Raw genomic sequence first — 57,671 nt, forward strand, 5'->3', positions numbered from 1 at the left:
TGTGACTGTCGAAATTCAATTCTCGATAAGGCATTAGGTGTCTCCTTTGTGGGTCGTTGAAAACTCTAGGATACACCTTTTGTCTTTTACACACTTCTAAAGATATTACCGAGTTGTGCAAATTTAGACTACATACCTTGACATTCTTGGGCATTCTATTATACTGATGTAACCAGCTTTGCAACGACATCATGTCTTTGTAATACAATCGCTACACATCTGATCATTATGTTTTTCAAGGCGTCCGAATATCTACGCCGGAGAGGAAGTGAAACATTTTCGCCAAGTCTATTCTTAGGATAGGGCTACTCATAATAGTTCTGAGTATCTCCGCTAACGCGAACGATGCTTATCGAGTATCGGTTAACAGTCACGAAGATGCAGAGACGCTGTCAAAAGTCGGTGTCAGCCCATTGCTGAGAGTCTCCGGCGGATATCTAGTACTCTGCGCCGAGGAACGATATCCGGACCTGGCCAACTCAGGTCTGTATCATGAACTTGTTGCCTCTGATATTGATCGTACAAAACTCTTATTAGACATGCGCGTTGATTCTGCAAATGTTGGACGATACCCTTTGGTTTTTGAGCAGGGCAATCTCCGGCTGTTTCAGGTAGAAATCTCGGAAGTTGACAAATCACTGAAATGGCCCGGTTTGGCCCCATTGCAAACACATAATTTGAAATTCCTGTACAAAGAACCTCCGACACTGGAAGCTAGGACGACAAAGAATCTTGTAGATCTCAGTGGTCTCATTTCTCAGATAGACACCGATTCCTGCCAATCCTATATGGAGCAGCTTGAAGCATTTGATGGCCGACTGATGGGCACTAGTTCAAACTACGCTTCTCGTGACTGGATTGTGAGCAAACTCCATGACTTTGGCTACGATTCCGTTGTTACCGATACATTCTGGGCTACAAATTTCTGGGAGTCTCCCCCGGTCCATGCCTTGTGTAACAATGTCATAGCCTACAAAGTAGGCACCGAGTATCCTTTGCATCAGATTATCGTCTGTGCCCACAGGGATTCATATCCTCTCTCTTCACCCGGCGCAGACGACGATGGATCTGGTACGACCGCAGTTCTTGAGATAGCCCGCATTCTGAAAGACATCGACACCAGGCAGACCTTTGTATTCTGTTTATTAGATGCAGAAGAAACAGGAATCTGGGGAGCATGGAATTATGCTAATCGAGCTTTCAAAAACCAGGACAGCATAACTCTGGTGCTGAATCTGGATTGCATCTCATATGAGGGGAACTTCGACACCTGTATGCTGTATGGCAATGATGAGGCGTTTGCATATTCGCAGCTATGGCAGGATCTGGCCGATTCACTATCGATTGGCATTCATGGCATACTTATCAACGACCGTGCAGAGTGGGACGGAGTTGCCTTCGATCAGCTTGGCTACAACACTATCAGCCTGGGCGAACAGATATATACCTGGGGCATCCACTCCAATCACGATAGCACTGTCTATTGCGACTTCGACTACCTGGCCAGAATCACCAAAGCGAGTTTGGCCATGGTCTACACCGCCAGCGAAACATATGTTCCGGATCCAATGCTGTTGATTGACTTTCCCAATGATGTTCCTTCACTCATACTGCCAGGGTCCAGCACTAATCTGGATGTAAACATCACTGGTTATGCAGGTGGTCAAATAAGTCCCGGTTCGGGACAACTGCATTATATTGTTGATGATGAGAGTTATGCCTCGGTGGTTATGACCCATCTGTCCGGAGACTCGTATCAGGCTACATTTCCTCCTTTTCCGAATTTGAGCAGAGTACAATTCTATCTGACGGGACAGGAATCAGGTGGTGCGACAATCTATGCCGGCAGTCAAACCAGTCCATTCTATGCCTGCGCAGCGGTTGATGAAACAGTTATTTTTCATGACAATTTCGAGTCCAATCTTGGATGGTACAAATCAAGCACTTCCTCAAGTGGGAACTGGGCTCGGACTAAAGGAGGAGGTTACGGATATTACGGACAGGCTCCCACCGACTACGATCAATCAGGGTACTGCTATTTCACCGGTCCCGAGCAATCATCCTGGGCCCATAGTGACATTGACGACGGTACTACGAGCCTGAGATCCCCGGTTCTCGATGCCACCGAGGGAGTCACCCTGGTTGAATATGCGCGATGGTATAGTAACAATACGGGTAACAATCCTTATGCCGATATCTTCGAAGTCAAAATATCAAATGATAATGGGTACAATTTTGCTCATGTCGCGACCATCGGACCGGTTGAATACTCATCTGGCGGGTGGTTTATACATAAGTACTGGGTGAGTGACTATGTAACACCAAGTGACCAGATTCGGCTTCAGTTTGAGGCATCTGATCTTGGAGATGACTCCGAAGTTGAGGCGGCCATTGATGCGGTTCGGCTATTCCGTTATTCAAGTGGACCTGATGTATTGATCGAAACCGAAAGTCTCCCCGATTGGACGGCGAACCATCCTTATGGACAACAACTGAATTACAGTGGTGGATATGGGGTTGTCTCCTGGACCGACCAAAACAACGATCTTGAGAGCACTGGCTTGTCTCTCTCATCTGTGGGTCTGCTTTCTGGAGTGCCTGTATCTGATGGCCTAATCAGTTTTACGGCTAAGGCGACTGATGGGATAGGGCGGACGGATACTATAACACTCTCCCTTCAAATTAACCCACAACTGCTAATAGACACTACCAATCTGATCAGTCCACAGATTGGAAAAGAATACTCCGCCCAGTTGATGACAGTCGGAGGGACAGGCGTTCAAACATGGACAGATCGCGATGACGACCTTCCGGGGACCGGCCTTGCCTTGTCGTCTGATGGTAATCTTCATGGAATACCATTAGATACAGGATTTGTTAGTTTTGTTGCCCAGGTGGAGGATGAAATCGGTGCGATTGACAACAAGATATATGACTTGCATGTCTATCCCCAGTTTATCTGCGGCGACGTCGATGGTGATACCGACGGCCCGAACATCGCGGATCTGACATATCTGGTGGCATATCTTTTTAACGGAGGACCGCCACCACTGGTTCTTGTGGCAGGCAATATAGATGGCATCACCGGTCCGGGGGGAAAGATAGATATTTCTGACCTCACCTCCCTTGTCGCTTATCTATTCACTGGAGGTTCCGAGCCAGTATGTGAATAACCCATTCATCCAGATATGGTAGCAAGCCAAATCGGCCACCCTTCATATTGAGGGTGGCCGATTTCTTGCCCGATTCTCTGTAGACATTTGCGAACCATAGAGCTCTATAGATTGGTGCAGGAGTCGGGCGATCTTCCCACAACCAGTACACTCGTTTTCTTAGTCCTCGACTACTCCCCTATCGAACACGGTGTCGGAGCATCGCCTCCGGTAAACAGATAGGCAACAAGGGAGGTAAGGTCAGAGACGTTGATTCCCGGCGGATCACCAGCTGAATCAATGTCAGCCTCTTCGTAACAATATGGCGGTGCCCCTCCAGTAAACATGTATGCAACCAGTTTGGTCAAGTCCGCCACATTGACATCATCAAAACGATCATAATCAAAGTTACCGGCGAGATCGCGGCAGCAGACCCACTGTGGGTCCACACAAGTGCATTCGACATACGGACCACCTTCTTCAAGCAGGTTGGCATCATCCCAGTTGATCACACAATCGCCATTGACATCCGCGTTCCATGGACAAGGTATCGGCGGACTACCAAAATGTATATATTCGACAAGCATAGCCAATTCACTGATGTCAGAGAAACCGTCGCCATCAAGATCACCCGGAATTATGGGGAGACAGCCCGGCAAAACAGTAACCGTCCCATCCAAAATAACAACAAGGCTGGTATCCAGACTCACCACTACAATATCTTCAATCAAGATGGAGTCACAATCCTCAGTTCCCATCGGGATTCGTTGCCAGTTGAGACACTCTTCGCCAGCCCATTGAGTACAGATAAAACACGAGGTGTCCGGGATAGTGTCATAGGTGAGGCCAATCGTATTACCCCAGGGATCGGAAAAACTGAAGTGGTCCATGGGGGGGTAGACAATAATCACGTTGACGATCTCCCCTTCGGGATCAACAGGATCAGCCAAAATGTCGAAGGGAATCTTAATAAGACTGCCACCCTGCTGAGGATAAATACCGGGCACTGTGGGCGGGGATATCATGTTGGCTATCCCAGCCACATTTACGTCCGTTCCCATACCGGATATTGATCGTGCATCCACCCACTGCCAGCCCGAGGTTAGAGTGCCTGTCGTATCGAAAGCGGCAGCAGAGATTTCGTTGGTGTCAATCGTGAACCAGTCCCACGAATCATATGGGCTGACCAAAAGGGATTCTACACAGTCCGGTCCAGACCAAGTCAGACATTGCCAATAGCTCGTATCAACAACTGTAGTAACGTCAAGCTGAAAGGTAATTACATCCGGCCGGTCCAGCATAAGCCACATCGCAAATCCGGCTACCGTATCCACATTGTTGTCCAATTTTATCGTCAGCATCCCTTCGCCGTCGGTGGAACTGACGGTCATGTCGAGCACCTCAACAACCAACTCCGGCTGGGCCGCAACTGATCCAGTGGTGACAATCAACGCCCCCGCAATCATCAATACGAATGGAAAAAACCTCAAGGGACCAAAGTTCACACGCATTGTTTACCTCCATGCATGGTTTGGCGGTTCTACTATTGCGGGCGAAAAACGACTACAACAGCAGTAATTGTGAATCTTCTAAACTGTCCCTTAACTCAGGCTACTATAGACAACCTATTCTGGACAAATGATGAGAACAAAATTGCTGTTTCATATACAGCTACTTAATCAATTTACGAAAAAAGGTTCGTTTGTCAAGCGAAACAAGGTAAAACCCGGCTGCCGGATCATTCCTCCAGCCAACTCAGCCTGTCGGCTCCTCGGTCTGAGAGAAAATGGTAATGAAGATGGTCTATCTCCTGGCAATATCCATTGTTGATAATCACCCGAAAATGATCTGACAAACCCAGCTTGTCGGCAATCATCTTGACCTTAGTGTTCAGCATTGATAGTACAACTGCATCGGTCTCATAGAAATTATGTGTTACAGTCTTCGGAATGATTAGCAAATGCACCTGCGCCCGAGGATGGTGATCGGCGATGACGATAACTTCGTCGTCCTCATGAAAAATCTTTGCCGGTATTTCCCGTCGAATTATACGCTCAAATATAGTAGCCATGTAGCAACTATACAGCCCACTGCTAACCAGGGCAATACCAATATTGATGTTGTAGCGCTAATGACATCGTTTCGTCCATCGCATATCCTGCGCCCAATGCGAAGCGAGAACGAGCCACAATGCGGAAAAGTTTTCCTGTGTGTGTTAAATGTTTTTTTCTTTGAAATGGAACCAACTTCGCATTGCATGTGTACGATAAGTCAGGATGGAGATTTGGGTAAACGCAGCAAGCACCTTGAAACAGTGTGGTAATGTACAGACAGGGTCCGACGTTAATCGGATAGTGCAGAAAGGCCTTGACAATTTGCGGATCTGTTTGTAGTATACTCATACCCCACCGGTAAATGAGAACCTTCGATTGCACATTAATAACGTTAAGCGCATATGATTGCGTTTACTGTAGAATAGAATTTTCGCATTTCGGATGAATGAACGCGACCGGCAGATGTCAATGGATTGATTTGGTCAATGCCGATCGCAGAAAGTCACTCACAGCCCGAGGAGGTGAACTTAGATGAAACGCTCAAACATGCTGGTGATCATTACGATCATATTGCTGGCGCCTTCGCTGGTCTTTGCAGCAGCGGCCAACAACTTCATGGCTGGCAAAGCTGTCTCAAAAGACGCCAGTACGATAGTAATACCGCTAAGTATTACTAACGAAGCCAATCTGGCAGGAATCGATATTCCACTACAGTTCTCGGAGGGCGTTACGTTGAAAGCGGTAACGTTTGAGAACACACGGACGGAGTATTTTGATCTGAAGCTTGCCAATATCAACAATGATAACAATACGGTTGTTATTGGTCTACTTCCGCAGATGACTCCTACTTTCAAGCCCACCCTGGCCGCTGGAACTGGTCCAGTAGCCAACCTGGTCTTCGAAATTAACGATGTCAATGTGGATGAAATCAAGCTTGATGCCATAGTACTGAGGGACCCGGGGCACACGCTGTGCTATGTGTACCAGGACAAGGTGGCCGGAACTACGCAAATGCGTATGGAACGGCCGGAGTTCGAAACTGTAACCGTGGCTCTGTCAAATGTGGCTCCGGATTCTCCGGATATGCCCACAAAATTCAGCCTGGGTCAAAACTACCCTAACCCATACAACCCAACTACAATGATCGCTTACGATGTGCCCTCGGCATCCCATGTGACATTGTCGGTGTTCAATGTCCTGGGGCAGGAAGTTGCTACCCTCGTTGATATGGACAAGGAAGCTGGTTCCTATCAGGTCGAATTCGATGGATCAGGTATCGCAAGTGGTGTGTACTTCTATCGCATCTCTGCCGACAACTTCTCCCAGACCAAAAAGATGGTTTTGGTGAAGTAAGAATCTGCCTACTTTGGAATTATTGTTGAAGCGATTCCAATCATAGGCTCGTATAAGCTACTTTCGTCGACGAAAGCCCTGGCTGTTAGCCACAGCAGGGCTTCTTTTTTTATCATATGTGTGGTAACTTTTATCAGGAAGCTGTGATCTGTATTTCGTAAGTCTGGCCTGACCTCCCTGACAGATATCGACATTTCTTGCGTCATTCCAAGTTCTGCGCTGATCCCGCCACACATCCTGCGCCCATACGACACTTAACACATACTCCGAGAATTACTGATCCCGACAATCTCCTGTGCGATAGTAAGATTCGGCATTGGCGCTAGTATTGGCACGGTATTTGTTTACAATATTGATAGTCGGAGAAACGACGTAAGCTGACAGTCCGCAACCCGTCGGCTTGCCGGAAAGACATGAGCAGTATTTCTTGGCGGTTAGGCTGTTCAATGAGTTCTCCGTCTGGTGAGGAGAGAGAGGTCTCGATGAGAGTTGGGACCTTTTTCTTATGCCTTTTTCCGAACTCACAGAAGCTGGAGAACTCTTAGCGGATGATCAGTTTCTCAATGTCGCTGTCGCTAGCGGGTGCAACAGTACAAACTCGACCCTTCCCCTCTTCCCCAATTGTCACGTCTACCTCAGATTCGCCTCTGCCCGAACTATAGCGCACCGTAACTGCAGCAGCAATTTCGATATTCTCCTCACTTGCATTACCAATCAACAGCGTAAGCGGCGAACCCCATTCAAGAGCCTCCATTTTGAAATAATGAGGGCGCATGCAGGACAGGATCGAATTGTTGTCCTGTTCGTTGCGTCCAACAACAATTTTGGTATTTTCATCGAGTCGAAAATGTCGCCCGAACCGTAAGAGATTGAGATCGTCGAAATCAATGTTCTCGCTGTGCGCCAGCAAATCGCGCAACCTGCACGAATAATTAGCATCGGTTAGCAAACACCCCGAAGCCGGATTGGGATAATCCTTCAACCCGAACTCAGCGGCCAGTTCCATCTGCCGTTTGCGACTACGCCCCTGGATCGCCTCAAGTTGTTCACGATCAATCAGACCACTAAGCTCAACATCGGTGGGCGGAAGCAGTTTTGCTGAGAGTGGACGCAGTAATTTCCCTTTCAAACCTGATTTGTTCGCCACTAGATTCAACTTGTCGCGTACTTGCGACATGGGCCGCTGGCCCATGACCTCGCCGGTAATAATGAAGTCGGCTCCAACCATCTTCATCAGTTCGTGCGCCTCATTGAGCATCAATATCCGACAGTCGGTACAGGGGTTCATGTTTTTCCCCCGACCATGTTTGGGGTTGATTACAATATCGACGAACTTCTGCCCCAGATGCATCAGCTTCACATTGAACCCAAACTTCTCCGCCGCAGGGTAGGGATTTGATCCGCAGGATGAACGATCCCCCAGATCACAGCCAAAATGTGTCATAAACGTTATCGCAGTAACTTCGATGTCCTGACGTAGCATTAGGAGTATTGCCAGGGCTGAATCAAGCCCTCCTGAGAAGAGAGCAATGGCGTGGCCACGTTTTGGAGTGTGTTGTTCATTCACCGTCAATGTTTCCTCAGATCGCCTATGTACCAATCATACAACACAGACATTTCAATCCATCCCAAAAACTCATGGGTGCCAATATAAGTGATCCTCACCTATCACCCAAGGCCTTTTGCCTTGACTTGAGTCTACAGGCCGCCTATATAGCGCGGGAGTACAAATGTAAGGATAAAAGACCATTTTTACCGCTATCAACAACTGGCTAAAACATTTCGCACACGAGTTACAGGGCCAGTTCTTCTTTGCTCTGAAAGCCGTAGCGGCGATATTCAGTCGGCCGTTTTACTTGACCGAGACCATCGAACAGATGCATTACGTTGGAGTGGGGTCCGTGTATCTCGTGGTCCTGACCGGTGTTTTTGCCGGCCAGGGTTTTGCGCTGGCTTTCTCGGCCGAGTTGGCTGATTTTGGCGCCAAGAATTACCTCGGCCGCATCATGGCTATTGCTATTATTCGCGAGTTGGGACCGGTTCTAGCGGGACTGATGGTCGCTGCCAGGGTAGCCGCCGGCATAACGGCGGAAATCGGTGCCATGAAATCATCCAACCAGATAGACGCCATGGTTGCCTTTGGCGTTGATCCGATGAAGAAACTGGTTGTGCCTCGCCTGATTGCTTTAGTTATGATGCTGCCGGTTTTAACTGTCATCTGTGATTTCATCTCCCTTTTGGGAGGATGGGTCATCGCTCACTTCATAGCACACGTAACCACAACCATGTACTGGTCAGCGGTGCGGGAACGGCTGACTTTCGGCAACCTGTTCATCGGTCAGCTCAAACCAGTTGTCTTCTCCTTTATTATAGCCTTCATCGCCTGTTATAAGGGGTTCACGTCGGTAGGGGGCACCAAGGGTGTTGGCCGGGCCACCACCGAGTCCGTGGTGCTTTCATCAATTACTATCCTGGTTGTGAACTTCTTCATTACCAAGATCGTTTTCTCCGTCATCAAAGGCTATTTATGATCGAACTGCGTAACATCCACTTCTCCTACTCCGACCGGCCTATCCTCAAGAATGTGTCCTTCACTGTCGGCGATGATGAGGCGCTGGTCATCATGGGTCCCTCCGGTTCAGGCAAATCGACTATCCTGCGTCTGATCCTGGGGCTTGAATGTCCGCAGCAGGGAGAGCTACTCATTGACGGCGCGAACGTTTGCACTATGAGAGAGAAGGACCGAAGGAAGCTCCGTAAGAAAATCGGTATGGTCTTTCAAGCCGGAGCTCTGTTCGACTCTTTGACGGTCGGAGAAAACGTCGGTTATTACCTGATCGAACACTCGCAACTACGACATAGAGAGATATTCGAGAAGGTCATGGAAATGCTCGGCTTTGTGGGCTTGGATGCGGACGAAGTAATCGACAAACTGCCTGAGGAGCTTTCGGGCGGCATGCGAAGGCGGGTGGCGATCGGAAGAGCCTTGTTATCGACCGACCCGAAAATTATGCTCTATGACGAACCTACCACCGGTCTTGATCCCCGTGCAACGGAGAAGATTCTCGACCTGATCGGGAAGCTGCATTCTGAAAAACCGATTGCCTCTATCATGGTTACCCATCAAATTGTAGATGCCCTGACTATGGCCGACCGGTTTGTGGTCATAGCCGACGGTGAACTGGCTTTTGACGGCAACCGAGAGCAATTGCACACCAGCACTAATCGCCGAGTGAAGGAATTCCTTAAACCTTTCCTGACTTCCTTCGCTGACGTAGCGCGGCAGCATTTTGTAACTGGAGTAGATGTAAACGAAGGACCCTCCGGCCCGTAAGGGAGGTCCGACTCAGATATTCGAGGTAATGAAAGAGAATTGCCAATATGAAAAAGTCTACTGATATCAAATGGGGTAATCTCAAAGTAGGATTGATCCTTTCCTTTGCCGTAATCGTCATGTTCTGGGCTTCTCTCGGTGGCGGCGGGACATCGATCTGGGATGCTAAGGTCAAGTTCAAATGCTTTTTCAGCAGCGTCAACGGACTCGTGCCGGGCGCTCCGGTCTGGATGGCCGGCGTTGAAGTCGGTAATGTCCGTAGCGTAAGATTCGTGAACCTCGACGCCAGGCGCAAAGTGGAGATTGTCTGCCGGATCAAAAGGGATGTCTGGCCGATGATGACCGAAGACACTAAAGTGCAACTGGGAACGATCGGTTTCCTGGGCGACAAGTACGTCGAGATCCTCCCCGGTACCAAGGGACTACCCATCCTGGAGGAATATGCTACGGTACCGGTGGTATCCGCGGCTGATATCGAAACTCTGTTCAAAACGGGCGAAGAGACTATCGGAGATGCTCGTGCAGTTGTTAATGGACTCGATACACTTCTGAATCGGATGAATCGCGGCGACGGCACCTTAGGACAGCTGGCGACCAATGATGAATTGTACGTCAGTATGGCAGCCCTCCTTGAGCGTCTGACTTCTCTGACTGCTGATCTGCAAAAGAATCAGGAGCGGATCATGGTCTCAATAGAGAAAACAGCCAATTCGGTTGAGACACTGACCAACCAGGTCAACACCAGTCAGGGGACAGTCGGCAAGTTGATCAACGACCCAAAACTGTATGACAATCTCAATGCTGTGTCCTCGCGTCTCGACAGCATCGTCAATAAGATCAACACGGCAGAAGGATCGTTGGGATTGATGGTCAGTGATACGGGACTGTATGTCGAGATGACCAACTTGATGATCCGCGTAGGCAACCTCGTCACCGACATCGAAAAGAATCCCGGCAAGTACTTCAAGTTCTCAGTATTTTAGACGCCAGTCTTGTTCAAAATGGCTTTGTTTGGTAATACGCGTTTTGCGTTTTTGGTGTAACTCCCTGTCATTGGGTGCGTAAGACGGATTTTCTTATAGTTTCAACCGGTGAAAACGTAGTAAAATTGGTGCACCTTCTGTAGTCTCCTTGTATTGAATCTGTGGTTGTCATTTGTGAACGTTTCATGCACAAGGGTTGAGGGCAAGAAACTGGGGTGATGTAGTAGGGATAGTGGCAGACATGGCCTGTATCCCGGGTGCCCGGCTCAAACTCGTTTGGCAGGCATCGCCTGTTGTCCGAAGCACACGATCTTAATGTGACCGCAGACTCATTTCAAGAAGACCATCTTTCTGGAGAGCTTCGTACTACCGGCCTTTAGTTCATAGAGATATACACCAGAGGAAACACTGTTACTTCTTTCATCATTACCATCCCACACTGCTACATTGTAACCAGTTCCCTTTCTTCCATCAACGATTGTCCTCACATGTTGACCCAGAATGTTATATATGGTCATTGTTACATGCGAATCTTCTGACAGATAGTATTCAATTGTCGTGGTACTGTTGAATGGATTTGGGTAGTTCTGCTCCAGCTTGTGAGTCGATGGGATGAGGTGTGCTCTCTCCAAGAACTCCATCGATTTCACAATGTTGAGGATTCCCCAGCCATAGTCGTTGTTGGGGTAAGGCGTTCCTCGTGGAGTTGCGCCGGCAAGCAAAGCTTCCTTAATCTCGCGGGCGGTCGTGTTCGGTGCAAACTGCCGGAGGATTGCTATGGCACCGGCCACATGCGGAGACGCAACGGATGTTCCCCCTGTGATCATGTATCCACCGTCTACGATGGATGACCTGACATATGCACCTGGAGCACACAGATTCGGTTTGATCGATACCGAGTCGCATGAGGACGGTCCCCTCCCTGAAGAGATGTAGACCTCTGAGTTTCGATGATCAATGGAACCTACTGCGAAATTCGTGAGAGAATCGTCTGCTCGTGTTGCTGGACTTCCGACTGTCATAGGACCGGGTCCATAGTTTCCGGCAGAATTAACGACAACAATACCAAGGGCTTCAACCATGTCAATCTGATCCCACCATCGATCATAACAGCCGGTGTTTGTGAGCATACTAATATTGATGACGTCCGGCATGTCCGCTGTGGTGTTGGGGTCTTCATCGGGATCTGCGGCCCATTCCCAACCGGCGAAACCTCCGAATATCCACTGTGCACCTGGGGCGACTCCAATTGTGTCTCCCGTACTATCATCATGACCTATCATGATCCCGGCAAGAAGAGTACCATGTGACGTATGAGCCGTAGGAAAATCGCAATTCCTACAGGCTGCTCTGGGATTCCCATCATGACCTTTCCAATTGTCATACAGGGCTGGATGACTGCCATCGACTCCAGATGCATCAAAGACGCAAACGATTCGACCTTCTCCTGTGTATCCCAACGCCCATGCTGAGTCGGCACCTATATATGATACGTTTGGTTCCACACTCAACTGAGCTCCGCTCTTTCGTGATTGATCTTCGCGAATGAATTCCGGTACCATTTGATGATACTCAGGATATTGAAATACTCTCTGAACACCGGCCTCAGCGGATACTTCATTCACCTGGGAAGCAGCCAAATCAACTGATATTGTATTCGTCAGCCAATGGCTTTGTACATTCGCCGCCAAGCCGGATTCCTCTAGAATCTGAAGATAGCTCAGAATGTCCCGCTGGGTATTTTCTGCTATCTGTCTTAGTTTTCTGAGACCATACAACCGCCGTTCATGGAGCGTTGAACAAAGACGGTCCATTTCCTCAATTAGCTCTGAGGCAACAACTCCTCCCGCAATAGCCAATTCAACATGCACAACTTCATCCGGAGAAAGTTGGCTTACAATTTCAGAGATTTCCGGATCTATTATGTTTGACAAATCAGGAGCAGACTTTGCATTCGGTAGAATCATCCCAATGAGTAGCAGAAGGAGTGTAATGTTGCGCATATCGAAAGAAAACACGATTTTCAGCCGGAGTCAAGTGCAAGTCGATGTCGGATTTCTCAAATCATGCCCAAACGAGTTTGAGCATGGCACCCGAGGAGAAGACTGGATGCCGGATCAAGTCCGGCATAACAGATTTATGGCTGACATCCAAAAAAAACAGGCGATGCCTGCTTCGACTCCGCTCACAGGCATCGCCTGGTAGCATGACGGAACAATTGCTACTCGATGACTTTGAATTCCCCAATGCGGTCGAGGCGGAACGTTCGCTCGCCGCGGGCACGTTCGCAATAGGCATTAATATAGTATATCTCGCCCAATTGGTAGAAATGCTCCGGTCGGATCACCCGTGTCGTGGGCTGGTTGGAAGGAGTCTGGTACACAATATGCACTCGCAGTTTTTCATCTCTGGCCCGATTCAACTCGGAGTGTTCCTGGGGTAAATCAGCCTGTTGCGCCCGCCAATCATCCATAGCATAGGTCGAAGCCATATGTGAGAAGTCAGACTTTTTCTTGATGTTGCCAAACTTCGGCGCAATCAATTCAAACAGTTTTTGAACCAGTACCGCATCTCCCAGCGCCCGGTGATCCTGAGTTTCGGCTATGGAATAATGACGTGCCAATCCCAACAATGAGTACGAAGACAACCCCGGAACATACCTTTGAAAAAGATCGACGGTATCGAGAATTGTATTTTCACCGAAATCCAGTTCCGCCCGTTCAAGTTCACACCCAACAAACGAAATATCAAACGGCGCATTGTGGGCAATCAATATAGAATCCGGACTGCAAAATGACATGAAATCTGCTATCACTCCGGCCGCCTCAGGAGCATCCACTAACATATCATCGGTAATGCCATGAACTCGAATTGACTCTGGCGGAATTGATCTCTTGGGATTTACCAGTGACTCGAAAACCTCTGTCTCGGACTGTCCGCACCGGAACTTCACCGCCCCAATCTCGATTACCCTATTGGCTGGAGCCCAAAGTCCTGTGGTCTCGGTGTCAAACGCTACAAACGTCTGCTCTCTGAGGTACGCGCTGATTTCAATCTCTGGTTGCATCCCGGCTAATATGTCCGTTTCAAATTCGATTGACAACTGCTTTTGGCTTTCTATCTTGAGAAACAAGGAATAATGAATGTTATTGATCTATCCAAATGCACCAGACCTGTCGCGGAATCCTGCCCCTCGGACAAAGATTATGACGCGATACCAGCCGACTTCTGCTTCCGGCCTTCAGGATACATAGGCGACAGAGACGTTTTCCTGCCTCTTATAATAGCAGCCGACAATGCATTGATCTAAAGGAGTAGTGACATAATGGCCTTAATACTGAACGGTTCCGGCCTGACCATCGACAAACTGGTCAAAGTAGCCCGACACTATGAACCGGTGGAACTATCTGCCGACGCTCTGGCCCGGATTGAAAAATGCCGGACTATGCTCGAAAAGAAAATCGAAGCCCATGAAATCATGTACGGCGTCAATACCGGTATCGGTGAGTTCTCCGAGGTCGTACTGGATGATAACCAGATAGAGGATTTCCAGAAATACCTCATCTATAACCATTCAGCCGGAATTGGCGATCCAGCCCCGATAGAGTATGTGCGCGGGGCAATGACGGGCCGAATCAATGTTCACGCTCACGGCAACTCCGGCGTCCGTCCCGAGATAACCCAGACGCTGGTCGCAATGCTCAACAAAGGTGTGACACCTTTCGTTTGTCAGAAGGGTTCTGTCGGAGCTTGTGGTGATCTTGCCCCTATGGCGCAGATAGCCCTGTTGATGATGGGCGAAGGCAAAGCCTACTATGAAGGTGAGTTGCTTGACGGCAAGACGGCTATGGAGAAAGCCGGAATTCCAATTCCGGGTTTACAGGCTCGTGATGGTCTGGCTGTCATTAATGGCTCGAATCTCCTCACCGCCATGAGCGCTATCTTCCTCCACGATGCAGCCCGATGGCTCAAACAGGCCGAGATCGGTTGCGCTATGTCGCTTGAAGCACTCAAAGCCAACATGAAGCCATACAGTGCCAGACTGCATGAGGTGCGTGGTTTCAAGGGAGCTGTTCGGAGCGCAGAGGCAATCCGAAAACTCGTGGCCGGTGGAGATCTGGCTGAGGGAAAAGTCAAATGCAAGGTCCAGGATGCCTACTCGATGCGCTCTACACCTCAAGTTATTGGTGCGGCTCACGATGCCCTCGCGTATGCGCGTTCACAGGTTGAGATCGAACTCAACGGTGTCGGCGACAACCCGATCTTCTTCCCCGACGAAGGTATACAAATATCAGGAGCGAACTTCCAGGGAACGCCGGTTGCGCTGCCGATGGACATGGCCGGTATCGCCATCACTATGGTAAGCATCATTTCTGAGCGAAGGATGAACCGACTCAACAACCCGGCGCTCAGCGTTGGCCTGCCCCCTTTCCTGACCAAAGGGGCCGGCATGTTCTCCGGTCTCATGCTCAGCCAATACACCGCCGATAGCCTTATCGTCGAACAGCGAATCCTGTCGGCACCGGCTTCAGTGCAATCAATACCGGCCGCAGCCGACCAGGAGGATTTCGTCTCGATGGGCATGAATACCGCCCTGAAGAACTTCCAAATTCTTGATAACGCTTGTGGAATTCTCGGTATTGAAATAATGGCTGCCGCTCAGGCCCTCGATTTCCGTGATTATGGCTTCGGAAAGGGTGTTACCAAAGCATACGAAGTAGTGCGCCGTCACGTCGATTTCCTCGATATTGACCGACCTCTCTACCCTGATCATACGAAGATGCAACAGGTCATTCGCTCCGGCGAAATCCTGATAGAAGTAGAGAAAGAAATCGGCTCGCTGGAGTAAGGGTCAACAACGGGAACTTCCCGATATCTGCCGGGTGTAAGATTGAAGTTTGTAGGTTACTGCTCAAGTGGCAAGTTTTGCCTTGACTTGAGCGAAGGAAACGTTAATTTATTGGGCTTAACCCGAGATGGGATAATAGCTTCTAACGTCCTTTTGGAGGAATGAAATGTACGCCGTTTTTGAAGTTTCCGGAGTCCAGTTTACAGCTCAGGAAGGTGATGTCCTGAAAGTTCCCTTACAGAAAGCTGACCCGGGAAGTAAATTTAACATTGAGCAAGTCCTGCTTGTCAAAAATCAGGATAGTACTCTTATTGGTACTCCGACCGTAGCCGATGCAAAAATCGAAGCCGAAATCATGAGTGAAGGCAAGTCTGACAAAGTGCTTATTTATAAGTATAAACGTCGCACGAAGTACCGTCGTACCCAGGGTCATCGCCAAAAATACACGGAAATCAAGATCAACAAGATCGTATCACCTGGCAATTAGGATATATTGACTTCCATATGTAGACAGAGAGCACGGATTGCCCTGGTCTGCTGCATATTTCTGCTGGTCGGAGCTACTATTGGCTCGGCCCAACAGGTGTATCAGGTCGTCGATGTTAGCGTCGAGGGGAATCGGGTAGCAACACGCTCGCTAATAGTCGGCGTGTCATCGCTTGATGTTGGTACTTCTCTGACTCCTACTGCTATCGCCGAAACTATCAGGCGTCTTTACGGCTTGGGGATGTTTTCCGATGTTCGTATTGATGCCGAGCCGGTCACAGGCGGAGTCAAGGTATATATTATTGTCGCTGAGCTGCCCAAACTGGTCGGTCTCGAATTCTCTGGCAACAAGAAGATCAATACCAAGGACCTGAGAGAAGAACTGAAGCTCGGCGTTGGTGGATACATTTCCCCCTATCTTGTCCAGGAAAAGAAGAACGCAATACTTGAAACCTATGCAGAAAAGGGCTACTTCCGGGCCAATATCATCCCGAACCTCAACTTCAATTCCGACTCTTCCGAAGCAATCCTGAGTTTCCAAATCGAAGAACGCTCCAAAGTCAAAGTCGAGACAGTCACCCTGACCGGTAACAAACGGGTCAAAGCCGATAAACTGATCAGTCAGATGCGTAATCGGAAGCGAGGATTCCTGAAAAGCTCTGACTTCGCTCAGGATAAGTACGAAGAAGACCTTCAGAAAGTGATCGTCGAGTATCACAAGCGGGGATTTATCGACGCCCATCTTGTTTCCGACTCCATCGCTATCGACTCAGTCCGCAACCGTATGACCATATTTCTGGACGTGTACGAGGGCCCTAAATACTATTTCGGTGAAGTCACTCTCAACGGTAACGAGGAATTGCCGGACAATGCGCTTATGAGCGTCATGAAGTTCAAAGCTGGTGATGTTTTTGATATAGAGAAGTATGAAGAATCCTGGAATGAATTGGGTTCCGCCTACTATGAGATCGGACACCTCCATGTTCGTATAGCTGACGAACGTCATACGCGCACCGATTCGATTGTCGATGTTCAGTATGAGATTAGCGAGGGCGTGCCATCGCACGTCAACCTGGTGAACATCATAGGCAACCGTAAGACCAAAGAGAAAGTCATCCGCAGGGAACTGTCGGTACGACCAGGCCAGAAGTTCAGCCGAACGCGTCTGATTCGCTCGGTGCGTGATGTCATGGCTCTGAATTTCTTCACCAATGCCGAGCCTATTCCGCTAAACCTGCCAAATGGTGATGTTGATATTGAGTTTCAAATCGAAGAGAAACAAACCGGCCAGATTTCGGCCGGGGCCGGGTATAACAGTCAGGATAAAGTAGTCGGTACTTTCGGCATGGGTATCCCGAACTTTCGGGGTAATGGACAAAACCTGTCGTTCAATGTCGAGTTTGGTAAACTCCGCAATTCTTTCTCGGTTTCCTTCACTGAACCATGGTTCATGGGCCGCCCAACTCTTATGGGTGTAAATGCTTTTGCTACAAATCGACGCTGGTATGACGACTACACCGAAGGACGTACCGGCGGCTCGATTCGTCTGGGACGACGGTTACAGTGGCCCGACAATTACTTCCGAATCTATGCCACATACGCGCTGGAACGGAACCGCTTCTTTGACTTTGACGAAACATACCTCGACCAGAATTCCTACAAATCACACCACTACTATGATGACCCGACCACAGCCGACACGCCCTACGACGTCGCCCTCGACCAAACGGTTCACGGTCCGTATCCCGGTTCGATAATTCGCTATGGCGATGATACCCATACAGCCTCCAGAATCGCCATCTCCTTGATCCGTGATTCTCGTAATCTGCCTGAGTTCGCTACCGCAGGATCAATGATCTCATACCGAGTAGAAAACACTGGCGGTGTCATGGGGGGTTACTGGAAATATCAGAAACACAGCATCTCGCTAGCCAAGTTTATACCATTGTTTGGTAACATCGCTCTGGCAGCCAAGGTCCATTACGGAGTCGTTACTTCGCCCGCTGGAGACAACCGTATCCTGATCTCAGATCGGTTCACTCCCGGAGGAACGAGCTATACGGGTATAGTACGCGGGTACGACGACGGCAGCCTTACTCCGGATTCGATGGTGACGCAATCCGACACTACTTTTTTCTACAGTGACCCCAACGCCATAGCAGGCCTCGACCCGGCTCAGGATACAACTTTTAGCAACTATAGCACTCGCGTTCGGGGCAAGTACATGCTGACCACCAATATCGAATTGCAAATACCGATTTCCCAACACCAACTGTATGCCTTGCTGTTTTTCGATGCTGGCAACTCGTGGCTGAATCGCTCCGACATACGGCCATTTCGAGATGTCTACCGCAGTGTTGGTCTTGGTTTTAGAATTGTGGTGCCAGCTATCGGCACAATCGGGTTTGATTTCGGCTACGCCCTGGATGACGTCACTGGACAAGACAAGGGGTGGAAACCGCATTTCCAGATGGGAACAACGTTCAGATAACAATAAACTTATTGGGGACCAAAATGATTAGGATTCCGAAATTCGCGCTGGGATTGACCTTGGCTTTGGTGTTTGTGCTGTGGTGCAGCTCAGGAGTCGGCGCTCAAGGATTAAAAATCGGATACATCAAGGACGAACGTATCTACCAGGAATGGGATGCCTGGCTCAAAGCCCAAGAAGATTGGGTGACCGAAAGTAAGGCCTGGGATGAAGAGGCAAATACCAAGCAAGAGGCTCTCGAGGAATTAGTTGCGGAATATGAAAAACAGAAACTAATCCTGTCCGACGAAAAAAGAAGCGAACGTGAAGCCGCTATTCGAACCAAGGAAGCGGATCTCGATGCTTTTACGCGTCAGATTTACGGCCCACGTGGAACAGCCGAACAAAAGCAATCCCAGCTCATTCAACCCCTACTGGATCGATTGGCACGAGCGATAGAAACCCTGGCAATTGAGAGCGAGTACGATGTCATTTTCACTCTTCAGGGAATCGGCTATATTAAAGAGAGTTATGAGGTGACCGACAAAGTCCTCGAGTTGCTTAATGAACTCGAAGAATAATACACACTACACGCTTGAGGCTATCGCCAAGACGGTTGGCGGAACGGTTGAAGGCGACGGCGATGTCGAAATAACCGGCGTCGCCCCGATTGAATCGGCCACATCGTCGCAGATCAGCTTTGTAGCTGACGACCGTTATAAGAAACATGTCGCCACTACTGCGGCGGGTGCCTTGGTTCTTGATGAGAATATCGAGTGTCCGCAGAAACCGGTTCTACGGCACTCTCTCCCCTACCTTGCCTTCGCTCGGATTATTGATCTTTTTCATCCGCACGAACCCCTGGTGGAGCCAGGCATCCATGAGACAGCCGTCGTTGCAGACAGTGCCCGGATTGATCCTACAGCGGGCATAGGTGCTCTGTGCCATGTTTGCGACGGAGCTGTAATTGGTCCCGGGTGCGAATTGTCATCATCTGTGTTCGTCGGACGTGATGCGACGCTGGGGGAAAACTGCCGCATCTATCCGGGCGCCAGAATACTTGAACGGTCACGTATCGGCAACAACGTCATTATCCACGCTTCAACGGTGATTGGCTCTGACGGTTTCGGATATGCCGAATCCGATACCGGTCTCAGGAAGATCAAGCAAATCGGATGGGTGGAGATTGATGACGACGTTGAGCTTGGCTCCAACGTATCGGTAGACCGTGGAGCGCTTGGTCCTACGCGAATCGGTCGGGGCACCAAAATCGATAACCTGGTGCAGATTGCTCATAACGTAGAAATTGGCCAACACTGCATTATCGTAGCACAGGTTGGCATTTCGGGCTCGACAAAGATCGGCGACGGAGTGGTTTTTGGAGGACAGGTAGGAGTGGTCGGCCATATTGAGATCGGTGACGGCGTTAAAGTTGGTGCTCAATCAGGAATCGCCAAGTCTGTCCCCGCCGGCAAGACAGTCTTCGGTAGTCCCGCCCTCGACATTATGACCACCATGAAAATAATAGCCTCCATGCCCAAACTACCCGATCTTCTCAAGAGAGTCACCAAGCTCGAAAAGAAGATGAACGAGTAGTCAGGTCGCCAGTTTCTCCTCGAGTTCAGCTATCTTGCGCCAATTAGCTTCCATCTCTCCAACGTGTATAATCACTCGATCCGTGTTACCGGCCGCCGCAGCCGATCGCACTAATTGGAGTACCTCCCACTGACGCCTGTTGATGACCTTCCAGGACGCTACCTGGTTTCCAAGAGCTTCGACAGTCGCGTTCAATTCGTTCGCAATCGACCGGAGATGAGGTGTCGAGTCAAGCCCGTAAACCCGACTGACAAGATCACCAGCAGCCATTTCGCGTAGCCGTGCTTCAAGGACTGAGGCTACTCCGCGTGCACGTATCAAGGGCAAAATGGCCATGACTCCAATAGCAGTCAGCGCCGCGACCACCGCCGAAATCATGTACGGCATCAGCGTCATTGCGGCCAGTTCCAGACCACCTCCAGCCCGATCCATACCGGGAACGGAGACGATATCGCTAAAATACAGAATAATCGCGGCCGACAGGATGATCGTTGAACCGATCATCAGGGCTACTCTCCAATACGCTCGCGCCAGACTACCCAAAGGCCATACCTCATAATGTATTACATCATCATATCGACGTAACATTAGTAGACGTCGCACATTACATATTATCTATCGACCTCTCCAATGGGCTAACCTTAGTCCAATATCTGGGCGCTCGTGCGAAAATTCAGGACACCAAAAAAGCCCCGGACACAAGGCATCCGGGGCTATCGATAATATTTGTTCAGGAATTAATCAGAACGGCAGATCATCGTCATCCGCTGCGTTTTTGGGTTCCGGGGGTGCCCCTGCTGCCGGTGCGGAAGCCGCTGGTCGACTTGCGCCGGAAGCATCATCACGATCGCCCAGAAATTGGAAGTTCTGGACTACTACTTCCGAGATATATCCTTTGGTACCGTCATCCTTATCCCAGCTCCTGTTATCAATCCGTCCCTCTATATACAGTTGTTTTCCTTTACGACAATATTCGTTGATAACCTCTGCCTGCTTCCCCCAGGCGACAATATTGTGCCAGGTGGTCTTTTCCTGCTTCTGGCCGTCCTGACTGGTCCAGCGCTCATTAGTAGCTAAGCTGAAGTTGACAACTGCACGCGAGCTTGTTGTGTACTTTAGCTCCGGGTCTTTACCCAGCCTACCGACGAGAATTACTTTGTTCACACTCATGGTTTCCCTTTCTTGATGTGCCCTTCCATGAAATCAAACGTCCTCCTACCAAGAGACTCCGCAGCGAAGGCATATTAGATTAAATATACAATCTCTGTATCTCCATTGTCAAGGTACAGGATATTTTCCTTGAATGGCCAGACGCAATCACATATTGTACGGGTACTCTTTTGAAGGTATGAACATGACTAAATGGCTCAACACTGACGATGCTATCGTTACAATTGTACAGTTTCTCGTCAACCGCCTGAAACGATCCAAGATGTCGGGCTATGTCGTAGGGTTATCAGGAGGAATTGATTCCGCTGTGGCGGCAGCCCTGGCGGTTGAAGCGGTCGGAGAAGATAAGGTCATGGGATTGGTAATGCCGTATCGTGGCTCTTCTGAAAGTTCCTTGACTGATGCTGAGACTCTTGTCCGACAATTGAGAATCGAGCACCGGGTAATCGACATCTCACCAATGATTGATGCCTATTATGACACTATCGATGATAACAATCGTTTCCGGGCCGGCAATAAGATGTCGCGCGAACGAATGGCTATCCTATTCGATGCTGCGGCAGAGACCGGTCGGTTGGTCCTGGGTACTGGAAATCGCACCGAGATTTGTTTGGGCTATACCACCTGGTTTGGCGATTCCGCCTGTTCTGTAAATCCAATTGGCGATCTGTACAAAACCGAAGTACGGCTGATCGCCTCTGCTCTCAACATCCCCGAAAAGATTACCTCCAAAGCCCCCTCGGCTGACCTTTGGACGGGACAAACCGATGAAGATGAAATCGGCGTACGATATGAACAGATCGACGCTATTCTGTTCCGAATAATTGAGGAAGGAATTGGATCGGAAGACGAGCTTCTCAAAGACGGATTTGACCGCGATGATGTTAGTCGCGTCGTCACTCTGATCAACCGTAACTGGTTCAAACGCACTATGCCGGAAGTCGCCTCTCTCGGACGATGTCCTATCCCGCAGCAAGTTCTCAATTCCGACGCCAAGAAAACATAATGGATAACTCGAACGGCAAGCTCTACCTCGTCCCCACACCCATAGGCAACATGGGAGATATCACTCAACGAGCACTTGAAGTACTCGGCGAGGTTGATATTGTTGCCTGCGAGGACACTCGACGTAGCGGCAGCTTGCTGAAGAAACTGGGGCTTAGCAAGAAGCTCGTCAGTTACCATGATTTCAACGAATCGACAAGAGCAGGACAATTGCTGGATTCCATACAAGAGGGGAAGTCTGTTGCCGTTATCACCGACGCCGGAACTCCGGGCATATCGGACCCAGCTTACCGCGTCGTCCGTGCCGCCATAGACGCCGATATTGAGATCATCCCCCTGCCAGGCCCCAGTTCCATACTCCCGGCTCTGACTGCCTCTGGCCTGCCAACCGACCGGTTTTTTTTCGAAGGATTTCTCCCCAATAAATCGGGCGCACGGCGCACGCGTTTGGGTAAGTTGCTGGACATACCGCACACGCTGATCTTCCTCGAATCCCCGCACCGGGTAGTGAAGTGCCTGACAGATATTCAGGAACAGTTCGGTGATCGTCAGGCATGCCTGGCTCGCGAGATTACCAAATTGCACGAACAGTTCCTGCGCGGATCGATTGGTGACATCCTGGTAGCAATTTCAGGGCGAAGCATCAAGGGCGAAATCGTCCTGGTAGTGGCCGGGGCTGATCGACGTACATCCAGGAAGGGTGCCGAGTGAACCGTTCTCTCCTGAGTCGCTCCTATCTGTTTGACCGTCTCATCGCAGGTTACTCGCTCCTGATGATTCTAGCCATTCTCCTTCTCGGGAGGCCACTGAACCAGTACGTAGATGAGATATTCTTCTATACCGGAGTAGTAGTATTAGTCACCGTGATAGTACACTGGTTAAGTGAAGACCAGGGTGGAATGTATCGTCTCCTGCGGCTGCTGTATCCGCTTATCCTCTTTACATTTCTATACCGCACAACGGGTGGCTTGATGTTCCTCCTCTTCGACGGATTTTTCGACGGCCAACTCTGCGCTTTCGAGAAGTCGCTGTTTGGCGTCAACCCAACTTTGTATATTGACCGCAACTTGCTGTCTCCCTGGCTCACCGAACCGATATCTTTGTGCTATTTCAGCTATTACCTGATGATACCCGTTTTCTTCATTACGGCCTACGTTCGTGGTAGTTACGCCCTGATACGCAGTGCGATGAGCGCCATCTGCATTATGTTTTTCCTTTCATATCTGTTGTTTTTCCTGTACCCTATCGAGGGTCCTCGCTGGCATTTTGTCGGACTTTACCAGAATGCCGTAGAGGGATCGGTTTTCAGGCAGTTGGTGGAAATCGTTATTGAGAAAGGAGCAGTTCGCGGAGGTTGTATGCCATCCTCACACTTTGGAGTGGCCCTGGTGCTGTTGATGTACACCTTCCGCTACTATGCGCGTTCGGTCGCCTGGACGGCTTCAGTATTCACGCTGGGTCTTGGAGTCGGCACGGTATGGGGGCGCTTTCATTATGTCTCGGACGTAGTGGTCGGAGGACTGCTGGGATTGATTGCGACACTAGTAATCTGGAAGTACTCGACAGACAAGCAAGTACAGCCCCGGTCATCAATTCGGAAAGAAGCTAACAATGTGTCCTGAGTTATTTCATATCGGCTCTCTCCCCATTCGTGGATACGGAATCATGCTGGCCCTGTCGTTCTTCGTGGGCGTTCTGTATATCAGGTACGTGTGTCGGAAATATGAACGTCCCTTCGAGCAATACCTCGCCATCGCATACATAATGATCTTTGGCGGTGTGATCGGAGCCAGGCTGTTCTATATCCTGTTCCACCTGAGCGAATTCAGTAACGATTGGTCGTCTGCGTTCAATCCATTTAGTTCAGAGAATTTCGGTATTGCGGGCTTGAATCTGTACGGCGGTGTACTGGTGGCTATCGCCGGCTCCATGGCCTACACGCGATGGAAACGCTTGTCGGTGCTGGACACATTCGATTACTTCTCTCCAACCCTGGGTCTTGGTCTGGGGCTCACTCGTATAGGTTGTTTTCTCAATGGATGTTGCTTTGGTACGCCTACCGATCTGCCCTGGGGCATGTCATTCCCGGCAGGATCGCTACCTTACTTCGCATACCACGATGCGGCATTGCACCCGGCCCAGTTGTACAGTTCGCTCTACGGTTTGGGTCTGTTTCTCGTTCTTCATTACATGATGAAGCGGCGAGCCTTCGTCGGACAGCTGGTCGCCATACTCTTTATGGTCGAGGCAATCTTCCGCTTCGCGATTGAGTATGTCAGGTACTATGAAGATGCTATGCACTTTTCTTTCGATGGCCTCGAACCAACCTACAACCAGTTGATATCGGTAGTGATGTTCCTGGCGGGACTCGGGATATATATCTGGCAAAACAAACATGGCCGGCTGACGTCCAATCCGTAACGCCTGCCCGGTAGGGCAATTCGCTACCGCGGGCGCTTTCTCCAACCTACCGTTTCGTAAGCTATTGATAAATATAATGAAAGCGGCCACTCCCTATTGTAGGAAGCGGCCGCCATTGTCTATCTTAAGTTTTGTTCCTGGCTCCTAAGGACACACCACCGGATCTGTGCCACCAGTGAACAAGTACGAAACGAGATAGGTCAAGTCAGCAATATTGATCTCACCATTGCCATCTATATCACCTTCTTCCAAGCACAGAGGAGGAGGACCACCAGTGAACAGGTAGGCTACAAGGTAGGTCAGGTCAGCAATATTGACTTCATCGGGTAATTCATAGTCGAGATTGCCGCGCAATTCGATACAACAGCATTTATCTCCAATACCATCGCCATTGGTATCGATCTGATTGGGGTTAGGATCTTCAGGACAGTTGTCGCATAAGTCACCAACCGTATCGCTGTCAACGTCTGCTTGATTAGCATTTGCTAAGGTCGGGCAGTTATCACAGTCATCACCCACACCGTCGCCGTCGGAGTCCAGTTGATCGGGATTTGATACAGCCGGACAGTTGTCGCACACGTCGCCGACCCCATCGGAATCTGCATCGGCCTGATCTTGATTGTAAATTGATGGACAGTTATCGTCCGGACAAGTGTTCTCGAGATGGTCCGGGTTACCGTAGCCGTCACCATCGGTGTCAAAGCAAACAGCACCACCCGCTTTCACATAGGTATTAACAATCGGCGAGAAAAGGCTCCACTGCCCCTCAGCATCCTGAGCGCGAACTCGATAATAGTAGCTCCCCGGGGCTTTGTCGGTAAAGGAGTAGTGGTCCCCGGTGATCGTCGAGGAGACAATAACCTCGGAAGCATATCCATTCACCGGATAGATATCGTCGAAGTAGATTCCTTCTTCGACAACATATCCATCAGTCTCATAGGTCAAACGAATGTATATTTCCTGTCCGACATAACTTGACAGATCGAACAGTCCCTCAACCCATCCCAAGGAATTTCCAGTGATCCCGTTCCCACGGTTGTTGCCATTCGGGTTGCTGGTTGTGGTGATGTTCCCCTCAAGGGTGGTGAAAGCCGAACCATCGATGGAAACCTCGACGTAGCCATAGTCCCAGTCTTTCTCAATATCATACCATGTCCATAGTCGCAGGGTGTCCCCGGTCAGGACTGCGATTGTGGAATCGGTTTTAATATAGCGATTGAAATTATTCCCGGAGCCTGAGTAGAAGCTGCTCGGCGCCGAGTGGCTGTGATCGCTTGAGATCGAGAAATCGTTATTGGTCCAATTGTCGAAGCCTTCTGCATTGTCGATGATCCGCTGAAATCCGCTCAGTTCCACCAATTCGAAGAATACCGCTGGATTGACGGTGTCGTCAGAGTCCCAGGTAACATCGTATGCGATCGAGTCCACCGTATCCGCCACGAATATGTCCGGTATCTCCGGGGGCAGAACTTCGTAAGGATCCCCGGCTACCTCACATAAGAACAGGATCGGCCCCAGGTTCTCGGCCACAAGGGCCGAGATGCGTGAAGGATCGGGCCAGAAGCCGTCATCGCTACTGCCGACCTCAAAAGTGAAGGCATAGTTCTTGTTCTTAAGAACCTGCTCTCCATAACACCAATCATCAGAGACGCCGTTGGCCGGGTAGAGACCATGGGACGGTTCAGCGGTGTAACCATTAAAGGTTGCCATCGAGTCGGCCATCGCAGCAAAGAGATCATTCTCCGGTGTCAACAGGTAGTCATAACCCCACGGATAAAGGATCAGATTGGAATAGGAGTGAATATACACCGTGTTAACGAAACTGTGGGCAATGGTAAAATCCCGCATATGCTGGGTCTCAGGCTCAGAGAAAGCACCGGTCCCTCGGTATGTTTGCGTACTGCAGTACGGGGATGACCCGACATCATCGTACCCCCACTGGTAGCCGAAGTTACGGTTGAGATCTACCCCCCAGGTACCGTCCAAATTGTCCCGACGATTCTTGCGCCACATGCCGCCGCCACCCGAGTTGGTGACTTCGTTGTGATAGTACCCATCCGGATTCACTATCGGTACAAACCAGATTTCACGGTTATTGACCAGTTCGGTGATCTCCGGAAGTACCCCATAATTGTCGGTCAGGTGATCTATGGCGTGTAGCACTACGAGCGGCGTGATTACCTCGCGGGCATGGATAGCGGAATTGAACATCACTTCCGGTTCGTCTTCGTTGACATTGGGATTGTCCGATATCTTGATCGCCCATATCGGCCGCCCCTCGATACTTGAACCCAGATTGTGCTTGGTCGAAACGATAGTTGGATGGTCTGCTACGATTACATCGATCGCGGCGTATACTTCCGAGAGCGTCATGTACCCGCCCATGTCCTTGTGGATATCGAGCCGGTTTCGGTAGAATGTCACGAGATCAGCATGTATAACCTCAAGGCGGAAGCCCATTATTTCGAGCTCTGTCAACTCCTCCTTGTTGGTAATAATCTCAACATAGTCGTCGGTCTGGAACACCCGATCAAGAGGTAAGGACCGGAACTTGATGTAGTCTGCCTTGGTGTCAATAAAGATTTTTACCTGCATGTACTCTGCGGCAACAGCACCGGCATAACCAGCCACCAGCAACAGGACAAGAGCAAGAATGAGAATATGACAATAGCGCATGAATGGTCTCCGATACATTAGGTAAGTACAGTTGATCTATTATATTATTCGTAACATAGTAGTAAGTGGGCCAACTTCGTCAGAAAATACATCAAATTGAGTTTGATGATCTATTAATCTATGGCCAATATAGTCTAAAGCTGCGATTTATCAAGCCAAAATGTATCGGGCGCAGACTCTGCGATATGATTGGCTTCCACCAGTCAAATCTGTAATTTCCGGAACGGGAGAAAGGGGGGTCCTCTCGACCGCTTTATTCACACTGAACCCCAGGCTCAGTCCCCGCCAGTGTAGGTGTGCAGTATGGTACCTTCGCTACCGACCACCCAACCATTCTCGTCATCATGGAAATAGACTCCAAACAGACTAGAAACAAAATCTGTCGACATCTGCGTCCAGCTAAGACCGTCGTCTGAAAACAGAACCACACCATCCGAACCAACGGCCCATCCTTTGCCGCTTGGCGCAAAGGTCACGTCGTATAGAGCATAACTAGCAAAACCTTCCAGCATAGTCCAATTCGATCCAGCATCATTCGTATACAGAATCGTTCCGGCCAGTCCAACTGCCCATCCCGTAGTATTGTTGATAAATTTAACATTGGTGAGATCGTAGTTTGAAGTATTGTCTTGCTCGGTCCAGGTTTCGCCACCATCGGCTGTGAACAGAATGAGTCCGGTATTGCCTACGATCCATCCGCTATCGGCGCTGACAAATTGAACACCGCCCAGGTGGAGAGAGACATTAGCTTCTTGTGAAACCCAGGTGTTCCCTCCGTCGCTCGTGTGGATAATGAAACCAGCCCGACCGACAGCCCAGCCGGTATCAACACTTATGAAATGAACCGACTCTAAATCGAGTGTGTCCGGGGGGGGCTGTGATATCCAGTTCGCCCCACCATCAGTTGTTTTCACTATAAATCCGTGCTTGCCAACCGAGTAGCCTGTCTGCGCATCAAGAAACTGAACATCACCCAACATGTAGTCAAGCTGCTCAAGGTCCTGCAACTCCCATGTCTTACCACCATCGACTGTAGCCAATGCATATCCTGATGGATAGGCTCCCCCAACATTCCCAACCACCCAACCGTGAAGATCATCGGAGAATGTGATGGCCCGGAGATCCTGCTGAATGGCATTGTCAATCTTCTGCCAACTTGTTACTCTGAGGCTGCAGGGGACAAACACATCTGCAGCTTGTGGTGAAGTTATAACAATCGTATCATAATAAAGGCCAGCTGCGAAGCCAACATGATTCACGCTGACCGTAATCGTATCTGGCGCAGAAGAGCTTTGAGGACTGAAGGAAAGCCATGAGGACGAAGAACTCAAAGTGAAATCGGCTTGCGCGCTGAACTCGGTCGCACACACCAGCATCTGAGAGTCCGGCGGATCAATACCGCGTACACCCACGAATGAAAGACTCTTAGGAGAAGCACTCATACTGCTCCTAATGGATAGAGACACTTCGATGATCTGTGGAGAGTTGGTTGCTTCAGGTGAAACGATCCAGACACTATCCACATGTTCCCCGGCTGGAAGGCTATACCAAAGCATCTGAATCCAAAGTGTATCTTGCTCCGGAAGTGACCCAATCGGTAGTCCCTGCCCCTTGCCAACATCCAGCCAATCAGCAGTCCATTCGGCCTCATACGAAACCGTACCATCTCCGCTATTGGACAGATATACATTCGTCACCGCTGGATATAACGGCGGGTTACCAACCGTTGACGAATTCGAAATGATCAATGGCTCCACAATCAGCATTGGCGGATCTGAAGATACGGTATCCTCATCACACCCGCCAAGTACCAGCAAAAGATAAACCATGAACAGCAATAAGAGGACAGTTCCGGAGTTAATTCTGCGACTCATTTGTGGTCTTCCTTTCCCTCACTTTGCAGCAAATAGGACACAGCCACACCAAATGTCAATGTCAAATGCTTATCGTCACGGCAACGCATAGACCGGTACAGGTCAGACACTCTACCGCGACAAAGGACAGATCTATTGACGGTTCATTTAATTCGGGTCGAGTCCTCATGTCACAATACAGACGGACAACCCGGTCGTGTCGTTCAAACTCAACTACCGTGAGCTGGTGTCTCTCATGGATGAGCATTTATTCGATCACAAAAAACCCGTCGACGAGTTTGTTGTCCCGACGACGGGTGTTTACTTGCCACAAGTATCGTAGTCAGATCATTTCTCTACATCATGATCTCGAGCCAGTTTGCCTTTGGCCTTCAGTTCCTTCTTCTTGTTCTCAATGGCAGCGTCTTTGATGACCATGCTCTTGGCTCCAAAAAGAGCAAACCGAAGCCACTGATTGGCAAAGCTCAGCATCTCTAAATCGTCTTCTTTGATCCGCGCTTTGGTTTCTTCGTCCACCTCAAATTTCTCGAAGAAAGAAGAGCTGAATACGAGTTTTCGGAATCGATCTACATCGTAACATGCCATGAAGAACATCTCAACTCGATCAGGCGGAAGTTCCCCACCATCCTGGAAGTACTTGTGCGTCGTCAGGTCTCTAAACGCCTCGCCCATCTTGTTATATTCTTCGATCCCCTGATCCTTCAACCACTCTGACACAACGTATTGATGGTCTTCATTGAAACCCTTGCACACATCTTCTTTTAGCAGGAAATAAAATTCCTTGTCGAGTTCTTCTGAACCCTCTCCAGGTGCGGCTAATCCGAGAGGATACATGCGGCAAGCCCATGGACGGTCCTCATAGACACCACAACCCTTCTCAGAAACAAAGGGACATTTCTTCTCTTCGTTGCTGCTCATCTGGAGCAGGATAACCGGGTATGGCAGGTTTCGATCAAACGGAGAGAGGGTATATTTTCTCAGGAGTTCTGTCGATGTCATGCCCAGCTTTTTCTTAAGCCGGATGATGTCGTATGGTGTCAGAAATATGTTGACGTCGCGACAACAGTTATTGAAACATGGCACGCCTGGATGACAACGGAAGTCAAAAGTACTCTGCTCATCAAGACGGGGGTACTCCTTAAGGATTTGCTGCTTGAGATTCTCAATCTCTCTCATTTTCTACTCCCCTTCCCGATCGATAATACGATCTCGGTGAGCCTGCGACGACCATGCCGGTAGAGGTGAACTCTGCCCTGTCTCCGGGTCAACGCGATGACGGTATGAGATGTTCTGGTCATACTCGGTTCGCATCCATTCCCAGCCCTTCACATAATAGGAGCAGTCATCGTTGAAACAGACGTAATGTGCATGCAAGCCCCAGTTGGCTTCGACCGGAGGTTGCCAAAGGTGCATTTTCTGCCCACAGTGTGGACATATATCTATCTTCTTTTTGTCTTCCATATTCAAACCGATTTCCAATCTAACTTCTGTTGGGGCATCTGTAAACAGCTTCCTGAAGTCTCGCCGGCCATGATCTCCGCACCCACAGCCAGTTGGTTATGCGAAACTGAAAGTCCTCCGAGCGGGAAACCCGCCCGGAGGACCATAAAATCAAGAATCAAGTAGTGAGCCATCGAGTTTCCGATGAGCCGGGTCGAAAGTAATCGAGCCTTACCACCGGGTCGACAATGGCTACCATCCTATCCAAAGATGTACTTGATGTCGCGCTTCATCATCTCCCACTTACCGGACTTGCGGTCGTACCGGCAATTGGCAAAGACCGCCCAGTCTTCCTTCATGGTCGGGCAGTCAGAACGGAAGTAGTATCCAGGCCAGCGAGTCTCTTCACGGAAGAGAATCGTGCGGATATGAGCTTCTGCCTGCCACATACGGTGGATATTCTCCCAGCAGCGCATCAGTTCGTGCAGATCCTCGGCGCCCAACTTGTCAGAATCCTCTCTGAGGAAGTCCAACAGTTCGAGACCCTTCTCGAGGAGCGGCTTGTTGGTCGTGAACTGAGTGCTAACGCCACCAGCATACTCGTCCATGATCTTCTGTAAACGGAACATGAACTGCTTGGGACGAATGTAGTTGGGGTTGGTATCCTGATCGGTGGAACCATCCTTGTTGGTCTCAAAGGTATCCAGCGGAGCCAGGATGACCTTCTTCAACTCTTCGATCTTGGCATCATCAAAAGTCGGCTCAGCCGGATTGTCCACGCAGTAAGCTACGGCAGCTTTGGCCGCAATTCTTCCCTCGGTAAGAGAACCGGAGGAGAACTTGTGGCTGGAAGCACCAGTAGCATCACCGGCCGCGAACATACCCTTGACGGTGGTCATGTTGTCATAACCCCAGGCATAACCTTCAGGAGCGATGTCCGGAGGGCCACTGACCCAGGCGCCGGAGGCACCAGAGTGAGAACCAATGAAGTACGGCTCACAAGCGGCGATCTCAGATGGCTTCTCTTCCGGAGCGGTATTGGTGGCCGCCCACAGAATAGCCTGCGAGATGGTCATGTCCAGGAAATCTTCCCAGGCTTCAGCTTCGAGCTCTTTGAGCTTTTTCTTCTTGGATTTCTCATCAGGAGATTCGTCGGCAATTTTCTGGATGGCTTCTTCGGTCCGCATATAGATCGGGCCTTTGCCGTCCATAACGTCAAGCATCATGAGCCAGTTACGCAGGTTGGCCGGAACCGGCTTCACCATTCCGTAAGGTTTCCACTTCTCGAGTTCAGGGCGACGAGTTTCCATGTAGTTCTCACCCAGGCCATTGGTGGCACGGGACTTGAACAACAGGAACCAGGCACCGACAGGACCATAAGCATCCTTAAAGCGCACCGGAATAAAGCGGACTTCCTGACAGGTCATTTCAGCGCCACCCTTGAGGGTGAAATAGGCGCTGGCGCCGGAGTTAAACGGCGGATACCAGGAACGACCCAGACCTTCGCCAGTTGAACGCGGCTTGAAGACGTGTACCGCGCCACCCATGACAGCGATAGTCGTCTTCGCCTTGAAGACGTAGAACTTGTTATCGCGGACGCTGAAACCAACAGCGCCAACACACTTGTCACCGTCGATCAGAGGCTCAACGATGAAAACACGCTCGTAGATATTGTCCATACCCAAAGCGTTCTTGGCGGCTTCAGCAACGAGAACCTTGTAGGATTCACCGTTGATCATCAACTGCCAGCGACCTTCGTGTACGTAGGCACCTTCGGCATCTTTCCAGATCGGCAGTCCCCACTTCTCAAACAGATGCACAGACGAGTCAACGTGGCGCGCAATATTGGCCACGAGATCTTCACGACAAACACCCATCAGATCGTTGCGAACGTAATCGCAGTAATCATTGATAGTGTTCTGGCCGTCCTTGACACCAACATACTGGTTGATGGCGGACAGTCCCATAGCGACCGCACCGGAACGATCCATAGCGGCCTTATCGACCAACGTTACCTTGAGGCCGTGTTTCTTGGCCCAGTAGGCGCCTTCCACAGCACATCCACAGGCAGCCATACCGCCACCGCAGATAAGGACATCAGTCTTGACTTCAACAGTTTCGAAATTTGCCATTTCCTTGTCCGTCCTTTCCTACTTTACCTTGGGGATTTCGGCCATACCACAGGACTCTGGCTCGGTGAACAGCATCGTGCTCTTGAGATCATCATCAGCAGTGGCAAAACCACCATCCGGGACCGCCGAACCTTCCGGCGTCGTACGGATCGGGAACTTGAAACGCTTGAGCATGCCATTACGGAACTTAACCGTCCACATAATGCTGTCAGTCGAACGCATCGGCGTGACGGAAGCACCCAGCGGGCAGAAGTCAGCATAACCGCGAACCTCGACCGCCTGTACCGGGCAAATCTTCACGCAGCTATAGCATTCCCAACACATATCCGGGGCCTGGTTGAAGGCCTTCATAAGATCTTTGTTGAGAACCATCAGGTCATTGGGGCAGATATACTGGCAAGCGGTCTTATCCAGCGCCTTGCACCCGTCACATTTCTCAGGGATCACATAACTAGGCATCGATTCCTCCTGATTGGATGTTTTTCTTAAGGTTCATAATTACTTTTCTGTCTTTGTATCTCATTTCTATTCCAATGTCGTTACTTGGCGTCGCCGGTTGCGTGGCCATGCATTTTCACTTCGACCTTCTCAGTCAGAGAACCGTAGTACTTGCGCAGGATAGCTAATACTTCCGCACGACTGAATTCGGCCGGAACGTCGCCACCTTCAGACAGAGACTTACGCAAAGCCGTTCCACTGAGGAACAGACGATCTTCCTTCGCATGCGGACAGGTCTTCATCGAAGCCATACCACCGCACTTGTAGCACCAGAAAGTCCAGTCGATCGGAAGCATCTTGCACTCAAGAGCACCGTCCCAGAGTTTGAAGAAAATATCCTGGGCATCAAACGGACCATAATAGTCGCCCACGCCAGCATGGTCACGACCAATGATCATATGGGTGCAGCCAAAATTCTGGCGGAATACGGCGTGCAACAGGCCCTCGCGTGGACCGGCATAGCGCATATCGAGCGGGTATCCACCCTGTATTACACGTTCCTTGACGAAGTAATTCTCAACAAGCGTATTAATGCAGTTCACACGAACATCAGCCGGAATGTCGCCGGGTTTCAGCTTACCGACTAACTGGTGAATATACAATCCGTCGCTAACCTCAAGGGCGATCTTGGCCAGGTATTCGTGCGAACGGTGCATTGGGTTACGAAGCTGTAGCGCGGCGATCGTTGTCCAACCATTGTCTTCAAATATCTTGCGGCTCTCAGCAGGACGCTGGTAGCTGCCCTTGAACTCGGTTGGGAAATAGCTCTCGGAGAGAACTTTCACTGGACCAGCCAGGTTGAACTTCTTCTGTTCCATGACCATCTTCACACCCGGATGCTCCGGATCTGTCGTTGTGTAGACGTGCTTGCACTCGAACTCCTTGTCGATTTCATAGCACTCGGTCACTTTCATCGTGCCCATAATCTCTTCAGTCTCTCCTGAGACCAAACAAATTTCGGCACCGGCATCGATTTTGTCATCATGAGACAAAGTTACTGGAATCGGCCAAAAGATACCGTTGGTCATCTTCATGTCCTGACAGACACCTTTCCAGTCCGCTTCAGTCATGAATCCTTCCAGCGGTGTGAAACCACCAATACCCAGCATAATCAAGTCGCCGGTTTCACGAGTGGTCATGACTACCTTGGGCAGTCCTTCGGCCTTCTTCAGTTCTGCTTCCTTCTCTTTTCCTTCGAGAAGCAGAATCTTCAGAGTGTCACTCCCATGGGGAGAGATAAGTTTGCTGTTGCTCATTGCATAATCCTGTTTCTATGCCAGAGGCATACGTTATTGAGTATCATTATGTTTTGCTATTGATAATGTGACTTTTTTCACAAAGCTAAGTCGTTCGGCTTCTCTACGGGTCTCCTCCCACCAAGTCTTTTTTTCGTAGCATCGAACGTACTATTTTTCACAAGCAGTGTCAAGCGAAAAGCTCCGCAGTTTCTCTTATTTTTCACCTTTTTTTAGAGGATGACATCCTTCCGAACAACAGCACTAATAATAACTTATATACACCACTCCCCCTCCTCTCGATTACCTGTGGAAGTTGTCCTGTCCACACTCTCAAATGATTAGTATGACTTAAGAAAGGGTTCTTTCTCGTTAAATACTACTGACTCTCCCCTGTCTGTCACCCCTAAACAATTATTAAGCACTGCTCATGCAATTCTGAGTCCGAAGGATGTTGTCATGTAATCGTAACCTACTTACTGGAACAAAGTTACGATAATAGTAATTTCCAAGGCGTATATTGAACCTGTCCCGCTCAGATCAGAATATGGTATTCTGTTGAGTTTACCCTTCGTTTATGTTTGTTAACTCTATATTATGCAACACATTGTGAAATTCGTAACAACACGTGGAAATTTGTTGACAGCTGGTAATGTACGAAATACTTTAATTTGTTATTAAAGAATCCCATTTGTCGTTCCCAGTCCTTGGGAAAGGAGATCTTCAATGGCGTCTGTGCGGACAATGGACCCTGATCTGAATCTTATTCACGATCTCAGAAAAGCCGGTGGTGACACACTTAACAAATGTTATCAATGCGCAACCTGTTCGATCGTGTGTGACCTCTCCCCGGCCGACAAGCCATTCCCACGCAAAGAGATGCTAATGGCGCAGTGGGGGCAGACCGAACGCCTGGTTGCAGACCCCGACATCTGGCTTTGTCATCAGTGTGCCGATTGCACCACCTATTGCCCACGAGGTGCCCGTCCAGGCGACGTTCTCGCAGCAATCCGGAACTTCATATATCGAGCATACTCGGTCCCCGCCTTCATGGGAAAAGCCCTGCCCTCTCCAGCTGCATTGCCGATCCTGCTGGCGGTGCCCATTGCGATCTTGCTGGCCTGTGTCCTGATGTTCGCCCCGACCGGAGTTGATGGCAGTTATCTATTCCTGGCAGCAGGCCATACTATTGATTTCAACGTCTTCCTCCCCCACTCCACTGTGGATGTGGTCTTTGTAGGGGCAACGCTCCTGGTGTTCATACTTGCTGTTTTCGGTTTTACTCGATTCTGGAAAGCGCTAAAAGCTGGCAATCCTGAGGTCAAGATGTCATTCATACCGGCGTTGATTGCTACCATGGTAGAGTTCATTTCACACAGCCGGTTCAAGCAATGCGAAGAAAACCGACCGAGAGCAACTGCTCATCTTCTGCTGGTACTCGGCTTCGGACTGGCCTTCGCATCGACGATACTCGTGTTCGTACAGACATTTATCCCGCACTATATACAAGCGTTCTTTGTTGAAGATTTCCATCCTTTCTTCGAAGTCCCAGCCAGTGAGCTTCCGTTTGGCCTCGCCAATCACATCAAGATACTCGGTATTCTCGGAGGAATAGGTATTCTCGTGGGCACGCTTATGCTGCTCTATCGCCACTGGACCGATGCGGACAAGGTTGGTGCCAACGGGTATGCTGATTCGTTATTCCTCTACGTTGTGTTCTTTGCTGGCCTTACTGGTATGGCAGCCTGGTTGGTTCGTCTGTCGGGAGCTGCTATGGGGGCGTATGCGTGCTATTTCGCCCACCTGTTGTGCGTCTTCATGTTGCTGGTCTATTTGCCGTACTCGAAATTCGCCCACATGGTCTACCGCACTCTGGCTCTGACACATTGCCGGATGATCGGGAGAGAACCGCGAACGTAGACGAAACCATCGCTCTATAAGAATAATCCAAACTTGTCGCCCCAACGAACAATTAAAGAGGCGATGCCGTTCTGGATTCGTCACTTGCCTGAACAACATCTGTTTGCTACCATTACGCAGGTAACATCACATTGTCACGGAGGAAACCTCCTGTTTTGAGTGAAAAATACATCTTCCATATGCAAGGCGTGAACAAATTCTATGGCCAGCGACAGGTCCTCAAGAATATCAATCTAAGCTTCTATCCCGGCGCCAAGATCGGTATTGTCGGCGAAAACGGATCTGGTAAAACAACTGTGCTCCGCATCATGGCCGGTCTCGATACAGAGTTTCAGGGCGACGCCTTCATCACGCCTGGTTTCCGTGCTGGAATTGTACAGCAGGAACCAGAGCTTGATCCGAGCCTGACCGTGCGGCAGACGATTGAGTCCGCGTTTGGTGAGACCAAAGCCCTGCTCAATGAATACAACACTATCGCCGACAGCATGGCCACCCCTATGGAAGATGATGAAATGCAGAAGACAATGGAACGAATGGGGGTCCTTCAGGACAAAATTGACACTCTGGATGCATGGAATCTCGACCGCGCCCTGAGTGTGGCCAGCGATGCGCTCTGTCTTCCCGATGATGATCGCGTGGTTGAGACTTTGTCCGGGGGTGAGCGACGCCGAGTGGCGTTATGCAAAATTCTACTGGAGAAGCCGGACCTGCTGCTGCTTGATGAGCCAACCAACCATCTCGACCCCGAAACGATTAACTGGCTTGAAGAACAGTTGCGCGAGTATCCGGGCACAGTCATTATAGTAACTCACGACCGCTACTTTCTGGACAATGTCACCAAGTGGATTCTTGAACTGGAGAGCGGCGCGGGGATACCGTGGGAAGGCAACTACACATCATGGTTGGAACAAAAACTGACCAAACTTGCCCATGCCGAGAAGAAAGACTCTCTTCGAGCGAAAGCGCTCCAACGGGAACTTGACTGGATTCGACTTAGCCGAGGTGATCGCAACGAAATGGCTCGCGCTCGTATCCGCGAGTACGAACAGTTAGTAGCTCGCGAAACCGCCAGATCAAAGTCGGGCGAGACAGTTATTCAAATAGCGCCTGGGCCGGACCTCGGTAGTCAGATTGTAGAGTTTCAGGATGTGACTATGGGCTATGATGATCACACTCTGTTTGAGAAGTTATCGTTTGGCATCCCGCGTTCGGCGGTAATCGGTTTGGTTGGACCGAACGGGACCGGCAAAACCACCCTTCTCAAACTGGTCACCAACGATCTGCAGCCGGTCTCCGGCACCGCAGTGATCGGCAAATCGGTGCAGATAGCTTATGCCGACCAGGAACGGCAATCGCTTGATGGCGACGCCAACCTGATTGAAGAAGTAGGCGGCGGACTTGATCATGTGGTCATTGGCGATCGCAAAATCCCCATTCGGCAGTATCTTGCGCTGTACGGTTTCAAGGGGGCATCCCAACAAAAACGAGCTAGCGAGTTTTCGGGCGGTGAACGCAACCGGTGTCATCTAGCCAAAGTTCTCAAAGTAGGCGGCAACCTTCTGCTCCTGGACGAACCGACCAATGACCTCGATGTCAATACCCTGCGGATGCTCGAAGAGGCCATCCTTGATTTCTCCGGATGCGTACTGGTGATCAGTCATGATCGCTTTTTCCTTGATCGCATATGTACCCATCTGCTGGTATTTGAAGGCGAGGGTAAAGTCAGATGGTACGAAGGCAACTTCTCATCGTATCAGGAATGGCGCAGCAAGGAACTGGGCGATCACCTCTTTGAAAACCGCCGCAATCGGTATAGGACAATTGTGAAGGCACAGGCGTAACAGGCATTGCCTGGCGGTTTGTTCCCCTAGTCAGCCAACCATCTCGCTACATCAGGGGCGTGGTAGGAAATGATGATGTCGGCACCCGCTCGCTTGATGGATGTCAGAATTTCCAAGGCCAGTCGTCGCTCGTCGACAATCCCACGCTCGGCGGCCAGTTTGACCATCGAATATTCCCCGCTCACATTGTAAGCAGCCACTGGCACGTTCAGATCAGGCATTGCTTTCGCATTGGCGATGACATCGAGATATGAAAGCGCCGGTTTGACCATTACGATGTCGGCACCTTCATCAACGTCGAGGGCGATTTCTTTGAGAGCCTCGCGGCTATTGGCCGGGTTCATTTGATACGATGCGCGATCACCAAACTGCGGCGTAGAACCGGCTGCTTCACGGAACGGACCGTAGAACGCTGAACAATACTTGGCGGCGTACGCCATGATCGCCACCTCTTCGCTGCTACTTTTGTCGAGTGCGTCCCTGATTGCGGCCACACGACCGTCCATCATGTCGCTCGGCGCCACCATATCCGCACCCGCCTCAGCATGACTAACTGCCTGACGTGCAAGGAGATCAATGGTCGCATCGTTGTCTATCACGTTGTTGTTCTTGACAACACCACAATGACCATGATCGGTATATTCGCACAAGCAAACATCTGTGATAACCAGAATATCCGAATTGAACGACTTGATCTCTGACACGGCACGCTGGATAATACCATCCTTTTTCAATGACGCTGAGCCGGTAGCATCCTTGTTCGACGGAGTACCGAATAGGATTACGCCTGGAATACCTAACTTGAATGCGCGATCTGCCTCACGAGCAGTCTCGGCAACGGGATAGTTGAAAATGCCGGGCATGCTTGTTATCGGTTCCGGCTTGTCCACGACTTCACTGACAAAGACAGGGTAGATGAAATCCGAAATCGACAGTCGCGTCTCGGTCGTCAGACGTCGCATTGCTTCGGATCGCCGCAGTCGCTGGGGACGATCATTCGGAAAACTCATTTGCTTCTCCTCAGGGAATGTGACGAGGCAAAGACCACCAGTTGGTCAATCAAGTCAGGAATAGAGTGCTTTGTAGCCTCAAGAGTAATATCAAAGCCATGTGAACGTATCACCTTCGATGTAGCCGGACCAATAGAGACAATCGCTGCCGGTGCAATGATATCCTTGATCTTGTCCGGATCGAGACATTTCATCAGGCCATCCGCCGTTGAGCCACTGGTAAAGATGACAACATCCGGCGGAAACTCGGCCAGTTTCGCTTTTCTCTCTTCGGCCCATCCAACATGGTGGGTCTCGTAGACCGTCATCGGAATCAACTCAGCGCCGACGGAAATAATTGCCTGATCAATATTGTCCACACTCAGATTACCCCGCACACGAACAACGGTCGCACCTCGAAGAGTTTCAATCTTCTCCAGTTCCTCGGAGAATGCTGCCGTCGTGGCTACCGCCGGAATGAAGTCCGGTGTAATACCATATTTCTTCAACGCCCGTTTCGTTCCTGTACCAATCACGGCGATCTTGAACGCACCCAACTTTCGAATATCATAACCATGTACCCTGAATTGCGAGAAGAAAAACTCAACGCCATTTTCACTGGTGAATACTAACCAGGACTTTTCGGTTTGGATATTCTTGAAATTGGTCCATGCTTTCTCGTCTGTGTGTTCTTTCACAGCTATTGTCGGAAAAGCCAGCACCTCGGCACCCAGTTCGCGAAGTTGACGATACACCCAATCTGCCTGGTGTGCCGGGCGAGTCACCATCACCCGCAATCCGAACAGGGATTTGTCACGGAACCAGTTGAGGTTCTCACGCAACTTCACTGCTTCACCGATAACCAACAATGCAGGAGCTGTAACCTTGTTGGCCCTGACAGTAGTGACCAATTCCGCAAGCGTAGAGACAAACACGCGCTGTGATGGGAACGTTCCTCGTTCAATGACAGCGGCTGGTACAGAGTCTGAAAGTCCTGACGTCATAAGCTCGGCAACAATTGGTTCAACCTCAGCAACACCCATATAGATGACGATTGTGCCCTTGGTTCCGCCGGCGATCCAATCCCACGGAACCGAAGAAACCTGCTTGTCCTTGGCCATGTGTCCGGTGGCAAAAAGTACCCAGGATGCACAACGCCGGTCAGTGGTCGGAATACCGGCATAGGCTGTGGCTCCCACTCCAGCCGTAACGCCAGGTACGATCTCGAAGCGTATCTTGTTTTCCGCCAGAAACTCCGCCTCTTCTCCCCCACGTCCGAAGATCAGCGGATCGCTGCCCTTGAGTCTGACAACTATCTTACCAGCTCGTGCCAACTTGACCAGAAGCTTATTGATCTCATTCTGTCCAATACTCGCGCACCCTCCCCGCTTGCCGACATAGTGTCGCTCGACCGTCGGTGGCAAAGTAACAATCAGTTCATCGGGAATGAGGCTGTCATAAACAACAACATCACACGCCTGCAATAATTGATGTGCTCTGAGCGTTATCAGACCCGGATCACCGGGGCCGGCACCAGCCAGATAAACAATTCCTCGCTCGTCAGTATTCATAAGCGCGTACCCAATTAGTCAGTCACAAGACCTACTCTTCTGAGCTACTGTCCGTCTGCTCACCCTTGTCGTCTTCCGGTGGGGCTGGGGCAGGAGCTCCTATCAGAATACGGTGCAGCTCGGTCTCAAGCGCAGCCCCATCCTTGGCATCAAATAACGTCTTCCAATCAACTTCCACAAAGCGTTCAAAGGCGGCGTGTTTCTGCTCCGGTTTCCCTTTCCAGTGGTTGCGGACGTTCACACGGAACTCCACGGCCAACTTGACCAAGTCGTTCCAATGCTTGGGGAAGATATTCTCCAGCACATGTCTGAGATGTCCCGACAAGAACGGTGCCTTGCCATCGGTCGAGATCGAGACGGTCATGCAATCTCGCGTTAACACAGCGGGAAAGATAAAATCGCACAAAGGAGGATTGTCCACGACATTCACCGGTATACCAGCCGCCTGGCAGTCATCATACACCTGACAGTTGACATCCTCATCGTTGCTGGCCCCGATCACCAATCCAAACGAACTCGCATCCTTGGCCTGATACGGACGCTTATGTAAAGTCAGCAGTTCCTTCCCCGCATAGTATTCAATTCTGTCCTCAACCTCAGGCGCAATCACAGTGATATTCGAATTGTACTCAAGCAACGTCTCAATCTTTCGCTGAGCGATTCGTCCGCCTCCGACAATCAAGCACTTACGATGTTCCAATGAGATGGCAATAGGTAGATAGGTATTAGCCATAGTATCACTTCTCCGAATCTGAACATTTGCTACACGTGCGAGCGGTTACCCGCACCAATTTCCTAACAAGCGAGCGAGTCGCCTCAGTCAATTCCAATTGCAACTCGGGCGACAACTTATCAACTACCGTGGTCAGTGCCTGTTCCCTGAGCTGTTCGAACGATTCCTCGACGGTGGCCGACAACCGCTCGTGTCGAACATGATTGAACCAGTATATAAATTCGTTTAGACGTTCCTCGACGATTGTCTCGGCCTGCGGTATAGCCGCCTCACGCATTTTCTGCTGCCGACCAACGTGGTCTTTTACATCCTCAAGATCAAGAATATCAATGTGCGGATAACGACCCTTTTCGCACTCGACATCGCGTGGGATAGCCATGTCCATAATAATCAGTTTCTTGCCCGGATGGGTGTCAACAAATTGGTCAACTATAGCCGCCGTGATAATCGGTTCTTCCGATCCCGTACAGCTGACGACCAAATCGGCGTTCTCCAATAATTCGGACAGATTCTCCAACCCACAACCGACACCATCATAACGATCAGCCAAAGTGACCGCTTTCTCTGAGGTTCGATTGGCGAAAACAAAACGGCTATGCGGCATACGCACAAGATTCGATGCCGCCAGCACAATCATCTGGTTGACACCGATGAAAAGGATTGATGGCTTTTTCAGACCGTTGATCCTGGTCTTGATAAGATCAACCGAGGCGCTGCTGATTGAGCAGGCTCCTTTGCCCATCTCGGTCCCGGAACGAATCTGCTTACCCACCCGGAACGCCTGATGGAACAGCCGATGGATGACTTTACCGGTCGCTTTAACGGCACAAGCGGAGCCGTAGGCTTCTTTCACCTGCCCCATGATCTGGTTTTCACCAAGCACCATTGAGTCCAGACCGCCCGTCACACGGAAAAGCTGGTCAGCGGCATGACGGTCGCGCTTGGTATAGAAACTCTGTTGCAGGGAGTCGATGTCTATCCCTCTGTTATTGCGATAGAAACTCGCCACGACTTCGAACGGATCCGCATTGTGTTCCGCCACAAAGTAGAATTCGACTCGATTGCAGGTAGAGATGATGCACGACTCGATCACTTCCGGCAGATCACTGAAGGTGGCATTGGCCTCAGCCAGGTTATCATGCGTAAACCCAAACGGCTCACGTTGCTCAATCGAGGAGGATTTGTGGCTGATGCCACAGACGACCAAACGTGAAGCAACCGACACCATTACTCTGCTTCCTCGGTTTCGGGCAAGCCCGTGGTCCCGCCGCCCAATACGACGACGTTGTCGAATCCGGCTGTTTTCAGTTGCAATGCAGCCTGATACGAACGTGGCCCCCGGCGACAAAAAACCAGGATAGGCTTATCGTGATTAATCTTGTCCAAACCGTTCTTGAGGTCGCCTAGTTTTATATGGAGCAGGTCAGCGACATCAACCCCGACATTTATCGGCATGGCTTCCACTTCTGCTATCTCTCGTACATCAAGCCAGATGGCATTGGCGAATTGCACCAGACCTTCACCGGGGCCAACAAACTCCATTCCCTTCTCCTGCGCCAGCGCCATTCCGGCCAGGTGGTGTAACGGGTCGAGTGCCTCGCCATACGGAGGAGCGTAACCATGTTCGAAATCAAGCAGATCATTGATGGTTGCTTTTCGTTGGAGAAAAGACGAGAATACATCGACCCTCCGGGTGATGTCGCCTTTCCCAACCGCTTGCAAACCCAGCAGTTGCCTGCTTTCGGTAGCGTAGACCATCTTTAGGAAAACGTTGTTGTTTTCCGGGTAATAATCCGGCTTATCGAGAAAAGCTCCCCAAACCGTCTGAATATCCATCCCATCGGCAACAGCCGCGCGTTCTGACAAACCCACAGCACCGACGTTAAGATCAAATATCTTCACTAGAAATGCACCCAGCACACCTGGAAAAGACGCGTCGTTGCCCACGATATTCTCAGCAATAATCCGACCATGCCGATTGGCCAGAGAACCCATTGGCATAAACACTTCTTTACCTGTCAGTTGATGGATCGATTCCACACAATCCCCACCGGCAAAAATATCAGGATCGGAAGTCCGCATTTGCGCATCGACTCGAATTCCGCCGGTCGATCCGAGTTCAAGACCGCAACCCGAAGCAAGTTCTGTCATCGGCTTAACGCCCAGACACATGAACACATAATCGGAATCTATGTCTTCGTTCTCAGATACGGAAATCGTAGCCTTGCCATCAATGACGGCTACTTTCTCGACCGTGGCTCCGGTCAGGACATTGATACCCTGCCCGATCATCTCAGCCTTCACCAGTGCGGCCATTTCAGGATCGAGTACGTATGGCAGAAGTTGATCTTCACGCTCAATCAATGTTGTCTCAATACCCCAGAGTCCTCCGGCAGCTTCGGCAACTTCACAGCCAATGAATCCGCCGCCAATAATTGTAGCGGCCTCTATCTGTCCGGTCTGGGCCAATTTGCGAAACGTAATCGCATCTTCAGGACTCGTAAAGGTTCTGATATTGGGACCGTCATCAACCGAAAACGGTACCTTCGCTGCGGTCGCACCCGTAGCCAGCACCAATTTATCATAGCCGTGTTCAAATGTCGTCCCATTGGTAATCATTCTGACCGTTACGATTTTCTTCGCCCGGTCGATGCTGAGCACTTCGGCTCCTGTGACCGCCTCGAAACCCTTTGTATTCTCAAAGAACTCCGCATCGCGAACAACGCCATACGACGTCAGGGTTAGTTTCTGAAAGTTGTCAACGTCACCAGACGCGAAATACGGCATCCCGCATGTCGCATAGGACAGTTGCTCTTCCTTCTGAAAGAGAGTTACCTTGACTTTCGGATTCCTTCGCATGAGGGTCGCTGCTGTCTTGGGACCCGCCGCAACACCACCAACAATAACTACATCTGATTTCGTAACTGAGTCCATTCTCTCCACCACAGACCGAAGGGGCTGCCTTCAAGCAACCCCTTCGGGTCAGAGTATCTAATTCGTACTTTCTTCAACAAGCGACCACACCGGCGGTTCCGGTTTCATTACCAGACTAATGGTCAAGTAATTGCCGACGTACCCCCAGTGCGATCTTATACAAAACCGTCACCAGTAACGCGCCAACAGCATAAACTCCCAGCGTGATCATAACCTCCGGCATAGTAGGTGAATACTCGACAACCGCGCCCATCGGATTCGGAACAAAGCCGGTAATTATGAGTCCCATACCCTTGTCGATCCACAACGACATAAAAACGGCGACAGAGGCTACCGCCAAGACTGTGTGATTGCGACGCAACTTCGGCACGAGCAGCATCACCAGCGAGAAGACAGCCAGGATTATCGAAGCCCACATCCATGGCATCAGGAAAGTATGCTCTCCGATTCCCATGAACATATACTGGAAATGCGAAACGTGCTCAGGAATGTCACTGTACAGACCGGTGAATAACTCCATCAGCACCAGGAAAACATTTATACACATCGCATAGGTAGTGATTACCGCCAGCTTCTCGATCGGTTCTTTGCCGACATCGAACTTCGTCAGCTTCTTCAGCAACAGGCACAACAGAATCAGTAAAGCCGGACCCGCAGCAAAAGCCGAAGCCAAAAAACGAGGTGCCAGAACAGCCGTCATCCAAAACGGACGAGCCACCAGACCGGCATATAAAAACGCCGTTACGGTGTGGATGCTAACTGCCCAGGGAATCGAAAGGATAATAATAGGCTTGATCCACTTCGGAGGTGCAACCGCCTTGCGTTCGGCCGACAGAGTGACAGCCGCCACCAGAGCGTTGATCCCCAGATAGCCGGAAAGAGCAATGGTGTCCCAGAACATCGGGGAACTCGGCGACGGATGCAGGAACACATTGAGGATACGGAACGGCTGTCCCATATCAACAAAGATGAACAGCATACACATAGTAACCGAGCCAATGGCCAGAAATTCTCCAAGAATGGTTATTTTGCCAAAAGCCTTATAATTGTGCAAATAGTACGGCAGTACAACCATCACCGCTGAAGCTGCCACTCCAACCAGAAATGTAAACTGGGCAATGTAGAAGCCCCAGGTAACATCACGGCTAAGACCGGTTATGCCCAATCCTTCACTGAACTGCCTCAGGTAGAAGAAAGTACCTACACCGATGACGGCTCCCAGAAGTATCAGCCAGCCCCAGTATTTCTTATCTCCATAAAGTGCTTTTTCTATCATTGGTTCCTCACACTATATAGTAGATTTCGGGGTTGGTTCCAAGGCCAGGCTTACGCCGGATGGTGTAATGCTCGGCCAGCAGAGCACGAACTTCGGACTCAGCATCCTCAAGATCACCAAAGACAAGAGCTTTCGCTTTGCACGCCTCCACACATGAGGGAAGCTTGCCAACCGCCAGACGTTCATCGCAGAAGGTACACTTCTCGACTACGCCACGCTCACGAGTTGGGAAATTGGGATCAATCTTATCAATATGTGGCCGTGGATCGCGCCAGTTAAAGCTTCGCGAGCCATACGGACAAGCGGCCATACAGTAGCGGCAACCGATACAACGATGCCAGTCCATCATTACAATACCATCCTGCTCCCGTTTCCAGGTCGCCTGAGTTGGACAGACTTTGACACATGGTGGACTGTCGCAGTGATTACACATCACCGGCACATGGCTATGCAGAATATGTTCCTCAAGATGTTTGTGACCCAGTTCATGGAACGCTCCGTGAAAGCCCTCTTTCCAGATCCACTTGATCTCATCCTTTGGGTTATCGAACTTCGGTACGTTGTGCGTCAAATGGCAAGCCGCGACACAATCGGTACAACCTTCTTCGTGCAGACACTTCTTGAGGTCTACAATCATAGCCCAGCGATTACCGACCAGAGGCTTGCCATCACTTGGTGGTGATGCAGGTGTAGTTGTATCAACCATGTTCGAATCGTGTTGACCAAACAGCCTGACCGGGGCAGCGCTTACTAAACCCAGGGCAGCCAGCCCGGAGGCTTTGATGAATTTCCGTCGATCAATACCCATCACTGCACCTCCTTTGGATCGACATGACAGCCCCAACAGTACGGCTCGATACCAAGATAGTCATGGCACCGATTACAAAAGGCTTCCTTGTTGGTGTGACAACCGAGACAGGTGCGAGTGAGACTCATCTCCACCTCGTGGCCATTTTGATCGACCGTCATACGCTCACCGTCGCGAACCACACAATCACGCCAATCGTTTAGCAGGTCCATGTGATTGGCCTTCATGTATTCTGTCTCCATCACGCATTCCTGCACCCCAACCGGAATCTCCAATTCAGGTACATAATCGGCTTGCCCTTCAGCAACGTTGTACCACACCGGAAAAGCAACTAGAGCCAGAAAAACAACCAGCCCGACAATTATCAGTCCTTTGTCATTCATCCTCAGTTACCTCCATTCCGGGCAGAGGTTCCTGTCGCAAATCAGTGGTGCGTTTCTTCTCATCTTTCATAACCAATGCATTGCCTACGAGTTCGTGAAGCGCGCAAACTTCAACGCCAGGCACCCAGTACTCCAACAACGGTGGCAACGTAGCCTTGTCGATAGCACAGATGCAAGCCAGCATGTTCACATCATGTTTCTCCTGAACATACTTGACAGCGTTAGCCCGTGGCAGGCCGCCACGCATACGCATCTCAAAATTCTCGTCGGTGCCAACTCCTGACCCACTACCACAGCAGAAAGTCTGCTCTCGGATAGTGTTGTCCGGCATCTCGAAGAAATTGTTGCAGACTGCATTCATAACATAACGGGGTTCATCGAGTAACCCCATAGCTCGCGCCGGATTGCACGAGTCATGGAATGTCGCCCGAACATTGTCATTACGGCTCTTGTCGAGTTTGATCTTCTTGTGCTTGATAAGATCAGCCGTAAACTCTGCGATATGAACCATCTTAGTCGAAGAGGCATTCTCGAAACGAGTCCCCGTGATCGGCGACACTGGCGCTTCGAGAAAATCGGCCGGACCGTTCATGGTGTCCATGTACTGGTGTAACACACGCCACATATGACCACACTCAGCGCCAATGATCCACTTAACACCAAGACGTTTGGCTTCCATGTAAATCTTTGAGTTGAGACGCTTCATCATGTCGGATGAGTGAAACAAACCAAAATTGCCTCCCTCGGAAGCAAAGGTGCTAAAGGTATAATCCAACCCTATCTCATGGAACAACGACATATAGCCAAGAAAACCGAAGTAGTGCGGATCGCCAAAGTAGTCAGCCGATGGCACCACAAACAGTATCTCCGCGCCCTTTTTATTCACAGGAGCGTCGACACGGACGCCAACGATCTCTTCGAGATCATCAACCGCAAAATCAACGCTGTCCTTGAATCCATGCGGCTGGATACCCAGGTGATTGCCGGTGCGAAAACAGTTGGCGGCCGGGGTAGAAATCCAGTCGATGTCCAGACCCAACAGATTCAACAATTCCCGGCCCATCATCGTGATCTCAGCCGTGTCGATTCCGTAAGGACAGAAAACACTACAACGGCGACACTCGGTACACTGGTAGAAGTAGGAGAACCACTCCTTAATAACATCCTTTGTGAGTTTTCTTCCTCCAGCCAGTTTGCCAAAGATCTTACCAACCGTTGTGAAATCGTTGCGATAAATCGAGCGCATCAATTCGGCGCGCAAAACCGGCATATTCTTGGGATCACCGGAACCGATATAGAAATGGCACTTGTCGGCGCAGGCTCCGCAACGCACACATATGTCCATAAACACCTTCAGGGAACGGTATTTGTCGAGGCGTTCCTTGAAACCGTTGCGAATGATTTCCTCCCAGTTGTCAGGTAACTGCCAGTCGTCATCAATAGGCTGCCATTTCTTCGAAAACGGCTGACCCAGATAAGCGGTACTGGCCGGAACAGCCCCATAGTTGTAGATCCCCCTGCGGAACTCTACTGTTGGGTCCATCCAATCCCTGGAGCCAGGATTGTAATCTACTTTTGCCAGTTCTTCTGGTGGGATAACTTTGTCAGCCATAGCTACTCCTTCTCCAGAGGAAGCCCGGCTTCCTTCATGACATCCCGGAATTCATCCTCGTACTCTTCATATGTGTGAAGCTTGACTTTCGGATTCCAGGGATTGATGTGTCGACGAACACGGTTGTTATTGGCAAGATTGCGTGTTGGACTAAGAAACACACCGCCCATGTGCATGAGCTTGGAGATCGGGAAATACGCCAACAGACAACTAACCAGGAATAGATGGATAAAGAACATGACACCAATTCCGTCCGGTATGACCGGGTTGAAACTCATCAGCCCCATGGCGAGTTCCTTAACGGCAACGATGTCAGTTTTGGTGAAATACCGTAACAGAACCCCGGTTGTGGTGATGCCAAGCAATAGGAATAATGCAAGATAGTCGGCCACCAACGAGATCGTGCGCATCTGCGGAATAAAAACCCGACGCAAGAAAAGGTACGTCAGAGCACCAACAACAAATATATCAGTTAGATACAGGATGGGTAGCCCAACTTGAAAGAAGCCGTCCAACTCCCCAACGATAGCAATCACAGCCGGTACCGGCTCGGTGAAATACCTAAAATGTCTGATCAGGATGACCAAAAACGACCAGTGGAAAGCCAACCCGGCCACCCATAGCCACAGGTTCGGGCCGTATCCAATCTTCGGTCCCTCGCGAAGCTCACTGCTCGTGTTGCGCATAAGGGATCGGAAACAGAGCACTTCAAGCGCCATTCGACCAACCGTCCCAAGAAAACTGTGGGGGTTGTCGAGCTTGGCTGATTTGATCCAGGGCAGACTTTTCTGCTGCCCGCAACTCGTCGGTATCCGGAAAGGAACCGGCGATGCGGCCCAGTGTAAGATGCGATAGACGATGCCAACTACGAAAAGACCCAGGCCGGCATACGGCAGAATTACACCAAAAAGAAAGCGTAGATCTGCCGTTCCGACACCAAGCCAGGCAACGACTACCAGGGCCAGTACGACGAAAAAGGCAATAACGGCATTCATCGGCACCTACCTCCCCGAAGACTGTTTATCCGAAGCGGGATCATTTGTATCATGTTCCTCCTGCTGATGGGGACTGCTTAATTTGCGCGAACCTGGCATGTACTGGAAACGGCGTTTGATTTCGTTGACTCGGATTTCACTCATCTGGTCCCTGCACTTCATATATTGGTCAAAGGCCAGAAGAACCAGACGGTCTATACGATCATCCAGTTCAGAAAGCTCCTCCGGTTTAGTCGTTTCCCAACCACATCCGGCAATCGTTTCGCGGATCGCTCGTTTGAGCGAAAAGACAAAACCGACCGCTTCGGAGGCAGTAAACTCCTGTACGGTTCTAATGCGTACGATATTGTTCAGTGATTTTTCAACCTGATCGGAGAAATTGTCGGTCAAGATACAATCAAGAAGAACTCCAGCCTCGGTAGAAACAGTATGTCCAACCGGATTGCTGAAGCGATTAGACTGTTCGACAAGAAAGCGTTTGCTCTGGACGGGGTAGGTCTCCACGATCAACCGCACCCAGTGCTCCAGAATTGATGTCTTCTCATTAGCCAGCAGTTCTGACAACATCTCGTTAGTTTCCCAAGCACGACTAGAACCGTGCGATTGCACAAGAACAATAGAACGAGGGTCCCCGGAGGTTAAACCTCCAGAGACCTCACGTCGTCAACAAACTTACACACATCCGGTCGGTTTGGCTAAACCGGCAACCTTACAGGCACCCTTGGCGGGACCCGACGGAAAGAGCTCATAAACCTTCTTCAACGGGAAGCCGGTTTCTTTACAGAGCTTGCGGATCATCGGTGCAATACCGAATTTCTGCCAGTAGTCTCTGAGGTAGTTGACCAGTTTCCAGTGTTCTTCCGTCAAATCGCCAACACCTTCAGTACTGGCTAAAGCGAGAGCAATACGCTCATTCCACTCTTCCGGATTCTCCATGAAGCCATCTTCATCAACTTCAATTTTGACTTCTTCCCATTCAAATGTAGCCATCGAAAAACCTCCTGACGACAAACAATTATTGTGAATCTATCTGTTGTTTCCTTTAGAATTCCTATCGTAAATCAATAAATCCGCACGGGCAGGCTTCTCCACACTTCTTGCAGCCCTTGCAGAATTCCATCTTCGCCGTATATGGATCTCCCTTCACCAGAGGCTTGACTATGGCATTATCCCCGCAATAGCTCCAGCATGTACCGCAGTCAAAACACCGGCCACAACTCAAGCACCGCTTGGATTCTGCTGTCGCCTCTTCTACGGTGAGAGTGGTGACAATCTCAGCATCCATTGTTTTGAGCCGTTCATCAGGAGCCATCTCACCGATCTTGACCCTGTCTTTCGCTTCATAGTAGGCCATCGCCATTCCCTCGGACGTGATCAACTTCTGACCGTCCGCGGGATCAACAGTAGCCTCACCGGTGATCATCTCATGGATAGATTCGGCAGCAAAACGACCGTGAGCTATCGCCGTAACAGCGATATCCAGATTGACATTATCTCCACCGGAATACACACCATCAATCTTGGTCTTGAACTTGTCATCGACCTTGATCCAGTCACGACCTTCAATGAAGTCCTCGAAACCGGTGAAGTCGGGGGCCTGAGAAATAGCCGCTATCAAGGTAGACATTTCCAAATCGAATGTGTCGCCCTCTATTGGCACCGGACGACGACGCCCTGAAGCATCCGGCTCACCCAGCTCCATGCGTTGACACTTCATGCCAACAGCCTTGTCGCCATCCTTATTAATCTCAATCGGGGCGGCCAGGTAGTGAATCTTTATGCCCTCTTCAATCGCCCCGTCAATTTCGGGATCAATGGCGGGCATTTCTTCACGGGTGCGACGATAGAGAATCGTTACTTCAGCGCCGAGACGACGCGAAACACGCGCAGCATCAACGGCTGTATCACCACCGCCGATTACGACGACGTGATCTCCGACATCAATGGTCTCGCCGTTATTGGCACGGTGCAGAAAGTCAGTCCCGGTGAATACATTCTTGGCGTCCTCACCCTCAACCCGAAGTAAATATCCTTTGTGAGCACCAAGGCCAACAAAGATAGCCTTATAATCTTTTTGCAGATCGGTGTACTTGACGTCGTTACCGATCATGGTGTTGAGCTTTAGCTCCACACCCATATCGCAGATGCGATCAATCTCTGCATCGAGGATGTCGATTGGCAAACGATAATCTGGAATACCGTAGCGAAGCATTCCACCAGCCTTGGGGAAAGCCTCAAAGACAGTCACCGGGTAGCCGCGTCGGGCGAGGTGATAAGCGGCCGTCATTCCGGCCGGACCGGAACCGATCACAGCAATTTTCTCCGAGCGAGTTTCCTCGGTGACCTTCTTAGGTACCAGCTTGTTCTTCAGTCCGTAATCACCCAGGAAGCGTTCAAAAGCATTTATCGAAACCGCACCTTCTAACTTGGTGCGGTTACAATCCGTCTCACACGGATGCGGGCAGACGCGTCCGCATACCGATGGGAACGGGTTCTTCTCCATCCACATGTGCCAGGATTCAGTTAGCGCCTGGTCACTTGATTTTTCATAATCTTCGCCCTTGGAAATGTTCATCAGAGCTCTTCTGATCGGATTATGATTCGGACAGTTGCTTGTGCACGGCGGCCGTTTCTCTACGAAATACGGTCGAAGATCACTCTCTAGCGTACTTCCACCACCGGTCCCAACGCTTCTGGTACGCAGTGTTTTCTTCTTCTTCAGTAGACCCATGCTGCAACTCTTTCTCTTAATGTTTCCATATTCGCCAGGGCTAAATCCACCCTTATAAAACTTTTGGTCCGACCTCGCTTAAGGAATCGAACTTCAAATCAATTTCAATTCTAAATACCGGCAGCTATTCTGACCTTTTTCGTTCGCCTATCATCCTCCGCAGGAGTTCGTTTTGTCTCCGAGTCATTCACCCGGTGACGTTCCGATGCGCGTGATACCATAGCCCGCGCCCAGTCCTTCACACCAAGAGCGTGAAGGTGCGTATAGAGCGCGAGTGTGTTCTTCACCATCAGGCCATCACGACTATTCCCAAGTCCGGAGCCTCTTGTCATCGCGGCACAACCCGCATCTGCCTTGAGTGCTGAATCGGGGCCAGTGTAGTGAAATTCATGTCCCTTGAGAACCGCACCAATGTTAAAAAAGGGATTAGCACGGTCAATCAGCAATTCAGTATAGCCATGTCCGAACGGCTTTTCGTGCATCTCTAAATCAATATCGAAAACACCAGCCATCGGATACGTCTGCTTCCGCCACATAAGCGACCGGCAGAGATATATCAGACCACCGCATTCCGCGTAGACAGGAAGCCCTCCCAACGCCGCTTTGCGAACCGATTGCATCAACGATCGATTGGCTGTCAGTCGTTCGGCATGCGTTTCGGGAAAACCACCACCAATATACAGTCCATCAATATCCGGTAGCTCATGATCAACCAGCGAAGAAATTGGAACCAACTCAGCACCACATGACTCGAGAGCTTCCAGGTTCTCAGGATAATAGAAAGTAAATACCGAATCCCTGAACACTCCGATCCGAACCTGTCTGGACGTCTTGACTTCCTTGACCTCTGATGGACTCTCCAACGGTGCAGCCGTCATGGCTATCTCAGTTAAGGCATCAACGTCCAGATAACGCTCGGCAATCTCAACCAGCCGATCGGTCAGACTCGAATCCGCATCATACTCAGCGGGTGTAACCAGCCCAAGATGACGACCCGGAATAAGGCGAGCCTTTTCTTCCATCTTGGGAATGCATCCCAGGACCGGGATTCCACAATACTGTTCTATTGAATCAGTGAGAACCCGCTGATGCCGCTTGCCGGCCACGCGGTTAAGAACAACCCCGGTGATGTTCACTCGGGAGTCAAAATCACGACAGCCATTTATCATGGCGGCTACGGTTCGAGTCACTTTGGTAGCATCGATGACTAAAACCACCGGAGCATCCAGCAACTTAGCCAACTCGGCTGTGCTGTGGGTGCCGGTAGTATCTTTGCCGTCGAAAAGACCTCGATTGCCTTCAACTACAGCGATCGCATTCGATTGAGTGTGACTCACAAACGAGTTGCGGACCTCTTCCTCGCTCACCATGTAGGTGTCGAGATTGCGACAGGCACACCCCGCCGCAAACGATAGCCAGGCGGCATCGATATAATCCGGCCCTTTCTTGAACACACTGATAGCCTGCCCCCGGCGGCCAAGGGCCGCCAGGAGACTAAGGCTAACAATTGTTTTGCCGGAATCGCCGGACAAACCGGCGATTATCAAACGCGGAACTTTCACACTCATGGAAGCCAGCCTTCAAAGAAGCGGATCAGTCGTTGGCTGCCCCTTCCCTATGTGGTAGTTCCAGGTAGCTTCCACCAAAATAGGTATAGACCACGCGACCTGAATTAACCAGCGATTTGATAGCTTCTTTGCAGAGCTTCTTGTCGCACTCATCTTCACCGAATAACTGAATCATCGCTTTTCTCAGATCCATCGGTTTCAGTTTCTTCAGACCTTGAGCGTCACTGACCATTTTGAACATGGCATCTGCAATTTCATCAACGGTCTTCATAATACTACCTCTTAGAAGGTTAGGTGGGTTGACCGCTTAAATGTCAGACCGGCATGTTTGAAGTCATCAATATGTGTCTTCTCAAACGGGATACCGGACATCTTGAAGAACTTCGGCCAGCCAATGCGTTCAATCCACTCACCCATACGTTCATACGGACGAGCGTTCGCTGCCCACAGCTCCACCAACTTCCGAATAGCGATTGTAACTTCCGGCCAGCGCGGTGGATTATTGGGAAGGAACGGAATAGCGAGCTTCGAGAACATCGGTTCGTGCCGAGCATTCGAAACCTTGCCACCGACCCAGATGGAAATACCATCAGTTTTTGGATCATTCAATGGCATCGACGGACACACTGTGAAGCAGTTCGCACAGAACATGCAGTTCTCTTCGATAACCTCGACCGACTGATGGCCGTCCACAGTAGCGGGACGGATTGCATTGGTCGGGCAGGAAGCTACTACACTGGGAATCTCACACTGCTTCTTAAGCATTGAGTGATTGGTGACAGGTGCATGAGTATGAATACCAAGAATGGCGATATCCGAACAGTGCACAGCACCGCACATATTAAGGCAACAGGCCAGAGCGATACGCAGCTTGGCCGGCAATTTCTCTTCCGTAAAATACTCGATCAGGTCGTCCATCACAGCCTTGACGATACCAGAGGCATCAGTTGCGGCGGAGTGACAATGAACCCAACCCTGGGTATGGACAATCGACGTAATCGACTTACCAATACCACCAACCGGATGACCCAACGCGGCCAGGTCGGCGATGATCGGATCGATATTCTTCTCATCTGTTATCAGGAACTCGACATTGTGACGACTGGTGAAGCGCAGATGGCCACCACAGTATTTGTCAGCAAGGTCACAGTATATCCGAATCTTATCGACCGAGATCAGACGACCCGAGGCTGCCCGGACCGTGTAAAGTTTTGCACCACTTTCGGAGACATGAACCATGACTCCGCCTTTGATGATCTCATGATATTTCCACTTGCCGTAGTTTTCTTTAATGATTGGCGGCAAGAATTGCTCGTAATGTGGCGGGCCATAGTCTGTCCGCCGTTCATGTGTCTCTGCCATGTTAGACCTCTATTTTGTAATAGTTTCTTTCATCAAACAACACTAGAAGAGTCAGCATCTTACTCGCCTTCGTCTTCGCCGTAGAACACATAAGGATTTTCACGCGGATGAGCAACCATCTCAGGAGTCGGTTCTAAACCGATTGCTTCGAGGAAATTACCCATGCCTACACGCTGAATGAACTCACCAACGCGTTCACGGTTCTTACCTTCATCTCCCCAAATATCCCAGATAGCCTCTACGAGTTCCTTAAGATCCTCGTAAGGTGCTTCCATCTTCATAAACGGAATCATCACGGACGATAGCAAAGCGCCCTCGACAATCGGAGCCTTCGAGCCTAGAAGAATCGTAGCACCACGGTCCTTACCAGGACGCAGAGCCTTCGGCATCACGTTAATACAATGCATGCAACGAACACAGAACTCATTGTCAATACTCAGTTTGTCACCATCAAGCCTCATGCACTTGCCGGGACAGTTGACAATCACATCGTTGACTACATCAAGCCCACCATCGATGTATTCCTTTACGGCCGCCTGATCCATCTGGATGTCATCGCGCCAGGTACCGATAATGGACAAGTCGGCACGAGCAATCGAAGCCACACAGTCATTCGGACAACCGGACATCTTGAACTTGAACTTATATGGGAATGGCGGACGGTGCATTTCGTCCTGATAAGTCATGGTGAGGTCATGCGTGAGAGCCATTGTGTCGTAGCAGGCCCACTCGCAGCGCGATTGACCAAGGCAACAACTGGGAGTACGAACATCTGATCCCGAACCACCAATATCGAAGTTGATCTTCTGAAGATCGTCAAATATCGGTTCCAGCTGGTCCGTCGTTGTACCCAGCAGGATTATGTCACCGGTTGAGCCGTGCATATTGGTCATACCAGAACCACGCTTCTCCCAGATGTCACAGATCTGACGGAGAGCTTCTGAGGTGTAATACCAACCAGCCGGTTGGTTAATACGCATGGTATGGAAGTGGGAAACGCCAGGCCATTCTTCGGGAAGGTCCGAATAACGACCAATAACGCCGCCGCCATAGCCCATCACACCGACGATACCGCCGTGTTTCCAGTGGCCGATTCCTTCGCGATATGATTGTTCCAACTGACCCAGAAGATCGCGAGACATGGGGCTACGCTTAGCCGCCGTCTTGATCTCCTTAACGAAGCTTGGCCAAGCCCCCGTCTCCAATTCATCAAGCATGGGGGTTTTCGGTAGTGTGTCAGCCATTGTAACTCCTCATCTTTGCTGGTATAGACAATCCCAGCCTTAACTCGTTTTATGTTATGTGCTTAATTATCTTAATGTAGTTTCCGAAACTCAGAACACGCCTCGACTCTATAAAGTTGATTGGCCTCAAGCTACAAAAACCATACCAAAACGGTTATCTTTCCTACTATTTCAAGGAAAACATTAACGATTTTGCCAGCCTTAGTCAAGGAATAATTGTGAAATATTTCATTAACTCTTGTTCTCTCAAGAATGCTACTCTTGATCAAGAAAACCCCAGATAGTGAACATATATAATTACATAACAACTACTTATAACCGTATGCCGCTATGTTCAAACCACTATCTTACATTTTCACTAAATGATATTTCAACCAAAGAACCGGTAATCTTGTGAAATCCCAAGATTACGGTGGTGGTAAAATCAAAAAAAACCCTCCGCTAATGCGGAGGGTTCTGTAGTAACATCGAATCTGACTGCTACAAGTCCTTATACGGGTTAGGTCCGACTGTTTCCATTACCTCCAGGAAGTCATCGAAAATACCCGGAATCTTGTCGAAATCCGAGATGGATAGCTCATGAACTTCAACCCTCTCTTCTTCAAGCACAAGTTGCTTGAGCTTATCACGTACATTCTCCATACGATAAGAGGCCAGTTCTGAGCCTTTTACAAAGTGACACTGATAATCGTCACCCTTCTTACAGCCAATAAGAATCACACCATCGAATCCGCTGGCCAGAGCATCACTGATCCAAACCGTGCTCATCGATCCCAAGCAACGGATTGGTATGATCCGTAACATGGCATTGTATTTCTGACGCTTCAGAGCCGACATATCAATCGCCGGCAGAGCATCGTTTTCGCAGATAAAAACAAGTATACGCGGTTTCTCGTCGAACTCATCGGGCATAGAAATCGACTTGATCATCTGCGAGACCATGTTGATGTTGAAATCCTTGAACGACACGATACGC

General features: G+C 50.0%; 49 protein-coding genes (1 of these 49 running past the window's edge). 16 read left to right on the forward strand and 33 right to left on the reverse strand.

Annotation, left to right across the window (positions count from 1 at the left end):
* Positions 1–413 precede the first annotated feature (413 nt).
* Positions 414–3,173 carry a Zn-dependent exopeptidase M28 gene (locus KOO62_01085; GenBank protein MBU8932577.1) on the forward strand — a complete coding sequence of 920 codons (2,760 nt, stop codon included), beginning with the start codon at positions 414–416 and terminating at the stop codon, positions 3,171–3,173.
* 170 nt (positions 3,174–3,343) lie between these two features.
* Here the strand turns inward: KOO62_01085 and KOO62_01090 are convergent, their stop codons facing one another.
* Both KOO62_01090 and KOO62_01095 read right to left on the reverse strand, forming a co-directional pair.
* Positions 3,344–4,663, reverse strand: a complete 1,320-nt coding sequence (locus KOO62_01090) for a hypothetical protein (GenBank protein ID MBU8932578.1) — start codon at positions 4,661–4,663, stop codon at positions 3,344–3,346.
* 227 nt (positions 4,664–4,890) lie between these two features.
* Complete coding sequence (locus KOO62_01095) at positions 4,891–5,223, reverse strand: HIT domain-containing protein (GenBank protein MBU8932579.1); 333 nt, start codon at positions 5,221–5,223, stop codon at positions 4,891–4,893.
* Positions 5,224–5,737: 514 nt separating this feature from the next.
* Here KOO62_01095 and KOO62_01100 point away from each other — a divergent pair.
* Positions 5,738–6,559 carry a T9SS type A sorting domain-containing protein gene (locus tag KOO62_01100; protein MBU8932580.1) on the forward strand — a complete coding sequence of 274 codons (822 nt, stop codon included), beginning with the start codon at positions 5,738–5,740 and terminating at the stop codon, positions 6,557–6,559.
* Between the two features lie 541 nt (positions 6,560–7,100).
* Here KOO62_01100 and KOO62_01105 read toward each other — a convergent pair.
* Positions 7,101–8,126 carry a hypothetical protein gene (locus KOO62_01105; protein ID MBU8932581.1) on the reverse strand — a complete coding sequence of 342 codons (1,026 nt, stop codon included), beginning with the start codon at positions 8,124–8,126 and terminating at the stop codon, positions 7,101–7,103.
* A 181-nt stretch (positions 8,127–8,307) separates the two neighbouring features.
* Here KOO62_01105 and KOO62_01110 point away from each other — a divergent pair, with 181 nt between their 5' ends.
* Genes KOO62_01110 through KOO62_01120 form a run of 3 tightly spaced genes read left to right on the forward strand, consistent with a single transcriptional unit; the run spans position 8,308 to position 10,876 of the window.
* Positions 8,308–9,090, forward strand: coding sequence for an ABC transporter permease (locus KOO62_01110; GenBank protein MBU8932582.1), 783 nt, complete (start codon positions 8,308–8,310; stop codon positions 9,088–9,090).
* The gene (locus tag KOO62_01115) at positions 9,087–9,893 is read left to right on the forward strand and encodes an ATP-binding cassette domain-containing protein (protein MBU8932583.1); all 807 of its coding nucleotides are present in this window, start codon (positions 9,087–9,089) and stop codon (positions 9,891–9,893) included. Before KOO62_01110 ends, KOO62_01115 begins: the two co-directional genes overlap by 4 nt.
* Positions 9,894–9,940: 47 nt before the next feature.
* The gene (locus KOO62_01120) at positions 9,941–10,876 is read left to right on the forward strand and encodes an MCE family protein (protein ID MBU8932584.1); all 936 of its coding nucleotides are present in this window, start codon (positions 9,941–9,943) and stop codon (positions 10,874–10,876) included.
* Positions 10,877–11,205: 329 nt separating this feature from the next.
* Here KOO62_01120 and KOO62_01125 read toward each other — a convergent pair whose 3' ends face one another.
* Positions 11,206–12,879 (reverse strand): S8 family peptidase, encoded by a 1,674-nt coding sequence (locus KOO62_01125; protein ID MBU8932585.1) that lies wholly within the window; start codon positions 12,877–12,879, stop codon positions 11,206–11,208.
* A gap of 218 nt (positions 12,880–13,097) precedes the next feature.
* A complete protein-coding gene (locus tag KOO62_01130; GenBank protein ID MBU8932586.1) occupies positions 13,098–13,943 on the reverse strand; it encodes a WYL domain-containing protein in 846 nt (281 codons plus the stop codon).
* 258 nt (positions 13,944–14,201) lie between these two features.
* On the opposite strand from KOO62_01130, the gene KOO62_01135 reads away from it, so the two are divergent.
* The 5 genes from KOO62_01135 (at position 14,202) to lpxD (ending at position 20,277) form a co-directional block, all read left to right on the forward strand.
* The gene (locus tag KOO62_01135; GenBank protein ID MBU8932587.1) at positions 14,202–15,725 is read left to right on the forward strand and encodes an aromatic amino acid ammonia-lyase; all 1,524 of its coding nucleotides are present in this window, start codon (positions 14,202–14,204) and stop codon (positions 15,723–15,725) included.
* Between the two features lie 166 nt (positions 15,726–15,891).
* Positions 15,892–16,212 (forward strand): 50S ribosomal protein L21, encoded by a 321-nt coding sequence (gene rplU, locus KOO62_01140; GenBank protein MBU8932588.1) that lies wholly within the window; start codon positions 15,892–15,894, stop codon positions 16,210–16,212.
* A 6-nt stretch (positions 16,213–16,218) separates the two neighbouring features.
* Complete coding sequence (gene bamA, locus KOO62_01145; protein ID MBU8932589.1) at positions 16,219–18,702, forward strand: outer membrane protein assembly factor BamA; 2,484 nt, start codon at positions 16,219–16,221, stop codon at positions 18,700–18,702.
* Between the two features lie 23 nt (positions 18,703–18,725).
* The gene (locus KOO62_01150) at positions 18,726–19,262 is read left to right on the forward strand and encodes an OmpH family outer membrane protein (GenBank protein ID MBU8932590.1); all 537 of its coding nucleotides are present in this window, start codon (positions 18,726–18,728) and stop codon (positions 19,260–19,262) included.
* A complete protein-coding gene (gene lpxD, locus KOO62_01155; GenBank protein ID MBU8932591.1) occupies positions 19,246–20,277 on the forward strand; it encodes a UDP-3-O-(3-hydroxymyristoyl)glucosamine N-acyltransferase in 1,032 nt (343 codons plus the stop codon). Before KOO62_01150 ends, lpxD begins: the two co-directional genes overlap by 17 nt.
* Here lpxD and KOO62_01160 read toward each other — a convergent pair whose 3' ends face one another.
* Complete coding sequence (locus KOO62_01160) at positions 20,278–20,865, reverse strand: hypothetical protein (protein MBU8932592.1); 588 nt, start codon at positions 20,863–20,865, stop codon at positions 20,278–20,280.
* Between the two features lie 153 nt (positions 20,866–21,018).
* On the reverse strand, positions 21,019–21,447 hold the full coding sequence (locus KOO62_01165; protein MBU8932593.1) for a single-stranded DNA-binding protein: 429 nt from the start codon (positions 21,445–21,447) through the stop codon (positions 21,019–21,021).
* Positions 21,448–21,631: 184 nt separating this feature from the next.
* On the opposite strand from KOO62_01165, the gene KOO62_01170 reads away from it, so the two are divergent.
* The 4 genes from KOO62_01170 to lgt are packed head-to-tail and all read left to right on the forward strand — an operon-like array spanning position 21,632 to position 24,873.
* Complete coding sequence (locus tag KOO62_01170; GenBank protein MBU8932594.1) at positions 21,632–22,453, forward strand: NAD+ synthase; 822 nt, start codon at positions 21,632–21,634, stop codon at positions 22,451–22,453.
* The gene (rsmI, locus tag KOO62_01175; protein MBU8932595.1) at positions 22,453–23,163 is read left to right on the forward strand and encodes a 16S rRNA (cytidine(1402)-2'-O)-methyltransferase; all 711 of its coding nucleotides are present in this window, start codon (positions 22,453–22,455) and stop codon (positions 23,161–23,163) included. Before KOO62_01170 ends, rsmI begins: the two co-directional genes overlap by 1 nt.
* A complete protein-coding gene (locus KOO62_01180) occupies positions 23,160–24,074 on the forward strand; it encodes a phosphatase PAP2 family protein (protein ID MBU8932596.1) in 915 nt (304 codons plus the stop codon). The genes rsmI and KOO62_01180 overlap by 4 nt, the downstream gene beginning before the upstream one ends.
* A complete protein-coding gene (gene lgt, locus KOO62_01185) occupies positions 24,064–24,873 on the forward strand; it encodes a prolipoprotein diacylglyceryl transferase (GenBank protein ID MBU8932597.1) in 810 nt (269 codons plus the stop codon). The genes KOO62_01180 and lgt overlap by 11 nt, the downstream gene beginning before the upstream one ends.
* 144 nt (positions 24,874–25,017) lie before the next feature.
* Here lgt and KOO62_01190 read toward each other — a convergent pair whose 3' ends face one another.
* The 8 genes from KOO62_01190 to sat form a co-directional block, all read right to left on the reverse strand.
* Positions 25,018–27,549, reverse strand: a complete 2,532-nt coding sequence (locus KOO62_01190) for an immune inhibitor A (GenBank protein ID MBU8932598.1) — start codon at positions 27,547–27,549, stop codon at positions 25,018–25,020.
* A gap of 275 nt (positions 27,550–27,824) precedes the next feature.
* A complete protein-coding gene (locus KOO62_01195; protein MBU8932599.1) occupies positions 27,825–29,423 on the reverse strand; it encodes a hypothetical protein in 1,599 nt (532 codons plus the stop codon).
* 327 nt (positions 29,424–29,750) lie between these two features.
* Positions 29,751–30,599, reverse strand: coding sequence for a YkgJ family cysteine cluster protein (locus KOO62_01200; GenBank protein MBU8932600.1), 849 nt, complete (start codon positions 30,597–30,599; stop codon positions 29,751–29,753).
* Between the two features lie 3 nt (positions 30,600–30,602).
* Entirely contained in the window at positions 30,603–30,884 is a 282-nt protein-coding gene (locus tag KOO62_01205; GenBank protein MBU8932601.1) for an ogr/Delta-like zinc finger family protein, read from the reverse strand.
* Between the two features lie 2 nt (positions 30,885–30,886).
* Positions 30,887–31,057, reverse strand: a complete 171-nt coding sequence (locus KOO62_01210; protein ID MBU8932602.1) for a hypothetical protein — start codon at positions 31,055–31,057, stop codon at positions 30,887–30,889.
* A gap of 66 nt (positions 31,058–31,123) precedes the next feature.
* Positions 31,124–32,995 (reverse strand): adenylyl-sulfate reductase subunit alpha, encoded by a 1,872-nt coding sequence (gene aprA / locus KOO62_01215; GenBank protein MBU8932603.1) that lies wholly within the window; start codon positions 32,993–32,995, stop codon positions 31,124–31,126.
* A gap of 18 nt (positions 32,996–33,013) precedes the next feature.
* On the reverse strand, positions 33,014–33,454 hold the full coding sequence (gene aprB / locus KOO62_01220) for an adenylyl-sulfate reductase subunit beta (GenBank protein MBU8932604.1): 441 nt from the start codon (positions 33,452–33,454) through the stop codon (positions 33,014–33,016).
* Between the two features lie 80 nt (positions 33,455–33,534).
* Positions 33,535–34,749, reverse strand: coding sequence for a sulfate adenylyltransferase (sat, locus tag KOO62_01225; GenBank protein MBU8932605.1), 1,215 nt, complete (start codon positions 34,747–34,749; stop codon positions 33,535–33,537).
* 705 nt (positions 34,750–35,454) lie between these two features.
* Here sat and qmoC point away from each other — a divergent pair.
* Both qmoC and ettA read left to right on the forward strand, forming a co-directional pair.
* Complete coding sequence (gene qmoC / locus KOO62_01230; GenBank protein MBU8932606.1) at positions 35,455–36,648, forward strand: quinone-interacting membrane-bound oxidoreductase complex subunit QmoC; 1,194 nt, start codon at positions 35,455–35,457, stop codon at positions 36,646–36,648.
* A gap of 155 nt (positions 36,649–36,803) precedes the next feature.
* A complete protein-coding gene (gene ettA, locus KOO62_01235; GenBank protein MBU8932607.1) occupies positions 36,804–38,489 on the forward strand; it encodes an energy-dependent translational throttle protein EttA in 1,686 nt (561 codons plus the stop codon).
* 26 nt (positions 38,490–38,515) lie between these two features.
* On the opposite strand, the gene hemB is transcribed toward ettA, so the two are convergent.
* From hemB to KOO62_01325, 18 genes are all read right to left on the reverse strand, one after another.
* Positions 38,516–39,499: a porphobilinogen synthase gene (gene hemB / locus KOO62_01240; protein ID MBU8932608.1), complete on the reverse strand. Its 984-nt coding sequence runs from the start codon at positions 39,497–39,499 to the stop codon at positions 38,516–38,518.
* Entirely contained in the window at positions 39,496–41,049 is a 1,554-nt protein-coding gene (gene cobA / locus KOO62_01245) for a uroporphyrinogen-III C-methyltransferase (GenBank protein ID MBU8932609.1), read from the reverse strand. The genes hemB and cobA overlap by 4 nt, the downstream gene beginning before the upstream one ends.
* A 31-nt stretch (positions 41,050–41,080) precedes the next feature.
* Positions 41,081–41,782, reverse strand: coding sequence for a bifunctional precorrin-2 dehydrogenase/sirohydrochlorin ferrochelatase (locus KOO62_01250; GenBank protein ID MBU8932610.1), 702 nt, complete (start codon positions 41,780–41,782; stop codon positions 41,081–41,083).
* A gap of 4 nt (positions 41,783–41,786) precedes the next feature.
* A complete protein-coding gene (gene hemA, locus KOO62_01255; GenBank protein ID MBU8932611.1) occupies positions 41,787–43,010 on the reverse strand; it encodes a glutamyl-tRNA reductase in 1,224 nt (407 codons plus the stop codon).
* Complete coding sequence (locus KOO62_01260) at positions 43,010–44,716, reverse strand: FAD-dependent oxidoreductase (protein MBU8932612.1); 1,707 nt, start codon at positions 44,714–44,716, stop codon at positions 43,010–43,012. The genes hemA and KOO62_01260 overlap by 1 nt, the downstream gene beginning before the upstream one ends.
* A 115-nt stretch (positions 44,717–44,831) precedes the next feature.
* Positions 44,832–45,992 carry a polysulfide reductase NrfD gene (nrfD, locus tag KOO62_01265; GenBank protein MBU8932613.1) on the reverse strand — a complete coding sequence of 387 codons (1,161 nt, stop codon included), beginning with the start codon at positions 45,990–45,992 and terminating at the stop codon, positions 44,832–44,834.
* A gap of 7 nt (positions 45,993–45,999) precedes the next feature.
* Positions 46,000–46,800 (reverse strand): 4Fe-4S dicluster domain-containing protein, encoded by an 801-nt coding sequence (locus KOO62_01270; GenBank protein ID MBU8932614.1) that lies wholly within the window; start codon positions 46,798–46,800, stop codon positions 46,000–46,002.
* Positions 46,800–47,183: a sulfate reduction electron transfer complex DsrMKJOP subunit DsrJ gene (gene dsrJ / locus KOO62_01275; GenBank protein ID MBU8932615.1), complete on the reverse strand. Its 384-nt coding sequence runs from the start codon at positions 47,181–47,183 to the stop codon at positions 46,800–46,802. Before dsrJ ends, KOO62_01270 begins: the two co-directional genes overlap by 1 nt.
* Positions 47,176–48,795: a (Fe-S)-binding protein gene (locus KOO62_01280; GenBank protein MBU8932616.1), complete on the reverse strand. Its 1,620-nt coding sequence runs from the start codon at positions 48,793–48,795 to the stop codon at positions 47,176–47,178. Before KOO62_01280 ends, dsrJ begins: the two co-directional genes overlap by 8 nt.
* A 2-nt stretch (positions 48,796–48,797) precedes the next feature.
* Positions 48,798–49,790, reverse strand: a complete 993-nt coding sequence (gene dsrM, locus KOO62_01285) for a sulfate reduction electron transfer complex DsrMKJOP subunit DsrM (protein MBU8932617.1) — start codon at positions 49,788–49,790, stop codon at positions 48,798–48,800.
* Between the two features lie 6 nt (positions 49,791–49,796).
* Positions 49,797–50,357: an RsbRD N-terminal domain-containing protein gene (locus tag KOO62_01290; protein MBU8932618.1), complete on the reverse strand. Its 561-nt coding sequence runs from the start codon at positions 50,355–50,357 to the stop codon at positions 49,797–49,799.
* Between the two features lie 105 nt (positions 50,358–50,462).
* Positions 50,463–50,780, reverse strand: a complete 318-nt coding sequence (locus KOO62_01295; GenBank protein MBU8932619.1) for a TusE/DsrC/DsvC family sulfur relay protein — start codon at positions 50,778–50,780, stop codon at positions 50,463–50,465.
* A 61-nt stretch (positions 50,781–50,841) separates the two neighbouring features.
* Complete coding sequence (locus KOO62_01300) at positions 50,842–52,521, reverse strand: FAD-dependent oxidoreductase (protein MBU8932620.1); 1,680 nt, start codon at positions 52,519–52,521, stop codon at positions 50,842–50,844.
* Between the two features lie 110 nt (positions 52,522–52,631).
* Positions 52,632–54,089 carry a hydrogenobyrinic acid a,c-diamide synthase (glutamine-hydrolyzing) gene (gene cobB / locus KOO62_01305; protein MBU8932621.1) on the reverse strand — a complete coding sequence of 486 codons (1,458 nt, stop codon included), beginning with the start codon at positions 54,087–54,089 and terminating at the stop codon, positions 52,632–52,634.
* 25 nt (positions 54,090–54,114) lie between these two features.
* On the reverse strand, positions 54,115–54,360 hold the full coding sequence (locus KOO62_01310; protein ID MBU8932622.1) for a hypothetical protein: 246 nt from the start codon (positions 54,358–54,360) through the stop codon (positions 54,115–54,117).
* An 11-nt stretch (positions 54,361–54,371) separates the two neighbouring features.
* Positions 54,372–55,451 carry a dissimilatory-type sulfite reductase subunit beta gene (gene dsrB / locus KOO62_01315; GenBank protein ID MBU8932623.1) on the reverse strand — a complete coding sequence of 360 codons (1,080 nt, stop codon included), beginning with the start codon at positions 55,449–55,451 and terminating at the stop codon, positions 54,372–54,374.
* A gap of 59 nt (positions 55,452–55,510) precedes the next feature.
* Complete coding sequence (gene dsrA, locus KOO62_01320; GenBank protein MBU8932624.1) at positions 55,511–56,695, reverse strand: dissimilatory-type sulfite reductase subunit alpha; 1,185 nt, start codon at positions 56,693–56,695, stop codon at positions 55,511–55,513.
* Positions 56,696–57,175: 480 nt separating this feature from the next.
* A protein-coding gene (locus KOO62_01325; protein ID MBU8932625.1) for a hydrogenase iron-sulfur subunit crosses the window boundary here: on the reverse strand, positions 57,176–57,671 show its final stretch. The gene runs 1,748 nt beyond the window's last position; only the last 496 of its 2,244 coding nucleotides appear in the window; its start codon lies beyond the right edge, outside the window; its stop codon occupies positions 57,176–57,178.

Source organism: Candidatus Zixiibacteriota bacterium (assembly GCA_019038695.1).
In the GTDB taxonomy this organism is placed as follows: domain Bacteria; phylum Zixibacteria; class MSB-5A5; order GN15; family FEB-12; genus B120-G9.

Bases quoted from the DNA above. Each gene is read 5' to 3' on its own strand.
- KOO62_01090 (MBU8932578.1), bottom strand. From the start codon at position 4,663: ATGCGTGTGAACTTTGGTCCCTTGAGGTTTTTTCCATTCGTATTGATG.
- KOO62_01135 (MBU8932587.1), top strand. From the start codon at position 14,202: ATGGCCTTAATACTGAACGGTTCCGGCCTGACCATCGACAAACTGGTC.
- cobA (MBU8932609.1), bottom strand. From the start codon at position 41,049: ATGAATACTGACGAGCGAGGAATTGTTTATCTGGCTGGTGCCGGCCCC.
- KOO62_01310 (MBU8932622.1), bottom strand. From the start codon at position 54,360: ATGAAGACCGTTGATGAAATTGCAGATGCCATGTTCAAAATGGTCAGT.
- KOO62_01290 (MBU8932618.1), bottom strand. From the start codon at position 50,357: ATGTTGTCAGAACTGCTGGCTAATGAGAAGACATCAATTCTGGAGCAC.
- KOO62_01125 (MBU8932585.1), bottom strand. From the start codon at position 12,879: ATGCGCAACATTACACTCCTTCTGCTACTCATTGGGATGATTCTACCG.
- KOO62_01295 (MBU8932619.1), bottom strand. From the start codon at position 50,780: ATGGCTACATTTGAATGGGAAGAAGTCAAAATTGAAGTTGATGAAGAT.
- hemB (MBU8932608.1), bottom strand. From the start codon at position 39,499: ATGAGTTTTCCGAATGATCGTCCCCAGCGACTGCGGCGATCCGAAGCA.
- KOO62_01270 (MBU8932614.1), bottom strand. From the start codon at position 46,800: ATGGGTATTGATCGACGGAAATTCATCAAAGCCTCCGGGCTGGCTGCC.
- lpxD (MBU8932591.1), top strand. From the start codon at position 19,246: ATGAACTCGAAGAATAATACACACTACACGCTTGAGGCTATCGCCAAG.
- qmoC (MBU8932606.1), top strand. From the start codon at position 35,455: ATGGCGTCTGTGCGGACAATGGACCCTGATCTGAATCTTATTCACGAT.
- aprA (MBU8932603.1), bottom strand. From the start codon at position 32,995: ATGGCAAATTTCGAAACTGTTGAAGTCAAGACTGATGTCCTTATCTGC.
- KOO62_01190 (MBU8932598.1), bottom strand. From the start codon at position 27,549: ATGCGCTATTGTCATATTCTCATTCTTGCTCTTGTCCTGTTGCTGGTG.
- hemA (MBU8932611.1), bottom strand. From the start codon at position 43,010: ATGGTGTCGGTTGCTTCACGTTTGGTCGTCTGTGGCATCAGCCACAAA.
- lgt (MBU8932597.1), top strand. From the start codon at position 24,064: ATGTGTCCTGAGTTATTTCATATCGGCTCTCTCCCCATTCGTGGATAC.
- dsrB (MBU8932623.1), bottom strand. From the start codon at position 55,451: ATGGCAGAGACACATGAACGGCGGACAGACTATGGCCCGCCACATTAC.
- rplU (MBU8932588.1), top strand. From the start codon at position 15,892: ATGTACGCCGTTTTTGAAGTTTCCGGAGTCCAGTTTACAGCTCAGGAA.
- cobB (MBU8932621.1), bottom strand. From the start codon at position 54,089: ATGAGTGTGAAAGTTCCGCGTTTGATAATCGCCGGTTTGTCCGGCGAT.
- KOO62_01210 (MBU8932602.1), bottom strand. From the start codon at position 31,057: ATGGCTCACTACTTGATTCTTGATTTTATGGTCCTCCGGGCGGGTTTC.
- KOO62_01100 (MBU8932580.1), top strand. From the start codon at position 5,738: ATGAAACGCTCAAACATGCTGGTGATCATTACGATCATATTGCTGGCG.
- KOO62_01260 (MBU8932612.1), bottom strand. From the start codon at position 44,716: ATGGACTCAGTTACGAAATCAGATGTAGTTATTGTTGGTGGTGTTGCG.
- KOO62_01120 (MBU8932584.1), top strand. From the start codon at position 9,941: ATGAAAAAGTCTACTGATATCAAATGGGGTAATCTCAAAGTAGGATTG.
- KOO62_01205 (MBU8932601.1), bottom strand. From the start codon at position 30,884: ATGGAAGACAAAAAGAAGATAGATATATGTCCACACTGTGGGCAGAAA.
- KOO62_01280 (MBU8932616.1), bottom strand. From the start codon at position 48,795: ATGGCTGACAAAGTTATCCCACCAGAAGAACTGGCAAAAGTAGATTAC.
- KOO62_01165 (MBU8932593.1), bottom strand. From the start codon at position 21,447: ATGAGTGTGAACAAAGTAATTCTCGTCGGTAGGCTGGGTAAAGACCCG.
- KOO62_01130 (MBU8932586.1), bottom strand. From the start codon at position 13,943: ATGCAACCAGAGATTGAAATCAGCGCGTACCTCAGAGAGCAGACGTTT.
- KOO62_01150 (MBU8932590.1), top strand. From the start codon at position 18,726: ATGATTAGGATTCCGAAATTCGCGCTGGGATTGACCTTGGCTTTGGTG.
- aprB (MBU8932604.1), bottom strand. From the start codon at position 33,454: ATGCCTAGTTATGTGATCCCTGAGAAATGTGACGGGTGCAAGGCGCTG.
- KOO62_01115 (MBU8932583.1), top strand. From the start codon at position 9,087: ATGATCGAACTGCGTAACATCCACTTCTCCTACTCCGACCGGCCTATC.
- rsmI (MBU8932595.1), top strand. From the start codon at position 22,453: ATGGATAACTCGAACGGCAAGCTCTACCTCGTCCCCACACCCATAGGC.
- dsrM (MBU8932617.1), bottom strand. From the start codon at position 49,790: ATGAATGCCGTTATTGCCTTTTTCGTCGTACTGGCCCTGGTAGTCGTT.
- KOO62_01170 (MBU8932594.1), top strand. From the start codon at position 21,632: ATGACTAAATGGCTCAACACTGACGATGCTATCGTTACAATTGTACAG.
- nrfD (MBU8932613.1), bottom strand. From the start codon at position 45,992: ATGATAGAAAAAGCACTTTATGGAGATAAGAAATACTGGGGCTGGCTG.
- KOO62_01160 (MBU8932592.1), bottom strand. From the start codon at position 20,865: ATGTTACGTCGATATGATGATGTAATACATTATGAGGTATGGCCTTTG.
- KOO62_01250 (MBU8932610.1), bottom strand. From the start codon at position 41,782: ATGGCTAATACCTATCTACCTATTGCCATCTCATTGGAACATCGTAAG.
- sat (MBU8932605.1), bottom strand. From the start codon at position 34,749: ATGAGCAACAGCAAACTTATCTCTCCCCATGGGAGTGACACTCTGAAG.
- KOO62_01195 (MBU8932599.1), bottom strand. From the start codon at position 29,423: ATGAGTCGCAGAATTAACTCCGGAACTGTCCTCTTATTGCTGTTCATG.
- KOO62_01300 (MBU8932620.1), bottom strand. From the start codon at position 52,521: ATGGGTCTACTGAAGAAGAAGAAAACACTGCGTACCAGAAGCGTTGGG.
- dsrJ (MBU8932615.1), bottom strand. From the start codon at position 47,183: ATGAATGACAAAGGACTGATAATTGTCGGGCTGGTTGTTTTTCTGGCT.
- dsrA (MBU8932624.1), bottom strand. From the start codon at position 56,695: ATGGCTGACACACTACCGAAAACCCCCATGCTTGATGAATTGGAGACG.
- KOO62_01095 (MBU8932579.1), bottom strand. From the start codon at position 5,223: ATGGCTACTATATTTGAGCGTATAATTCGACGGGAAATACCGGCAAAG.
- KOO62_01200 (MBU8932600.1), bottom strand. From the start codon at position 30,599: ATGAGAGAGATTGAGAATCTCAAGCAGCAAATCCTTAAGGAGTACCCC.